This is a genomic window from Rhodococcus sp. MurmanLake-1 (genome assembly GCF_056945715.1).
Genome location: NZ_JBWZNF010000022.1, coordinates 1 through 49,490 on the forward strand (window position 1 = coordinate 1; position 49,490 = coordinate 49,490).

Genomic DNA, 49,490 nt, shown 5'->3' on the forward strand with positions numbered 1-49,490 from the left:
GGGGGAGTCATGACCGACCCGGCCGGTGGTAGTCAGTCGGTGCCGTGTGAGGGCACGGTCTGCACGAACCCCAACCACGGCGCCGGCTAAAACCAAGCCCGAATCACACTGGTAAACAATGCATTACCCTGTTCGAGAGGCGGACTTTTGCGGCGGCCGGTCAAATTTCGGTCGTGCAGGGAAACTCGACGGGCACCCTCTGGAGGCGGAATGATCATCCACTTCACCTCACGCGCTGGCTGCTCAATTGCGTGTTCCGGATGACCACAATCGCAAGGCTGCAACTTGCGCAGACAGCAAATAGTTGGGGCACAGGCATGTTCGCAAAGAGCTGGCATGGGATGCCAACCGGAGTTGTCGAAAGCATCGCTGTGATACATCGACCGCCGTCGATCTTCTCGCCCGCAGGAGTACCTGCGCCGACCGGCATCGGAGAATTGACCCCATGCTCGATTTCTCTTGCAGATATCGCTCTTGCTGCGACTCGATCTACCTTCAGGCCGTGATGATCATTCGCTAAGCGGCAGAATCAGTTTCTCCGTAGTGCACGCACCGCCTGAAGCGATGACGGGCGTGCAAGGTAGACGAGGCGGGCGACCCGTAGGCAGCCCCCGCGAAACAGCATCGAGCGGTAGCCGAACTTTGGCGCCAAGGACATTGGACGACACCGTCGCCGGGTCGTCAACGAATTGACAGCGACAACGTGTCCGGTCAGGTACTGGACGTATCGGCGGGCAACGTAACTGCCCCACTGGCAACAGCAACTAACTCTCCGTCTCCGAACGACTGACGAGGACTGGTTCGCCCATCAGATTGCGTCTCCAGACGACGACGCGAGCGTGCTGATCCCTGATCGAAGGAAGGCTCAAATGGTATGAACCAAGGAGGCGAGTCCAAAACGGTGGACGGCGTGGAGTTCCAGTTCTGCGGCAAAAGAGTGGGCCCGAGCTTCGAGAATAGGGACGCGAAGCAGGGGTGGAGCTGACTATGCTCGATCCGCACCGCCTGCGCCAGTTCGTCGCTGTTGCGAAACATCTCAATATCACACATGCGGCCGCTGAGCTCGAGCTGACTCAGCAGGCAGTCAGTAGCACGATCAAAACAATCGAACGCGATCTAGGAGTGGCGTTGCTCAAACGAATCGGCCGTCGAATCGAATTGACTGACGCTGGCCGTACGCTCCGTGATGGAGCCCAACTCCTACTGGATGAGAGCAGCGCGCTCGTCAGAGCTGTGCGCGATGTGGAACCTGATCGCGACGAGCAACTGCTCATCGCACACACTTCGACGGTGTCGGTGGATGAGGTGATCGAACTCGTCGAACCCGTGTGCCGAGAGATTCCGCTGGCCTCAGTTACAGTTCGTCAGCTGCTAGCCCACGAGCTGATTCTAGCGCTCCGCGAAGGTCAGACCGACATTGCGCTGCGAAGAGGTGTCGCAGTCCCGGAAGGCTTCACAGGATCGATCATCGGGTATAGCCCTCTTCGGGTTGCGGTTTCCACTCAACACCCACTTGCAGTCGAGCGCACAATCGAACTAGAGGATCTAGCCGGCAGCGCCCTAATCCTCGCGAACCCGCCTGGAGCCTCTTTCTACTCGGACTTTCTGATTACAGCTTGTCGCCGAGAGGGTTTCGAACCTTCCGTCCTCGTCAGTCGTGTCCAAGGAATGCCCACGACTACGGCAGTGGTCGGCACTACAGGTTTCGCTTTCGTCACCGCGGAGCCCGGTCTCTATCACCACGATGAAGCCACCGTGTTGGAAGTTGCGGGTGCACCTCGTGTGCCATTGCAAGCAATATGGATGCAGCACAGAAGATCTCGGTTACGGCAGATCCTCCTGGTCAACGCGACCAGAGAGAGGTAATTCAGTGAGAGGTACACCCGGTCGCCAGGAACGACCGCTGCGTCTGTGTGAGAGATGAGAATGACGAGTTCCATGCTGACGCATGGCGTTTCTGGGCGATCTAAATCCCATCCATCGTGAACGAAGATTGGAAGCACTGGAGGATCACATGTCGGCACCCGAAACGACGGTAGAGGACGCGGTCACGGATTCTCGGACCCGCATCAGGCGAGAGTTACCCGCCGGCGCAAGTCGAGGTCGGGCCGACGCCCCTTCGTCGCAGTCTGTCGTCGTTATCGTGGGGTCGACAGACCGGGGGAGTTGCAACGGGGCTCCGTTGTGAGCGAACCTGCAATGGAGACGTTCGCGAATCGGCTCAACAAACTTTTCGAGCAAGCTGAAGTAAAGGTGACCAATCTCGAGGTCGCCCGAGGGATGCTGGAAAGTGGATGTTCGGTGTCGACGCCCTACCTATCCCAACTTCGAACCGGTGTACGCGAAAATCCGTCCCTCCTGGTAGTGAACGCGTTGGCCAACTTTTTCAGAGTTTCGCCGGACTACTTCTACGACGCGAACATCGACGAAGATCGTCCCTCGTCGAAACAAATCGACGTCGCGGATGCTGTCGTCCTCGAGAAGCTGTTAGATCGTCGCCTCCACCGTCTACTTTCAATGACATTGGGCCTGGCACCCAGTTCCGTAGAGCTGTTGGTCGACATGTCCAGTCGACTTCGTCTCGCAGATCGTCGCTAGTTGCCGGCGTGTAGTGGGGCCCGTTGTGGGCTTTCCCCTTGACTGTCGGGCGCAGATTTGTTGCTCACAGGATCACGAGAAGTCGTCGCATCAGAGTAGATACCCAATTCTTCGGTGGAAGGCCGGACAAGAGCATCTGTTGAGATGATGGTGCGACCGCACCGACGACGGCCGTGACACCCACCCTCCGAATCGTGAGTCTTTCCATCACCTACGGAACGAGGGATCAGCGGGCCGTTGAAGTTGTGAACACGTCGTTGAGGGTGACCATCGCAAGATTGCGTTCCCGAATTATGTCGACGAGTTGGCCGTACACATGTGTCACCGGAGGGTGATTGGCATGTCCGATAATGATCGATTGAGCGGTGAAGTACTTGTGGGCACACTCGAGTAGATACTGCTCGGTGATCAGCCCTGAATCGGATAACGATCCGTACCAAAGTGTCGGGACGGTGTAGCCGTGATCGGCAGCGACCATGTCAACGGATGCATTGTGGTACCCGAATGGGGGACGGTAGAACGGGGTGCCGTCTACACCGAAGGTGTTGCTCAAGAAGGTTTTTGTTCGATCGAACTGGGAAGCGACCGCCGACGGCGACAGTGCAGTGAGATCTGGATGGTCCCAGGTGTGGTTGGCCAGTTGAATCTGACCACTCTCGACCAGCGGGCGTAGCGCAGCCTTGTGGACGGTCCACCCGTCGTACACTCCGGTGACGAAAAAGGTGAACCGAGCGCCGGTGTCCTTGGCAAACTGTATGTAGGCGCCGACGACATCGGCGTTGGCGCCGTCATCTACGGTCAGTGCGATGTTGTTGCCCTGTCCTGGAATTGCTGTGAGAGCGCCTGACGGCACAGGAACACGCGAGGCCGACGGGGGTGGCCCCACCAAGGCGGGCGACGCGTCAGCGGGTGCCACCGGCGGGGAAGTGGGTGTGGCCGATTCGTCGAGTGCGACCGCACCCCCGCCATACGCTCTCGAGCATCCGGCCAGGGTCACAGATGTGCCTGCGGCGAGTATCGCCAAGAAACTTCGTCTGTCCACACTGTGGAACTTTAGCTGACAACGACCGAAGCAATCCCACTCCACACGTCGTCCGACGAGGATGAAGGTGCGAAGCGGATACGTGCATTTGGGGCTGGATTTCAGTCGCTCGTTTCAGGCCAACGAGTGACATCCGAGAGCATCCTTGGGCGGGCGTCTCTGGCCGCCGCATAACACTGAGATTGCTCGCAATTGTGCAGGCTGAACGTATTTGGCGGCCCCGACGGCCACACAAGAAAGGGGACCGACGGGGCCAGTTGGATGCCCTCGCTGTCTGAAGGCACCTCTACCGCGACGGTACTCCGATCTCTCTATCTTGGTCATGGGGTGGAGGGCAGTTCGACTGCGTTGGGATGCAAGGATCCGGTTCGAGCGGGGCGCATGAAAAGTATTGGCCAAGAATGTAATTCGTGATCGAAGTCAGTTGACGTTCAAAATGGGATGAATCCGCACACGAAGGCTGACAAAGGAACGGTGTGGTTTGACAAAATATAGTTGTTGTCACGTTTCGGCGCGTTGATTCTGCTCAGTGGAGCTATTTCGATGGAACGCCACGAATGCGCGTGTTTCTCGCGAATGGTCGTAGGTGGCGTGCAAGACAGCAGGTGTGTGAAGCACACACTTCAGCCAAATGGGACGCTGCCATGCCGAAACGGTGCTCGGGGAGTCCCGCGGTAAGGGCGATTTTCCGCAAATGCGAAGGTCTGTTGACCTGATCGCTAAAGGCATCGGCGATCTCCGCGACGTGGCCGTTCACGACTGGGCGATGCGCGCGACACGATGCTGCCTGTTGGTGCAATGCCCGGATCATGGAGCACGTCGCGCGGCCACAAGGCAAAGGCGCACAAGGGACATCGATCAGAACACCGCCGCAGCATTGTTTGCGCGCGCTCCGGCCTTCCCCGCCATGAGTTCGTTGGTCCCGTCCTCGCTCCGTGCAGCAAGCATCTTCAGGGCAGCATGTGTGCGGGTGCCTTTAACGCCAGTCAAGACGATCAGCTCCTGATCGGGATCGGATACGCATCCAAGGGTCTCCCATTCCAACGTCAACTCCCCAGCGACCGGATGATTTAAGACCTTGATTCCGCAGGTCTGGCGAACAACGTCATGCGATGCCCACCATCGGCGAAAATCTGGGTCGTGAACCGATAGCTCACCGACAATTTCGGCAAGTCGCGGATCATTCGGGTTCTTTCCCGCATCCATGCGGAGGAAAGACACGCATAGACGAGCGGTGGCTTTCCAGTCTGCAAACAAACCGCGAACCTCTGGATCGAGAAACGCCAAGCGAACGTAATTTCGTTGCGAACGCGGAATGGTGGAGAAGTCTGCGAACACCGCGGAGGCTTGCGAATTCCATGCCAGTACATCCAGATAGCGACCCAGAAGTAGCACTGGACTCTCGGTGAACTCGTCAATCAGACGCTGCATCGACGGTCGAACACGCTGAATATCTTGCCGTTTGGAGCGCGTCGCTGGGCGACCCGCGAGCCCGTGCATGTACGCGTGTTGATCCTCATCCAGCCGAAGGGCTTGAGATAACGCGGCGAGTACGTTCCCCGATGCAGGGAGCCTCCCCTGTTCCAACCGAGCGTAGTAGTCGGTGCTGATCGCCGCGAGCTTTGCAACTTCCTCCCGTCTCAGTCCAGGGACCCGCCGTACGCTGTCCGTCACGGGCATTCCGACCATAGCCGGGTTGAGTTCAGCGCGCCGGGCCCGCAGGAAGTTCCCCAGTTCGTTGCTTGCATCCATGGTCGCAAGTATTACAGAGCGGCCCCCCAGCTACCTGGGATAAATTCTTCCCTGGGAATAAACCTTCCTCTTGTGGGAACCGCGGCCAGGGATAAACCTAGGCAAAGGTTCGGCACGGACACGTTGAACCTTGGAAACGAAAAACGTGGGAAGGGACCGCCGTATGTCTGACGACGATGTTGCGCACGCCGGGACAGGCGAACGAATTGATCCCTGACTTGGCCCAAGTTCCCCTCTAGGTCGAACCAGACTGCTGGAGTGCGTCATCAGACGCTTCGCCGCGCCAACCTTCACGCAGACACCGCAGCCATGAACACCTACTTCGTTGTTGAGTGTTCGACCCTTCTGGAACTCGGCCGACGGCGAACAGCAGACACTCAGGGGAGTTCGCTGATATCAAAGTGGTGATCACCTACGTAGTCCCTCCGCGCGCCGTTCCGTCGAGTGCAGGTAGCGAAGTCCGAATGTAAAACGCTGCGTGACTTCGTGATGCAACAAATCCGCCGGCAGATTGGCATACATGACGATTGAACCCATGCTGGGCTGAAGTCCACAGCTCACCTGGACGGCATACGGGTCCTCAGGGTGATTCGAGACCTATTTCCACATCTCCTCCGAGAACGCGAAATGTGCTGTGCCGTAAAATTATCCGTCGAGAGGCTATGTCCGTGAGGGTGGATCGACAGCAGAGAACTCTCGCATCATCAGGGCGATGCATTCGGGATATGAAATTCACGGCAAGCGGACGCGGCACCAGGACCACGAGGCAACCGGACAGAACAGTCATACCCAGACTCGAAAGTATCGCGCTCTCGCAGCTTGAAACGCGTGCAGACTTGCATCGCCACTGCGGATGGAACACGTAGGAAGCACAACTATGGATGAGATACGCACTAAACAAGCACGCACAGTTGACTTCGAAGCATATTCCAATAGTGTTGGGAATCTAGATGTTTCCGTCATCGATAGGCGGCCAGTGTGGGCGCGACGATATTTCGGCGTCGCTCTGTGTCGTGTGAAGTGTCGGAGGATGGCGTGAACGAGTACGTTCTCGACCCTCACCGGCTGGCACAGTTCGTCGCTGTCGCGGAGCACTTGAACATCACACGTGCAGCTGCCGATCTTCATCTGACCCAGCAGGCGGTCAGCAGCACTATCAAAGTGCTCGAGCGCGAACTGAAGGTCACCCTCCTCAAACGTACCGGCCGCGGTATTGCGCTCACCCCGGCCGGGGCCAGACTGCTTGCCGGAGCGAGGCCACTCGTTGATGCGAGCAAGTCGCTCGTGCGGGCCACCCGCGCCGCAGCCCGCGACACCGATGAAGAGCTGGCGATCGGGTACACGTCTGCGATTACGCCAGACGAAATCTTCGACATGATTTCTCGTCTGCGGAAGCACTATCCGAACGCCGCTATCACCACACGTCAGTACTTGGGTGACGAAATCATCGAGGCCCTTCGTTCGGGCACCGTCGGCATCGGCCTCCAGCGCGACACCACCCACACTGACGATGTCGATACCGCCATGATGTCCTTCACACCGCTGCGGATCGCCGTCTCGTCTTCTCACCGACTGGCACATCGACCTAGCATCGCCCTTAGTGAGTTGGCCGCCGAAACCCTGATGCTCGGTGAATCCTCCGGAAGCTCGACCTATTCCGAGTTTCTACTCTCGATCTGTCGCGGCGCAGGATTCGAGCCCACCACAACGATCAGCAACTTCCGCGGTGTCGAGCATTCAGCAATCGTGATCGGAACCGACTGCTATACCTTTGTCACAGCCGGATCCGGGACCTATCACAGGGGCGCGACGACTGTCATCCCTCTAGCTGGCACGCACCTGGCGGCGATACAGGCAGTGTGGCTGCGCCACACCACATCCCGTATCCGTGACACCCTCGTCACGGATAACCAGGCGATCACCGCGTTCACCGAGCGCCACATCGATGTCCGTGGCCGCGAACAATCGTCGCTGCACGAACCTTCCTCTCCTGCCCACGTTATGCCAGGCGGCCGCTGCGAAATAGACTCTCGATCAGAAGTTGGCCGCAGCGAGGAATCGCACGACGCTGATGTGAGCGTCTACTGCGCATAAAGCGGGTACCAGCATGCCGAACAGGACGCTCCACCAGGCCATTCGTATGTCTGCACCGACGTCCCGGCGCAATGGCCAAAGTCCTGCGGTGTGCAACTCAACTACGAGCGGAGCCGGTCAATAACCTGGCCGGCGCTGCCGCAGTGTCGATGTGAGGTGACCAGGATCCGCAGGGTGGTCGGTTTCGAGTCCCCGGACAATGCGGCGCAAGTGCGGGAAAGTCATTTGCCGAGACTGCTGAGGGGCTTCCTCTGACGACGAGTGATCGGGTGGCTTAGTGCATCGTCGGACATGGTCGGACGATCGTAAATGGTCCGCATGGGCCGTGGGCCAATCAATGTTGATCACTATGTCGCGGACACCGGCGATAACCCTGGTACCGCTACCGAGGCACCACGATTCCCGGACCTTGGGCGCCTGCCTGAGAGAGCCAAACGGCAGTGACAACGGAGAGCCCGGTGCTCGGTAATAGGCACGCCGGGTTCGGAGAGCGGCCCGGAGAAGCGGCAACATCGGTGCCGAGCGTCAGGCCAACTCAACCTGTTCCGAACCCGACTGCCAGGAACGCCCCGAGACGCAAGATCGGCACCGACATCTCGACTCAGACGTACAAGTGGGTTCGACGGAAACTTCGGCCGCCTGTAGGCGAAATCGCTCTCGATAAGCGAACCCCCCACCTCAGCAAGCCAGCAATTTGTCGGCCAGAGCGTTTACATATCGTCTGAGATTTGGAGCGCGGCGAGCATTTCTGCTTGATGTCGTCGCCCGGCTGTCTCGTAGCCGATAACGGTGACGAACGGTGCCAGCATCACCAACATGAGACAAATGGCGAATGGCATACCCAGCGCGGCGAGCGTGACTGCCAGAACGAGGATCGCCGCGGTAGCTGCGATCAGCGACAGGTGGAATTTGTCGGCGGAGGACATCAGCAGAGTGTGAAGCAGATAGAAAACCGCCAAGAAGAGCGCGACCGGTGCCGCCAATGAGAGCACCACTGCAGTTTCGCTCAGCGAACTGTGATGCTCGAGGTACAGACCCGCAACATGCAATCCCGCGCCGGCGCCTGCCGTGCCGATGAACAGGAGAATGTGCCCATATCCGAATAGATAGCCGCGCTCCCTGCGATGCTCGAGCATGTCACCGAAGGGGGTGGTGAAGTACACCCACCACAGGCCGAAGGTGAGGCCCACTCCCGCGACGACGACGGCAACCGTATTCAGAGTCCAGGACATACCATCTGCCCCACCGAGCAGACCCGACGACGATGCCACAGTCCCGACGACTCCTTCGCCCAATGTAATGATCGCGAACAAGGCGTACCTTTCGGCCAAATGATGCGGATGCCACGGTGTCCGGCCCGCGGAACCCTGGGCCAAGACAGGAACGAGAAGTTCAAGGGCGCCGATCGCAACAAATGCGGGGACGACAACCGTATTCGGCAAACCACTGAAGGCGACTATCACCCAAGCGATTTGAGCCAACACCGTCCATCGAATGGTCGCCCACGCGGTAGCGCTGTATTCAGGTGAAGAGCGAGCGGCGCGCCACCATTGGAGCACCATCGCCAATCGCATCACCACATAGCCGATGACCATGAGCCGCATCTCGAGGTGTCCACCCTCTTCGACGGAGTGGAACATCGGCGGGAGCCCCAGTGCGAACACCACTACGCCGACCATCTGGATCATGGTCAGGGTGCGGTAGAGCCAGTCGTCGGTATCGAAGGCGGAGCCGAACCAACTGAAACTGAGCCAAGCCAGACAGATTGCGAACATCGCCAGGACGAATGCGAAGGTTGCCGACGCCACGTGCCCCTCGGCGAGCATCTCGGCGAATTGTGATGCGGCAGTACCTACAGCCACCACGAAGGTCAAGTCGAAGAGCAGCTCCAACGGGGACGCAGCACGCCCTCGTTCATTCGGATCGCGCCCCGTCATCGGGAGAAGTTGAGAACGCGGGCCCCGTTCCTGCTGATTGCCGTAGTCACTAGCGTTCATTGCCATCCATTCCTTCATCCGATGCCGTTGTTGGGCGACTGCCGATGCGTAGGCATCGGTATTGATGTCGATTGTTGAGCGAGCCTCCTGTTGACCTCACCCGCATCCAGTTTGCTGGGACCATCTCGTTTCGGTACGGAAATGTATCCCAACGCCCCCGGTAGCCCTTGCCTCGCGCATATGGCGTGTGAGCTGGTAGACAAGGTTTTGCAACTGAGGGTTGACATCCACGGCCTCATTGTCAATCTTCTACTTGCTCGCTTCAATGAAGACTGCCGTGACGAACTTACATTGGAAAACGGGCTTTCCACCTAGTCACGATCCCTTGGCTCACAGTGATTTCGGTGGGCCTGATCGAGCGTAAGTGCTGACTGCTTGTTGGGCTGAGGAATTCCGGACGGAGGCGAGAGGTAGTGTACCGCAGCCCTATCGCCTACTACGGAGCGAAGGATGTGTCGTCGATTGGCAATACGATGGCCTGTCCACGATGGCAGAATCTAAGTTTCTCGTCGACGGATAAAACCCTCTCTCGTCGAGGAGGAACGCGCGAAAAAACAAAAAGCATTTGTAAAACTACTCATAAGATTTGTGACTGGTATGGGCGCGAACCGCCTTTAGGGAGGCACCAGTCGTTGCTGCTGCGGCCGTACGTTTGGATGCAGTAAGTGTGTAATATTTCGATGTTGCCCCGGCTGCCTCCGATAGACCTACCTGCGTCAACGGGTGCGAGAGTGGCCGCTGCTAGAGAGTGTTCGGCCTGTCGGGTCGGCGCGCAATCGTAACGACTGGCGACAGCCAGACCCGTATCGCCCCAACAGGTTCCAGTAATATTTCTTTGCAGCCCTGATAGTTCAAACCAAGGGGCGTACACCAAGGGATGGGCGATTGCTAGTCCTGTTCGTGCCGGATAGCACGAGCGCAGATGGTGAATGAGCCAATTTTTAAGCTACTGTAATGAGGCCTACTGCCCTGAGCTTACTGCGCTAAATAGTCTGGATTCCTGAGCGTCTAGCTAAATTGTGATAAAAGATCATATGCCCGCCAGCTAGCGACTGTGCGGCAGCGTACGAATGCCTATGGCCTGCAGTTGAACCGTGTGCAACCTGCACCACGTCCCTTAACCGAGAGTGATGAAAATGAGTAACCCCAACCTCGCCCCCGCAAAAACCAACACGTTGGCCATCGTCAGTCTTGTGGCCTCAATCCTGTCGTTCGTCACCTTCGTGTTCATCCTCTCGATCGGTGGGATCGTGGCCGGCAAAAAGGCTCAGCGCCAGATCGCAGCGTCAGGGGAAGGTGGAGCGGGGATCGCGAAGGCTGGCGTGATCATCGGTTGGGTCTCGCTCGTTTGGGGCATACTTGGTGTCATTGGCCTAGCCGTGTTCTGGGGCAACTGAGCAGTCAAATATGGCCTGCAGCAACATGAATGCATGAGAGGCAGGTCGGAAGCGGACTCGGAGTGACCATTTTTGAGGATTCCAATGCCCGCGACCTGGTTACTGCGATGTCACTGTCGATGCACACCGCCAGGGTTGCTCAAGACGCTTGGTTTGGTCTGCGGCACCCCAAGCCTCCACCAGTCGAAATAGAGCGTCAATAGATTCTCGATGTTGGGCGAAGTGCCCACCGACCTCATCGGCTTCGCGATCCGGCACTTCAGATGATGTTCGTGCCGGGAGGAGGTCGTCAGTCTGTCGGCACGGCAACAAGATCCGTATCGAGAACATCGACGGAGAACCTATCTTCATCAGTGATGGGATCTGAGCATGGATTTCACCGCCTCGCCGATCGACCTCGTGCCGGTTCACCTGATCGTGTCATCTATCTAGGTCCAGTCAGTTTCTGATGTACTGTCGCGCTGCGGCCGGAAGGGACTGGCGACTTCGCTCAAGCAGCCGGGGGTCGAGGCCACGGAGTTCGCTTGACGGGATTGTTGAACGGTGCAACTCGCGCCACGGAGGACCCTCTTTGATCTGGGCTTGAGTTTCCTACGTGCTCGCGGTACACGGCGGCGAGGACGGGTTGCAGGGCGAGGCGCGCTGGGTGGTGCGCCGTTTCGGCGTCGGATCCGTCGAAACGGACGCACACATCAGCCATCAAAAATCAGCAGTGAGCAACGCTCTCACTCGGGCACTGTCACGTTAATCGAAAAGTATAGCGGCACATCTAGTTCGGGACAGTCTGCTACGAGATACCGCCAGGCCGTTCACTTTCAGGCGGCGGCAGTCGCGGTGACTTCCTGCCAGACCGCGAAGCGGCCGGCCATCTCGGTATGCCATTCGAGCGACGAGAGCCGGTGTCGGCCTGGCCGGAAATGCGGTGAGATGCCACTGAACGCGGACAGGAATCGTTGCGCGTGCCCGGGCGATGTGAACCGTTTCATTGCCCGTTCTCGCTGTCGGGTCGGTTGGTGCGAGTTCTCTACCCGGTTGTTCAAGTACTTCGATCGGCGATGCTCGACCGAGGCCAGCATCTCGCGGTGCGCGACGCTGTAGCTAGTCAGCTTGTCTGTAACGATCACTCGCGGCACATACTCCAATCCTTTGAGCAGTCGGCGGAAGAACTTCTTGGCCGCCAAAGCGTTTCGGCGCGGCTGAACCAGCACATCGAGCACGTTGCCGTGCTGATCGACCGCCCGCCACAGGTAATGCTGGACGCCGTTGATACGGATGAACACCTCGTCGAAGTGCCACCTGTCACCGGGCCGGGCCCGTCGGCGGCGCAGCTCGTTTGCGTATGCCTGCCCGAACTTGGCACACCACCGGCGGATCGTCTCGTAACTGACCACGACACCGCGTTCGAGCATGAGTTCCTCGACTTCACGGAAGCTGAGCGGGAACCGGAAGTACAACCACACGCAGTGGTTGATGATATCGACCGGGTAGCGGTGGCCTTTGTACGACAACATTGGAGTGATCACGCATCATTCTCCCAGTTCGCCGCGTTCAACAACGTGACAGTGCCGTGGGATGAGTTCGATGTCAACGGGTTCCGCGAACTACTGCAAGAGCAGCTTGTCGACCTTCGAGGCTTCCTTCAACGAGCTCCTCGACAGACTCAACCAGCGGTAGTCCGAATCCGATCACGGCTCGTCCAGCGCGTCGTCGCCTCCTCGAGTGGTCCCCTCTGCCCGATTCGAGAGGAGCGACGCGGTGGCCAGATCGATGAGCGTGTCGGGGGCAAGGAGGGCGAGTCCGTCCTGCCCGTATTCGCTGCGGGTGGTGTCGTCGCTGCGTCGGTGCAGGATGGTCAGCAGGGTATCGCGTTGTGGGGGAGACACTCTGACGGTGAGTGTGCCGTCGGCGGCTTCGGTGAGCGCTGTGAGGACTGCAGTGATGATCTGTTCGCGGACGGGGTCTGCGGTCTGGTCCATGCCGTGGTCGTCGAGCAGGATGACGTCGACTCCCCGTGCACGTGCTGCCCTGGCTGCGGCGGCGATGGCGGCGGTGTCGAGAATGGGGGCTCGGAGGGTGTCGCGTAGGTGCGCTTCGAGGAGGGTGCACGCCAGTTGTTGCTCGTCGGTGATGTCCTCGTCTGTGGCGAGGTGTTGGAGGAGGGGGCGGGCCAAGTTGTCGAGTCGTCGCAGTTGTTGGTCGCGTTCGTCGAGGATTGCGGTGTCGGCGGCTTCGGCGGCGACGCGGATGATGGTTTGTTCGCGCAGTGCGAAGATGTCGCGGGCGGCGGGACGGATGGTCCAGGCGAAGAACGTCGCCATCAACAGTGGGGCGAGGTTGATGGCGGAGATTCCGATGCCGTAGCCGGCGCTTTGTCCGGTTCGTTGCGCCCACCAGGCGCAACTCGCCAAGGTGGCGGTCATCCCGAGCCATGCCCACCAAGTCCGTCCGCGGACACACATATAGGTGTAGATCGCGGTCGCGGCGGAGAGAGGCCAGAGTTGTAATAGACCGTCGATCGGGATCGGTACGACCGCGAACACCAGATTGAGGCTGATCGGTCCCGCCAGCATCAGCGCAAGAGTTGTCCGATACGGCAGAGGATCACCGGCGGTCCGGATGAGGGTGACCGCGGCGGCACTGACCACAATCCAAGCTGATGTTTCGGCCCACAACGACTTTGCTGTGGGGGCTGTGGTGAGCGCGAGGAGAAGGAACGTCGCGATGAACGCGCCGACGACTACAGTGGCCGCGGTGGTGCGCAGCCCGAGGAGTTCGCGGACATCGCGGGTGTCGGAGGTGTGATGGTTCGCGCTCGATGCGGTGCGGTCGTCGGTCATGGCGCCGTCCATTCGATGTGCACGGTGGTGCCGCGTCCGGGCCGCGAGTCCACCCGCGCTGATCCACCGGCGATGGGTCGCATTCGTCCGAGGATGCTGACGGCGATGCCCAGGCGGTGTGGGGGGATCGAGGCGTGGTCGAATCCGACGCCGTCGTCGGCGATGGTGATGGCGATGCTGTCGGCCTGTAAGGCGGCGGTGACTGTTCGGGTGGCCCGTGGTCCGGCGTGGAGGTGACTGTTGCGCAGTGCTTCGGAGAGCGCACCGCTCATGGACCGGACGATGCTCACGGGAATCCGCAAGGTTTCTGCAGTCTCGGTGCCGGTTACGACGAACGAGGCGTTGGGGTCGATATCGACTGTAGCGGTGCGTAGTTGGGCGAGGGTCTCGTCGAGGCCGATGGACTGATCGGGATCGCTGACGGTGTGCAGTTCGTCGAGTTCACGCAAGGTCGTTGAGGCGAGGGCACGGACATTGTGTCGGTGCACAGGCCGGGAGGCGGTCAGGAGGGTGGCGATCACTCCGTCGTGGATGAGGGCGTCGAAGCGTTCACGTTCGACGGCGCGGGCCCGTTGGGCGGCGGCACTTGCGGCCGCGGCGTGCGTGGCGTTGGTGGTGGCGTCGAGTAGCCGACCGGTGCGTAGTGCCATCGCGGCTCCGCCGACGAACAGTGTGCAGAACATGATCGCGAAGGTGATGTCCGGGATCAGCATCGGCGCGGATGCGTTTACTCTGGCGACGAGGTTGATCATTTGCACTGTGGTACAGCCGATCACGAGATGGATAAAGGCAACGCTCGTCGGCCAGGCGATGACGCCGGCGAGGCTGGCCAGGCCGGGGAAGGCTGCCAGCCACACGCCGTCATCGCCCGGCAGTTGGGCCCCGGTCCATGCCAGGGGCCAGGTGAACGCGGCCGCGAGGAAGACCAGTGCGGCCACGGCGGCCGCCGAGCGCATCGCTGCGGTGCTGCGGCGGAAGGAGAGCAGGCCGGGCAGCATGCCGGATCCGAATACGGTCAGCACAGCGAGAGGTGTCCACCATCGATGCATGTGCGGCGTCGTCGTAATAATCGAGGGGTACAGCAGTGCGAGGTAGGCGAGGTAGCCGACGCTGGTGAAGCGGGCGAACATGCGTAGGATGCGATCGGTGTTCTCCTGGCCGACCCCCGTCGCGGGGGACAGCACGGCCGGGCTGGTCATCGCAGTCCGCGTTCGGGGACCGGAAGCCACCCGTCTTCGACGGCGCGTTTGTAGAGGTCGGTTTTGGTGTTCGCGGGGCGTCCGGCGTCGGCGTATTTGGCGCGGATACGGCCGAGGTAGTCGTTGACGGTGTGGGTGGTCAATCCGGTCAGGCGAGCCACGCGGTCGGCCTTTTCCCCGGAGGCGTAGAGGGCGAGCACATCACGCTGGCGCGGGCTGAGATCGACCTCGGCTAAATGGGGGTCACCATCGACGGCAGCGGCCCACTCCGTGGTCACGACAGGTTCGCCCGCGGCCGCGGCGATGATCGCTGCCACGACGACATCGGCGGTCTCGGATTTGCGCACCACACCGAGAACCCCCGCCTTGGCCGCCAAACGCACGAGGTACGGGTTCTCGGCGCCGGTGAAGATCAGGGTTTCCAAGCCTGCGGCGCGGAGCTCGTCGACGTTGGTTTTCGGGGACGATCCGTCTGCAAGGCGTAGGTCGAGGATCGCCAGATCCAACGCGGCCTCCTGGGCGAGTAGTGCGGAGACGGTGGGTGCTGAGGCGCACACGGACAGGGACGGGCACGGGGCGAGCATCGCCTCGAGGCCCATGACGACCGCCTCATGGTCCTCGACGACACCGATGCGGTGAACCGTGTCGGTGGGGGAGTAGGAGGGGGTATCGGTCACGTGGTGAACTCCGCTGCGCGTGTGAACAGGATCGACAGAACATAGCAGGGAGTTCGGAACGGGAAGTCGGTTTGCGGGTGTTCTCAGGCGCAGTGCACAGCGCGGGACCATTCGCTGATATGTCAGGCATCTGGTCCACCACGATCGCGGATGGGCAGGTCGAGACGGGAATGGATTCAGGCACGACAGTGGGTGCCGGTGATGATGTCTCCTTCTCCTCGGTCACATCCCGATGATCGCGCCGGCGACGGGCGTGTCGGCGAGGTAGGCGTTCGGTGCGAGCGATCGAACGGCGTCGGCGATGTCGCCGCGGAGGCGCTCGATCGTTTCGCCGGCGACCAGGACGCCGTTCTGCGAGTGCGCGGAGACGAAGTCGAGGCGCCCACTTGCACTTGAGGCATTGTCTTGAAGGGAGATGACTGCAGTGAACAAGTCGGGCGCTGCGACCGAGCCGAACCGCACACTGATCCGCCGGTCGGTGTTCTCGATCAGGTACAGGCCGAAGTGTTGGGCCGAGGGCCCAGGACCAGGCTGCAGTGTGTGAAGGAGATGCTCCCGGATCAGGGGGCTGCGGACGGGCGCCGAGAACAGCAATGCATGATCGAGCGCGAATCGGCCGTACCCCGAGACAGCCTCGGCGGCAGGGCTTTCGGATCCACCGGTATGCCGGTCGGCGAATGCGCGCAGGCTGTCCCAGGTGGTGTTCTTCTTGCGCATCCGATCCGAGACAAACCACACCGTGAGGCCGAGGGCGGTCAGCAAGAGCATCCACGCGATGTCGTCGTTGTAGAAACCGGTGATGCCTTTGACGCCGACAATCAGAATCGGAACAGCTCCGATGGCCCGGACGACGAGATACGGTCTGATGTCGGTGGCGTTCATGCGATGGTCCTCATCCCGTTGTGGACAGTACAGCGATGCCGAAAACCTGGGGCGGCTCGGCGTTCGCAAGTCATCGTTCGACCGTAGAACGGGTAGAAGTCGGCCGCGAGACAGCAGAATTGGGGGCACAGCACGTGCATGCGTCTCTGACCGGCATTGTCACCGAATGTAAACGACCGTAAGGTTCTCGCACCTGCCTCCGACGGTGACAGGCCGAGCGCATGTTGGCACGGCGGCCGTGCAATCGTGACACGTGCTCGGCGCGCTTTCAAAGAATGAGGATTGAGGGCGCAGTAGTCGGTCAGGGAACGATCCACAGTCCGGCGCCGGGGAGAACGGTGATCGGGCTTCCGGCGCCGCTGGTGGTGACGGTGGCAACCAGGACACCGGAACCGGTGATCGCTGTTCCCCCGGTAGCGGGTAACCCGAACCACAAGTTCGAGGTGCCGGTTACACCGGTAGTCAAGTTGCGCCAGTGGACCATGCACGCACAGATGCCTTCGGTACCACGGAATTCGGTGATTCCGGGGCGTTCGGTGTCGGTGGTGGCCGTGACATGTTGGCCGACTAGAGGTCCGCCGAGCCCGGTAGGGCCGGTGGCGAGGCCGGCGACCGGGATGGGTAGCACAGTGTCGACGGGTGCCGCCGAAGCGCGGGACATGCTTGTGACGACCGCAGTTACAAGGATCGCCAGAACGACGATCTCTACTCTTCGGCAGAGAGCGACTCGTCGGGTCGACCGTGCGCGTGAGAGAGGAACGTCGCGTGACGCCGACGACGGCAGAGGGGAAATTCCTACCCGGCGATGATATTTCATGCGGTCCTCCCGAGAGATGAGACGGTGGGTGCACGTGCACGCCGAGTGGTTTCGTCAGTCCCAGCGCACGCACTGTTCGGACTGGCCTCGAGTGCACATCGCGCAAACACAAGTTCGTCACAGTGTGTACCAGTAATTTCCCCGTTTAAGGCCCCGACAACCACGACACGAAGACGCCCGCCATCGAGCAGTCGAGCGCGCGACTCGGCGCGCGTCGAGACTTTCATCCGACATAGGACGAACCCAGTTGCTCCCATGCACGAGATCGGGCAACAGATGCCTCGTCGCTCGGCCGCTGACCCTTCGCGGCGCCAGCGATGAGTGTGTGGTCGACGGATGCTGACAGCGACTACGGCGCATACACATTCGGTGATACGAGCGGGGGACAGCTTCCAGGGACGCCCCTTCGGGAGGCGTCCGCATCGTCGTGTACGCCGGAAGATATCGCACGGGGGCGTGTATGGGGAGACCACAGAATTGGGGGCATGCGCGAGGGGTGGGCTGTCGACTGAGATACATCTGATTAGGTGACACTAACGAGGTACGAAAACACTCCGGAACCGGCACACCGCTACGCCCGACCGTACCGAAACATTCGACAAGTCCGCTCTGCGGCGAAACAGCGCATATGACTTGACCCCGCACCTCACTGCGCAGGTGCATCGACGGCAGTGAAGGGACGACGAGAACACATGACGACGCGACTGCACCAGCGGCCCGCTCCCGGGCGCACCAGATTCGGGCCCGGGCGGCGAAGAAATACTGTGATTGCTGTGCTGAGCTTGTTGGTGGCGATGGCCACGATCTCGGTACCGGCAGCGCAGGCACAAGAATTACGGCAGTCGAGTGTGTTGTTCGTGGTCGACACCTCGGGCTCGATGTCGGGATCCCCACTGACGCAAGCGAAAGAGGCGCTGCGCGCCGGGATCGACGCGCTCGCTCCCGGCCAGGCGGCCGGGCTGCGTAGTTTCAGCGGCAGCTGCGGCGACGGTGGCCGGTTGTTGGTTCCTGTCGCCACCGACAACAAAGACCAACTCAATGCCGCGACAACGCAACTCTCCGCCGACGGCGGTACCCCCACACCGGACGCCCTGCGGGCAGCAGCGCGTGACCTGCCGGCCAGCGGGGACCGCACCATCGTGTTGATCAGCGACGGACAGAGCAGTTGCGGAAACCCCTGTGCCGTTGCCCAAGAGATCAAGAACGATCTCGGTGTCGACTTCCGCGTCCATGCCGTCGGGTTCAACGCCCCGACCAATGCCGAGAGCGAGCTGAGCTGCATCGCCAATGCCACCGGCGGGCAGTACTTCACCGCCACCAATACCGACGAGCTCGCCGCAGCCATCTCCGCGGCAGTGGAAACGACCAACCCCGCCGAATGCGATGACGTGTACTTCGTCGGCGTCCGCGGCTCCGGCGAAGACCAGGACAAGACGCTCGAACAGTACGAGTCCTCCACTTTCGATCCTGTCTACACCAAAGATTCCGGCCCCAACGCCCGCACCACGGGGATGGGGGAACCGGTGAAAGCCGTCTTCAACGAACTGCACCATCAGGGCGAATCCGGCACCCCAGATATCGCATCGATGCAGGCCCGGGCGATCCGCTATCCCGCGATCCCGGTCAATCTCCTCGACCTCTCCTACATCGACCGGTACCAACGATCCGTCGCGGTCGGTGCCGACAACCTCGCCAAGGAACTGCGGCTGATCGCCTCGCACTGCCATCAGGCGTCCGTGGTGCTCGCCGGCTATTCCCAGGGCGCCGACGTGATCAACAAGACGATGGGCAACGCCCACCGCAGCGGCGAGACGTCGCTGTTCACGCAGGTGAAGAAGATCGTCGTCATCGGCGATCCCTCTCATCAACCCAACCGCGCCGAAAACGTCGGGGGATGGAACAAGCTGGGCTCGACGAACGGCTCCGGTGCCTCGGTCTCGGCGTCGATCGCTGACCCGGATGCACTGAAATTCAAGGATGCTCACGCCGGACTTGTGTCCTCGATCTGCATGATCGGTGATCTGGTGTGTGATACCAGTTCTTTGGCCGTTCACGAAGCGATTGCGTCGAAATTCGGATCGCAGACCATGACCCACACCCTGTACTCGGCATTGTCGATGCAATGCCCGGCAGTGAGCAACGCCTGGCAGTACGGCACCGACTGCAGTGGTCAAATACTGTTCAACTCTTTGGGGCACACCGCGGTGGCACGTTCACACGGCGGGCTCAGTGCCGATCAGGTTGTCGTGCAGTCCGGTACACACCTGTGGGCCGGGTTCGTCGCCATTCGCGGCGCTGTGGGACAGGTGACGAAGGTGGGCAAGTTCGTCGGAACGCTGTTCTCCGATCCGGTCGAGGTCGGCACGTTCGAGGTCAACGACGACGGCGTGGCGATCCTCGACTTCGTCGTTCCGAATGTTCCTGCCGGTGAGCATCATCTGGAACTGCGCGGCGACGACGGCAGCGTGTACCGACTACCGATCCTCGTCACTGATACGCCGGCTACCGATGGACCCTTAGGGTATGTCGTCGACGGCTCGACGGTGCACGTTCCCAGCGGCTCCGGGACGGGAAGCGTCGGCAGCTCTGGCAGTATCTTCGGGAGCTGACGAACAACCTTCGTGTCAGCGATCGTTGTCCCGGTGCTGCAAAAGGTACCGGGACAACAGTCGTCTCCGTCTGACGCATCCCACCCCCGGAATCGCGCTGGCGGGTCACTCAGACGCGAGAGCGATCCATGGCAGCGCCCACCGCCCGGCGAAGCGGGAGGTGCATGTGGGACAGGTCCGGGAGGCGGGCGTCCCGCCTCCCGTCGAGTGACCAGCCGGTCGACGGGCGCCCACAGGAAACATAACTGCGAAACCCGCTACTGCACAAAGGTTCCCCGATTTCTGAGGTGTGTCAGGCGCGCCGACGGTGCCAGAGATGCCCGTGGAGTGATGCGATCGGTGCGCGGCGGTCATCTGTTCTTACCTCGTATGGGAACCCCTGCCGAGCGACATGTCGCCCGCGTTTAGCGGGCGTGAAGGCCTGGCTTCGATCGACAGGCTGGTATGTCCCGGTTCCGATCGGCAATGGTCCTCTCCGCGTTACTGCACTCGATGTAGCCGCCCATTTTCCGCAGGCGATGAGCGTGTTCGCGGTCTGGGCTCCCGATGCGCAGTGGGCAGGAGGAACAACGGGGCGGGCCTGGTGGTGTTCACCGCGGTGGGAGGCGTCGGTGTCGGGGCGGTAGGCGGCGCACTTGCACAGAGTGCGCGATGGTGCTCGTGCAGGATGTGACGCTCTCGTGGTGGGATCCAGGGTCCTTCGTAGACGAGGAGGTCGCATTCTCGGCATTGGGTTCGGAAGTAGCTTTCGCTCATCGATCGGGTTCCTTTCGTTATTTCTCGGCGACGAGTCTGTGCCGGCGCGTCGGGCCGCCGACGTTCACGATTGCGGTGGGAAACCGTAGCGTTGCCGCATCTGGGTGAGCGCCGCGATGTCTTCATCGTTGACCTGCTTCGCGGTCGCCCAGGCGAGGCTGTTCGCGTAGTCGCGTCGACGCTGGTGATGTTCCTCGGGCGTGAGGGCTGTAGCGGCAGTGTGAGGGTCCGTGCAGTTCGATTCGGTGTTCTCGAATTGCGCGAGGTACACGGCGAGGATGGCGGCGTCACGGCGAAATCTACTCACCACTGCTGCCTCACCTCGGCCTGGCAGCAGTCGTACCGTCTCCACGACGTACCGGAGCAAGTTTGATTTCAGGCATGGGACGTGAGACTCCATTCGGTCCCGACCTGATGAAGACAGTGCAATCTTTGATCAAACGGACTTTAGCATCGCATCACCGGGGATCAGTTATCCACAGGCTATTGGTTGGGCGGTGGCAGTGCTCCAGAACGCTGGGTCGAGATTTTCAGGCGAGCGTGGTTGGGCAGATACGAGCATCGCGCGTGGACAACCATGCAGTTACCGGTGTGGAGTTCGAACAGACGGACTTTCACCGCACACCCGTATCGTTCGCCCCCATTTTTGGGGTCTCGGCAAGCTCTGACGTGCGTATTACGGTCGAGCAGTCAAGTGGACGACCCATCAGACGACCCCGCCAGAGTGGCTTCGGCAGCCCCCACTGACGCCGGTTCGGCCGTCACCGATCTGCAGAGAAAAGGGACAAACTATGCATCTTCGAAGGTTCATGACAACAACTGCAGCGATCGCCGCGACGACAGTTGCCGGAGCTGCAGTCGCGTCGGCCGACGTGGTCATCCCCCAGACCCCGACCGTCCAGACAAGCATCGCCGGTGACACGTTCAGCGCTACTGTCACCAACACCAACACGATCAATTCGCACTGCGGCCTGACTGTGCTGACCGCCGACCTTGCACCAACAACTGTTTTCCCCGCCGGTTTCGATATCGGCACCTCGAACTGGGACACCCACCCTGATCCCGTGTTGCCCGGTGACACCAAGACGTACACCGTCGATGACCTTGCCGCGGGCACGTATGTCTTCTACGCCGGATGCACGACGACGGAGAACGAAAACTCCGAATGGGTGAACTCGATGGTGCAGGCGGACACGTTCACCATTACCGCGACAACGGGGGGAGAGGGAGGACCGGGCGGTTCCCTCGGAAATCTCTTCGGGTCGTCCTGACCCCAACTTGCCGTGTGAAACGGAACTGCGGCGTGCGGAAACGGACAGCGATTGTCGGCGGGCAGTGTGTGTTCGGAAGGTCGTAGCCTGTTTCTAGTCGTAGGGTTGATGGCGTCGCCGTGTTCTCGACCCAACCCCGAGAGGATGGCGCCGGGGCTTGTCGGTCTCACGCATGAGCGTCGACGGCCCTGTTCGGTGTGCTGGCTTCTGTCATGGTTCTCAGCGCGCGGGGGCTCCACCGGCGAAGTTTCACTCCTTTTCCGGTGGAGCCCCTTTTCGTTCGGATCGTGTCTCGGACGACGATTCCTGCACCTGGGAGAGGCTGGAGTCGGGGCGATCGCGGCGGGTCGGCTTCGGCGAACGCAGAACCTGGCTAGCGCGTGAATAGACGCGCTATCTCATTCTATGAGATTGGAATTGTGGCCTGAAAACTGAAACACGTTACCGAGCAACGGTTTCCAGTTGTCTGCGAATTGCAGTCACGCGATAGTTAAACATTCACAAACCGGACAGTCTGTGCTAGTTTTTTGCTGATCTTTGCATTCCTTATCGAGAGGTTCAACTCGTATGTCCACCACTGCTCGCCGCGCCGGAATCGTCGCCGCACTCGTCAGCTCCGCAGCCCTGATCGCCCCCGCTTTCGCCGGCGCCCTGCCCACGGGTTCGCTCGGCTCGGATGAGACGGAGCCTGGCTTCACGTGCGATGCGACCTCCACCGAAACCACCGCCAACGGTTGGGGTATCCCGTTCGACGACGAGAAGGATCAGACCGCTTCGTACTCGGCCGAGAACGTTCTCGACGAGGACGGCTCCCTCGAGCTCGCGGTCGAGGGCGTCGAAGACCGCTCCGTGTCGTATCACTCGGCGGGCGGTGTGAAGCTCTCCGACATCCTCGACACCGACATCAGTTTCGCCGAGCGCGCGGAGACGGCGAAGGCCTCGTTCCAGCTGCGGCTGAGCGGAACCACCGGCGGCAAGTTCACCGAGTCCACCGGTTTCACCACCCTCGTGTGGGTTCCGGGCGTCACCGCACCGGACACCACCGACGGCGCCGTGCACGCCGACCTGCAGGACGGGCAGTGGTGGAGCACCCAGAACATCGACGGCGCAAAGGACTTCGCCCGCGTGAGCCTCGACGCCATCGCCGAAGCGCAGCCGAATGCTGTCGTCGATCACTACGGCGTGAGTATCGGTCGAGGCTCGGCCGCAACCTCCACCCTCGTCGACGCGGTGACGTTCAACGGTTGCACCACCAACTTCGCCAAGAAGGACGCCGAGACCGGTACCGGCTCGCTCGGCAACCTGGGCAACATCTTCGGCAGCTAGACGCGACAGACCAGGGGCGGCATTCCCACAGGCACGGCGGCGGTATGAACTGGTGCCGGCGTGTCAGGCTTGCCACCGAGAATCCCCATGTCAAGGAGAGGTGGAGTCAGGTAGTACCTGGCTCCACCCTTCTCGCTTCGCTGATAGTAACCATCTTCAATCAACAATGTACTGAGGAGTTTTCATGGGATCGTTCGATACCGCATCGCTGAGCACCGAATCGCTTGAGGATCTCAATCTCGGGAAGGTCAGTGAACTGCTCAAGCTCGGCATCACCGCAGTCTCTTTCATCACCGCCCTGAATTCGCTCAGCTGAGCGCTGCCTCGGGTTGAGGTGGAGGAGGATGTAGCCGGGGTTCGGGAACTTACCGCCGCCAGAGTCGGCTGATGTGGCGGTGAGGGTGGACTCGGGCCACTGCAGAATGCGGTGGACTTGACCAGTGGTCGTGGTGAGCGTTGTTGGGGCCCCTTCGGCGTGCTGGCTTCCGTCTCGGTTCTTGCGCGCCGGACCCGTCTGTAGGGTCACCTCCTTGTCGGCGGGTTCTCTTTGCGGGTTGGATGTGCACCGCGCCCGTTGTTTCATCTTGGTGACGCGTGGCCGGCATCACGACGAACTCGTCCTCCGCCCGGCGCTGCCAGTCGCGAGCACAGCCTGTGCCGCGTGTGATCGCGGCAATCTGTCCGCCAGTTGCTTCCATACCGGCTAGGGGCCACCGGTCCTCACATGTCGTCGCCTTCATGAAATTCGTGTGGTCTCGGTGAGGCAAATGGGGGGGTGATTGCAGGGGTGATTTCAGGGATGAGAGGCGGGTGAGCCTTCGCATCGCTCCAGATGCCCGATACACATAGCAGGTCGGGTTCCTGTGGTTATGTGTGCCGACGTTTTGTGCCGTGCACCGATGAAAATGAAAGAGTTCTTGTTCGTGGTTTCAGCCGATGTTCGTGCGTACGCATCCGAGATCCTCGCATCTGCCGAGTTGATCCCATTGCGGCACAAGCTCGTGGCGATGCTCGAGAAAGCAGCTCGGCTCACTACCGTTCATTCGTTCCCTGGGTCGAGTACCGCTTCGGTGCTGCGAACGTGGGCGTCGTCGGGGTCTTCGCGGGCCGCTCTGGTTGTACCGGTGCGCCGTCCCGTTGGCGAAGCTGTCGACGAGATTCACGACCTCATCGCCGGTACGGAGTCGACTGGGGGACGGATTGTTCTGACCTTCTTTCACCCGGACCCAGTCGCTGATCCCGGTGTACACGCTTACCTCCTCGAACTGCTCGAGCAATACGGCCATGTCGATCTGATCGTTTCCACAACCCACCGTCGGTTGGAATGTACTGCCCAGGAAGGTGGACTCACGGTCCAGACCATCAGCGCTGACGACCTCGTCTTCACCGAGGACGACGTCCACGCGCTCGCGTCCAGCGTCAACCTCCCCGTATCGGTCGCCGAGGTGGTTCGTCACTGCACGGCCGGAATCCCGACCGTAGTGATGGATACGATCAACGAGCTGGCACTCCGCCCCGTTGCCGCGTCAGGGTCGCCCGAGCAGTGGCGTGCCGCCGCGGAGCGATGTGTCGACCGCTACCTGGCGGCCCTCACGCTCAGCGGGCGTAGCAGCCGTCTCGGGATTATTCTCGAGGCGTTGTCCATTGCGCATCTGATCGATTCCGATGTCGCGGCAGTGCTCACCGACAACGCAGCGACCACCGAAGACCTCCTGGCGCTCGAAAAGTTGGGAATTCTTCTCGCAGTGCAATCTTCGGACGGCACGTCCGGGACGTGGACGATGACGGCACCTCTGCGAACATTGTTGAGCCTTCGCCCCCGTGTGCAAGGCGCCGCACGTGGTGAGCGCATGATCGCGCTGGCGCACCATCATCGCCGAGCGCAGACACCGCATCTCGCACTTCGGTACGCGGCTGAGGCACACGAGTGGCCATTGGTCGTGGATGTCGTCGAAGAGTCGTGGGTGTCCATGCTCGCCCAACACATGGCGTTACTGCGCGATATCCTTGTGCGCATTCCGCCCGAGTACACACAGAACAAGGTTGCCGTTCAAGCTGGACTGAATCTGTTCACACGCAACGGATCACGATCGACCAGCATGACCGATGGACTCCCCCGCACTGTCGAAACTTTGCGGCAGTTGGCCGCAACCGACGAGGGAATCGACCGACTACGTATAGGTTCCGTTCAATCGATCATGCATCGTGTCTCGGGCGATTTCCCCGCTGCAGCCGAGTTGGCCGTACACCTTTCGCAACTGAGCGGGTACATCCTCGAAATCAACCCCGAGCGGATCACCGACGAACTTCCGGTCCTACGGCTGCAATGGGGCATCACGCACCAACTCGCCGGTGATCTGACCACGTCCTCGATCGAACTCAACATGGCCTATCGCGGTCGCGAAGCGGCCGACACCGGATTCGTGGCAGCCAACGCAGCCGGCAGTTCGGCAATGAACTGGGCGATGGTCGGCGAACCGACCCGCGCACAATTGTGGCTGGATTACCAGGGCAAGCATCCGATCCCGGCGGGCTGGCTGGAGCGGATGGTTCAAGTCAGCGGCCTCGTCGCTCGTACCCTCCTCGCCCTGGACCGTCTGGAGGTCGAAACCGCTGGCGACGCACTAGCGGCACTCGGCGAACCCTCGCATCGAGAAGAGCTGTGGGCGTACATCGTCTATGCGCGCTGCCTGCATGCACTGGCGACCGGTACCGCCTTCTCCGCGCTGGTCTTTCTGCGCCGCCAACGCGCCGCGCACGCGCACCGCGTGCGAGCTGGATCTGCTGCGATGCCCCTCCTGGCTGCGATGGAAATCGATCTCATGCTCGCCTGCGGTGAAGGCAACAATGCTTCTTCCTTCGCGCAGACCCTGACCGCGCCCGAATCCCATCCCTGGACCTTGATTTCCGTTGCACGACTGCACTATCTGACCGGCGACTACAACGCAGCCTTGACCCTGTGTCGAGAACTCGATGCCGACCAGCAAGCCCGATATCCAGGGCTGCACACCGAAGCTCTCCTGCTCGAAGCCAGCATCCACCTTCGTATGGGGCACCCCGTGCGCGCCGGGAACTGCTGGAGATGGGCCGTCACCGTCGCCGAACAAACCGGTGCCCTGCGTCCGTTCACCACGATCGCCGACGCGGACATCGACGAACTGCAGAAAATCGAACATTCGGAGCTGGTGTCCAATGTCCGCACCGACATTCGTCCGGTCTTCCCTCCCGCCGTGCCGCTCGTCGTGGTCACCGAACGTGAGCACGCCGTACTGGCCCTGCTCGCAACAGGAATGGGGACAGCCGAGATAGCAAAGGAACTTTTCGTGTCCATCAATACCGTCAAAACTCAATTGCGCAGCCTGTACCAAAAAATCGGGGCCCACAACCGCCATGATGTCGTCATCGTGGCCAAGCACCTGTCCATCATCTGATGAGCTCGCGCCCCTCCTTGCCGCGGCCTCCTCGCTTCAGGTTGGTGATGCTGGTACTTCTGACGTTCACTCTCGCTTGCTCCGCCTGCACATCGCCGCGCCCCAACACCGACGACCGTGCAAGTCTTGACGCAGCAGCCAGGACAGTGGTCCACAGCAGGGGAACCACCACCGTGGCACACGTGCCGGAACGTATCGTCGCGCTGTCCTCATCCTGGGCTGACACCGTCATCGCCTTCGGGCGCACCCCCGTCGGTGTCGGATCCATTGCCGGTATCAGCTCCACCGGCGGGCACTTTCCCTGGCAAGGTGACTACGCGTCGACTTCGATCACGCTCACTCTGCTCGGCGCGCCCGCGTACGAACAAATCGCGGCCCTGGCACCGGACTTGATTCTGGCGGACTACTCCGCCCGCGACGCCGCCGTGTACGACGCTCTCAGTGCTATGGCACCGACCATCGCCCCACTCGCCTCCACTGGATACGTCGACCCCTGGCGCGCACAAGTCAGCGTCCTCGGACAGATCTTCAACGAAACAGACCGCGCCGAGCGGCTGATCGCCGACACTGACAACGCGATCGCCGATGTCGCCCGACGGCATCCCAACCTCGCCGGGCGGACCTTCCTCATCGCCACAGCCCGCCCCGGCACCCTCGCCTTGATCGCTTCCGACACCGACCCGGCAGCCGCGTTGTTCGTCGAACTCGGAATGCACATGGATTCGGAGATCGTCGCCCAATCCCACGGGGTAACACGGACCAACATCGCCGTCGAGAACGCACTGCCGATGATGGGTGCAGACCTCCTTCTGATTCAAGGCCAAGCAGCGTTGTTGGAGGAGTCGATACCGGTATGGGGCAACCTGCCCGCGGTGCTATCGGGCGCTGTCGCGCACATCGACGGTCCCCTGTCCGCGGCGCTCAGCGACCCCAGCGTCCTCGCCATCGCCTACCTCCTACGCACCCTCGAGCCACAACTTCGGCAAGTCGGATCGGCATCATGAGCCTGGCCCTGCCCTTGCCGCTCCGTGTCAGTGAACATGTGCGGGGTCTATCTCGCTAACCGTGTTCGACGGTTTCCGTCAGTAAGTTTCCGATCCCGGGCCAACGATCGGTGAACGTGATCGCACACGCGTTCAGCGCAGGTCCTTGCTTGTCGGGCCAAGTGAACGGGCCACCACCACAGCCTTCGGTATCCGCCCTGGTGTTCTTCTGTCGACACTCGTATCTTCTTCCGCTCCTGGTCTTTTCTCACCTTGCATGGTCGATGATGTTGTATCGGATACGGCGGTAGCGGCGCCACAATGTTCCAGTCAGTCGAAGGCGTAGGCGTAGGTGAGCGGGCATCCGGGCGATCGTTATCGTTTGTTCGTGGGTGTGCCCGGCCGAGCAGGGGAGAGGGCCGTCGTGAGTGCCGAGTTGTGTCGGGAGCGGTTTCTACGGGAGTTGGGTCAGCTTCGCGAGCGGTTTCCCGATGACCAGGTGGTGATCGGTTCGTACGAGAATGTCGTCGCCGGTGACGACGAAGTGGTGTTCGGGTTGTTGATCGGGTTGGTGGGCCCGGCTGCTCCTGCGTGCGCAGATGTGTTGTGGGAGTGTGTGAGTGGGTTTCTTCGGGACCTGCGGCGGGTAGAGTTGTTCAGTGAGCCGATACAGTGGAGAAGTCCTGTGCGGGGGCGTTATTCGCGGTACACGCCGCCGTTGAATCGTCCGATTGTCCGGCTGTAATCGAGTGTTGGCAGGTGTATGCGGGATGCCAACCAGGAACGATGGGTTCTTGGATGCCTCGGATCAGTGTGGGCGATTCGCCGACTGCTGGTGACGGCAGCCGGCGAATCGTGCGTACCCCTTGCTCGCGTGCATGGGATTCGCACAGGCCGTTTCCGGTTGGTGCATGCCGGGGACGGCCTGATCGGCGACTCGTTGCCTGTGCAGCGCTCCGCCGTACGGCTGGTTACCCGCCGGGAAGGCGTGAAACCGGCGCTGCGCAGTGCCGGGTGGTGAGTGCTGCGCCGCAGGGTCGCTGTGGGAATTGTGTTGCTGATGGCTGCCCAACGCCACGCACGGTTTGAGGGAATGGCGGTTGGGGAAGGAATCGGAGATGAATACAGCGGAGCAGACGTATCGTCCGGGACAGAAAGCGCCGGTCAGCGGCTTCTACGAATGCGATTGCAGTGACGCGCACCGGGTCAGTACCGATGTCGCCGGTCATGTGTTGCCGCCGCTACCGCAAGGATGTTCGGGTGGGACGTGGCATTTGAAAGAAGCTCGGCCCCAGTAGAGTTGATGTGGACAAACGAGAGGGGCGGTGCCCAACTCGGGAAGGTGCTCCTTAATGTCGACTGATCTGTCCCCACGTGAGTCTCAGCCGTCGGAGCCGTTCGAGGTGACGAAGCAGCTGGTGAGTGAGCTTGTCCGCGAGACGGGGGTCGACGGTGTCGGGGTTGCGGTTTTTGCGACCGACTCGACGCGCGATCTCGTGTACGCGAGCGACGGTGTCGCGGAGGAGCTCGACGAAACGCAGTTCACCCTCGGGGAAGGCCCCTGCCTGGATGCTTTCCGTTTCGGCAGTCCGGAGCTGCATGCCGACATGGCTGATGGTGAGGCCATGCGCGGTGGCCACTGTTCACGGCCCAGGTGTTGGGGTTGGGTGCGGCGAGCGTCTACGCGTACCCGCTCGGGGGCGGGGGCGCACCGTTCGGGGTGCTCGAGTTGTACGGAAGCTCGCCGATAGCCCTTGCGCCGAGTGGGGACGTGAAGTGCCGCTCGTACGCGCACACCATCGCTCATGCGGTGGTGGCGGAACTCGCTCCGGCGTACGCGTTGACGTCGGGGAGTGATGTCGGGGTGTTTCGGCGCGGGAACGTGAACATCGCGTGCGGGATACTTGCTGCGTACCACAGTATTTCGGTGGACGAGGCGATGGTGCGTCTGCGTGCGCGGGCGTTTTCGCGGCAACACCGCATCACTTCGGTCGCCCAGGAGGTCATCGCCGGGGATCGTTTCGACACCGACGAGTGACAGCGGTGGACGTCGCGTCATCCTCTTCTGGGGTTGGTAATGTCAGGGTATCGGTGAAACCAGCGCCGCCACCCTTTTTGAGTGCGCGCAGGATGGTGCCTGCGAGATAGAACCATCATGACTCGCGACGAACTCTGCAATGCGCTCGATGCGCCGCCGCCACGTGCGGACGTCATCACCGCGCAGCAGTACAACTGCGACGAAATCGCGGTCGCGGTGGAGCGTTTCGGTGCGCTCCTGCGAACCCGCATGCCGCTACCTTCTCTGCTGCAATCGGTCGCTGCGCAGGTGGTGGCGACGATTCCCACGGCGGACATGGCCGGCGTCACGATCCTCTCAGCCCGCGACAAAGCTCCGGAGACGGTCGCGTGCACGGATGAGCGTGCCCTCGATGTCGATGTCGATCAGTACCGCGCGAATGAAGGGCCGTGTCTGGAAGCGGCACGCACCCGGCAGGTGGTGCGGGTACGCATCGACGACGCCGCACTACGGTGGCCTGAGTTCGCGAAGAACGTCGCCGAAATCGGGGTGGCAAGCAAGTTACCTGTCGGCGCCGCTCACCACCGACGACGACCACGTAGGGGCGTTGAATCTGTACAGCTTCGACGATCACGGGTTCAGCGAGATCGACGAGGTGCTCGTGCAGGTGTTCGTCGCCGCCGTCGAGGGCGCGGTATGGAACGCACGCCGGGCGGAGCAGTGGCGTGCCGAGGTCGAGGGCTTGCAGGAGGCGATGAAGACACGCGCGGCGATCGAGCAGGCCAAAGGAATGCTGATGGTGTTGCACGGGATCAGTGCGGAACGTGCGTTCGAGGTGCTGGTCGAGCAGTCCCAGACCCGTAATATTCGGGTCGCGGCAATTGCGGCCGAGGTCGTGGAAACGCTGACGAAGCAGTAGCCGGCCACATGTTGCCACTCTTGTCTCAAGAATGCTCGGGTTGGACGAGGCTCGTGACAGATGGCCGCCCCAATGGTTTCGACAGGCACGCCCACCGGCCCGACGCGGGCAGCGCCTAGGCCGCCGGCGAAGTACCTTTCGATGTCCGCTGCAGCGATTCTGAGGGACGACTGCGAAGTTTGGTGATCACCGAAGCGCTCCCTCTTGAGTGGCCGCCCTTGTGGGAATGCCCACATTGCCTGCGTGCGCTAGAATTATGTACATGACGACTCTTCCGGTGGCCGACGCCCGAGCACAACTCTCTCGTCTCGTCGACGAGGCCGAGCGCACACACGAACGGTTCGAGATCACCCGCAACGGGCATCGTGCCGCGGTGCTGCTCGGCGCCGACGACTATGACGCTTTGCGTGAGACGATCGCCGTGCTGGCTGATGAATCGCTACTGGCCGGGCATTTGGCGGGAGTGGCTGAGGCGCAAGCCGGAGACACCCTCGACGCCACAGACTTGGCCGCGTTCCTGGGCAAGAGCGAGGAGTGAGCGGCCTGGGCGATCCCTATGTCCTGGCAGTGGCGCGCTCAGCGGCTCGATCGCTCAAAGCGGGCCTGCCCGAGAAGGTTGCGGTAGCCGTCTACGAATTCATCACCGGCCCGTTGCTCGAGAACCCTCATAGGGTCGGTAAGCGGCTCGATCCGCCGCTGGCCCCGGCGTATTCGGCACGGCGCGGCGCGTATCGGGTGCTGTACCTGATCGATGATGACGCCCGCCGCGTCACGGTCACTGCGATCGCGCACCGCTCCGATGCTTACCGCACTTGAAAGCGCCTCGACCTGCATAATCGACATGTCCCATGCGGCAATGAAACATTCCGCGGGTGAGAAGCCGGCGTCGCTGATCCAGTCGACATCAATGGCGTCCGGGTGGGGCCATCACGACGGTTCCCACAGCTTGAAAGGCATGCGTACAGGCTCGGTTGGCACGGGAGTCAGTCCGTCGCCTGGCCACCAAGGTTGCTCAGCCTCGAACCGTTCGACGTGGCGCATGAGCTTTTCTAGGACTTGTGCGCGGTCGGCAGGCCCGACGACGTGCGGGCCGTCGCGGGTGACGACGGTTCGCGTGTTCGGTGCTCCGCCTGCGAGGAGTATCGCGTCGAGTTCGGGCAGGCCGAGGGGGAGGGCGTCGCATCCTCGGTGTCGAGCGAGTGTTGCGACGTCTTCGGCGACTTTCTCCCAGTTCCCGACCCAGGGCCATGGATTCCCGCCGTCAAGTTCGAACGTCAATGTTGATATCGGCACTAGTCGCGGGCCAGGGCGACTCTGAACTTCGTTGATGCACCGGAAGATTCGCCCGCCGTCGGGCTGGGTAATCGCTGGATGCAGCAACGTGTCCGATCGGACGATGGTCCCGTTGATCAGGACGGGGTGCTCCTCCGACGTGTATGGCTCATGGAGAGCGAGAAAGTAGATCACGCAGCCAGTATCCACGACGGTCGCCCCGCCAGGCTCGCGCGCGCTGGAATCACCCTCTGAGGTTCCCTATCCTTCGTGCTGCCGATCTTCGCCTCTCCGAGCCCGCGTCGACCGATTCCCGACGAACCCTGACGGGGCGATGGACTGGCGTGGCGCGCTCGTGCAGCTGTTTTGAATGTTGTTGTTTACCAACTAGTGTCGGTATCGGTTTGGTCTGGAATAGGTTTGGCGGGTTACACGTGGCGGCGTTTGTGTGGTATCGAATTATGTTGGGGGAGTGTTGTTTACCGGTGAGCGAAGACATGGATCCCGAGACCGCCGAACTACTTCAACGGGCGATCGACGATGCACACCAGAAGATATCGAGCGGACCGTGTCAAAGCTCCGAAAGTTTCAGGCGAAGAAACGGCTCCCCTTCCCCTCAGCTGGTCCGCAGAAATTCATCGACAAGAGGATCGACTGCCTGATCAACGAAATCCGCACGAACAAGCCATAATTCAGAGTCGGAGGCCAAGACGATCAGGGCCCGAACTGGATCACCTCTCTAGCGGCAATGAAGGGTCGAGGGCGGTTCCGTGCCCGTGCCGGGATTCGCTCGCCCGGGCGATACGGGAACCCAACTCGGGCACCGAAGGGCGCCACCACTGGCATCGCCATTTCCGCATGAAGCCCTGGTCAGAACCGACAATCTGTTGCATGACCGGCGAACGCTGACGGGATAGGCGACCGGGCTGAGGATTCCAACAAGTTCCCGAGAGTCACTCACAGACGCGACTTCGAGAAAGGTGTTGCCACACCAGGATCCGGTCGATCGGCGGGCGTGGGCGGCAGTGTCCATCATGGCGGTGGACTTGCACCCCTGCGAGGAAAATCAACTTCGTGCTGCGGGCTCTCCGCGTCCGAGCCCTAACCGCTGACGATGTCCGTCACGTATCGGCTTTCACCCTCACCGATGCGGACCGTCACCGGTGAGGTGCCCGGCGGTGATCGAGGACTATGGCCACTAGTCCACCCACGATCAGCCCGACACCGACCGCGAGGTGGATCCAGGTGTCGGGGTGCCCGGCGGCCGAGTGTTAGATGACCCGGGAAGGTCGATGAGCTGCTCTGCGGCCCACAACATCAGGTAGGCGGCTCCGCCGACGACGAGAAAGAGCCGTGCCAACCGTGCTGTGCGGCCGAGATCAGTCCTCCGATGCAGAATAGTAGGTGCTCGACGTTACGCAGGATAGACACTTCCAGCAGCCCGAACAATTTGGTCCCGGTGCGTCACACACGGACAATGCTGCTTCCGCGCATCTTCGATGATGGTATCCAATCGCTGATTATCCGCCGGGCGAATTGGTCGTAGGGCACGGGTGTGTGGAGGTCACGGTCAGCGGTGTGTGATCGGTGGCGGTCGAAGACTTTTCGGGGGGGATTCGGTTTGGCTACGGTGTCGGCTCCGGCGCTGGCGCCGTTGACTGACCTCGACGCGATGCACGGCTTCTACGAGACTGTCGTGGTTTCGCCGGGTGTGGGCGATTCGCCGGCTGCTGGTGACGGCAGCCGGCGAATCGGGCGTATCCCGGTGGCTCGCGTTGTGTGGGATGCGCGCGGGCCGTTGCCGGTTGGTGCTTGCCGGGGAGGGCCCTGTTCGGCGACTCGTTGCCTGTGCAGCGTTCCGCCGTCAGGGCGGATTACCCGGTACAGCGTGTGGTGAAACCGGTGCAGCGTCAGGGCTGATAGGCCTGTCGAGAAGCAACTTCTTTCCGATCTCCGCGTCCTTGCGCCGCTCGCATCAAGGTCCTCCCACAAACCTCCCGGAGAGTTCGTCGCCAACGCGTAGCGGCCGTACTCGAGGTCCACGCGAAAGGTGTAGCGCCCCTCCACGTTCACCACAGCAGCGGGCCGCTGCGACACCGCAACCAATGCGGCCCGTCCGTCGTACATGTCGGAGAACTTCTTCGTCAAAGGCATTGCCGTCCCTACCCATTCGAGGTCACCATGCAGCAAACACGACGCGGAAGACAATCCCGTGCCGCAGCCATGACGAAGAACCGAGCCCCATCCTGACCGCACGATGTGCCCACCACCGGGAACCGTCCCACTCGGCGATCAACCAGGACCGCGCCGAATACCGGGACAGTCGCCGAACTCAAAAATCCTCGTGATGGGTACGCGTCGTACAAACCGGCGACGAGGGCACGGACACATTATTGAGTCAGGGCAGAAGCCGTGACTCGTCGACACTGTCGATGCTGCGGTCGACCGGCTCGAATCCGGCGGGCATGTAATTCTTGCCGATGCGGATTTCGGCGCCCTCCATCCCACTGGCGAGCGATCACCGGATTCGGGAAATGCGCTCGGAGGCGGAATCCTCGGCGGGAATATGAGCTAGTTGCGCGATCCGTTCAGCCAGGATCGCGTTCCGGGTTTCCAGCACGAGGATGACACCCACCCCTGTGAGATTGATTCCGTCGGCGATCAACGCGCCGAGTCGCCGCAGCGTGGCTGGTTCTGCTTCGTTGGAGCGGCGGGTTCCCCGCCCGCACGAGCTCTGGGGTGAGCAGTCCGTGGCGCTCATAGAGTGTCAATGTTTGCGGGCCGACCCCGGACAGTTCCGACATCACGGAATTCCCGTAAACCCCGCAGTCAATAATGCTGACGCCGACGACGACCACGGTGCCGTGGTGCCGGAGGACGCGGGGCCCTGCTAAAGGGCAGACGGTGCAGATGGCGTCGCGGGTGTGGGGGACGTGGGAGCGGTCGTCGGTTTGTGGGAGAGGATCAGTTCGTGGTGAGGGCAACGGCGCCGGGTGTGTATCCGTGCATGCGAGTGACGGCGTCGGACCATTGCCGGTGGTCGCCGTCGCGGGGGTAGCGGAACGCTTCGACGTGTGGGGTGCACCGGTCTCGGAGACCGGTTTTAGTGTGCCGTCGGTCTTTTTGTTGTTGCGGTTGTTTCTGTTGCGGGCTGCGGGCATCGCGCGACCCCTTCGTGTCGGCGTTGGGATCGCTCCGCGAGCTGAACCTCGGCCGACCCGAGGGTGGGGCTTCAGGTGGGGGTGATGTCGTTGTCGGCGGCGAAGACGAGGCGGCCGTCGTCGAGGGCGATGGCCCATCGGCGTGTTGGTGCCCAGGTGCGGCCGAGTTCGCCGGGCATGAGGAGGGAGTCGGCGTAGTCGTCGACGACGGTCCCGGTCTCGAGCGGCTGTTCAGCATGATCGTGGGCCGCGGGCGGGGTGACGGTGACGCGGGTACCGACGGTGATCGGGGCGGGTTTTCTCTCGGGGCCGGGCATGGTTCCGATTGTGGCAGGACACACCCGACAGGGCATCCCGGCCGAAGGGCGCGCAGTTGTCGGGGCGCCGGAGGGTGTACGTGGTGGCCGCCGGCTCGGCTGAACCGGCGGACGGGGGAGTGGTCTGGGTGGCTCATCGGGTGGGCGTGTGAGTGCTGCGCCGATGAGCCGTGTGCCCGTACCTGGCAAGGAGTGAGCACCCGAACAGCTTAACCGGCCGATCGGCCCTGTTGCGCGGGGCTGCCGAGGGGTGGGGTGAGAAGTGTTGTGCAGCCTGCGAAGTGAACGCATCGACGTCGACGGTGGACCGAGTGGATTGAACTGCGTGTCAGTTCGCAGGCTGCTTTTTCGACTGTACTCGTGTTGTGGTCTCGGTTCGGGCGAGCCGCGAGCCTGGGATCGCCCCAGGTAGTGCGAGTCCAGTTTCTCCTTACCGCATTGATTCTCGTCCCAGACGTTTCTGGAGAAAGTGATCTGGGTAACAAGCCGGGGGTCGATGAGGAGACAGTGATGGATGTAATTGTGTGGGCCGAATCCGAGGAACGTGAGCGGTGGTGGCGACAGGTCATGGGCGTCGCGCCTGCAGGCGAGCGTGGCGTGGGTATTGAGGCCGGAGAGCTGACCACAAGTGGGTTTTCGGCGGCGCCGCGGATGCGAGGATCGGCAGTTCGATCGATTCAGGATGTGTCCGCGGCCTGAGCACAGCCGCTTAGTGCGTATGCCCGGCGCAGATCAGAGGATTGTGTCTTGCGCTGTGTGAGAGGGTAATTCGATGCTGAGGGGGGTGGCGTAGCGATGGTGAACGTGGTTCTGTTGCTGGTGATGTTGGGTGTGGGTCTGATGGTGGTGATGTGTGTGGACTTCCAGTGGCTCCGATCGCCCTCGCGTGGCGAACGTCGGCGGCACGCTCGGCATGAACGCGTGGGACTCGGGAAGCCGTAGGCCTCGTCGGCCGGTCCTGGGTTCAGCAGTCAGCGCAGCATGGCGGGGTTGGTTCAGGGGGGCGAACGGCGGTGCGAGGTGATCGACGGTGGTGGCACCGAATCGCCTCGTTCGAGGTCCGTGGTGCTCGGGTCGCGGTGTCTGGTGATCTTTGTGTGATCGGCCCAGGGGAAATGTCTTTCACCGCGTCTGTCCCCGAGGGTCGGGGCGGCGGGAGTGTTTCAGATGCCGGCGTCTGTGGATGGGGTCGGGGATTGTGGAGGGAGGACGCAGAATTCGTTTCCTTCGGGGTCAGACATGACGATCCACGGATCCTTGGCCGCCCAGTCCGCTACGCGCGCTCCGGCTGCGCACAGTCGCATTACTTCGGCGTGTTGATCGCTGTGTTGGGGTCTGATGTCGAGATGCAGCCGATTTTTGCTTGCTTTGTGGTTTGTGACCGGTTGAAGCAGGAGAACAAGTTCGGTGCTCTCGGGCAGTCCTGACCCGAGTTCGACATATCGTTTGCCGTGGGAGTCGGTCCACGTGCTGGTGATGCTCACGCCGAGTGCTGTCGACCAGAACGTGCTCATCAGATCGGTGTCGAGGCAATCGATGGCGATGGCGGCGAGGCGACTGGTCACGGGGTCCACCTTTCTCCGGGGGAACGGTTGTCGGCGATGGTACGGGGCGCGGAAGCCGGGAAGTCTGTCGTGTCCGTTGTCGCACGGGTGAGGCGTGATTGGCGGGGGTGGGCGTGTACCGGCCGGTGGCGAGGGGCGCAGACCAGCTGGCATCACGAGAAGCGGTGGAAGTGGCGACGTTCGGTGGGCTTGCGGGGAGCGCGAAGCGCCTCCTGCGAAATCCCAGAGCGATGCGGTGGGGTGCGTTGTCAGTGTTTCGAATGGTTCGCCGCCGGGCCGGAGTCGTGGGGTCGTCCTCATGATGCCTACTCAGAGGCGGTATCGGGTGGCAGGAAGATTCGGCGTGCCGGTACCGGGGTCCCAGTGGCTTGGCGGCTCGGCGCCTGAGGTCGGGACGCGCCATTGTCATTGTTCGCGGGGTTCGCGGCGCGGGGCAGGGGGCGGGATGTCAGGGGGCCAGGGTGTTCGTGATGTGGGTGAGGGCGGTCTCTGCGTTGTCGAAGCTGGGGACGTGGGTGTCCATGTTCAGCAGTGTCAGGAATCGGTGGAGTGAGTACTCGGCCGCGAGTGCCCAGCGAATCTCGCGTTGCGCGGTGGTGCGTGCGAGTGCCTCGATGAGGGTGAGGCCTCCGACCGAGACGAAGGGGACGGCGGTCAGGTCGAGGAGGAACGGGCGTCGGGCGGTGACGATGTCGTCGAGGTGGGCGCCGAAGGCTTCGCATGTGGTGGCGTCGATTGTTCCCGCTACGTAGTAGCGGGAGATGGTGTCGCTGGCGGTGGACTCGGTGAACGTGAGTGCGGCTGCGGCGGTGCGCGTCTGTGTGTTGTCGGTGGTTCGAGCGGAGGGCGGGGTCTGTGATGACGCGGCCGTGGACAGGGCGCCGCGCCCGAGTCGGCTCAGCTCTGCGGACGGTGCTGTTCGGCGGGGTGCGTTTGTGAGTTCGGCGGGACCCTGTGGTGTCGTCGTCATGGAACGCCAATTACGGGGGTGCCCCCAGCGGTGTCGAGGGCCAACAGCTGCCGTTCGGTGCAGGCCCCGCCGAGTATCGCGCCCCGGGGAGCGGGCCGTGCCATGTTGCCGGTGGCCGCAGCCGACAGAGGCGCGATGCCGGCGTTTGTCACCTCGGTACCCGAGGCTCGGGGGTCTGGCCCGGCGGCCGCTCCGGGGCGGGTGTCGGTTGGCGATCGTCGGCGAACATGGTCGCGATGCGGGCCTTGATCTCCGCGGTACTCATGTGTGATCCCGGGGCCGTTCCGGTCGTAGAAGTGTTCATGTGACCCTTCCTGTGGGCGGGCGGTGCCGGCGTAGCTGTGGTGTGGCACGGTCGAGCCTGAAGTTTCTGTCTGTGCCGCATCGTCACAGCAATGATGGTGTGCGTCAGAATATTTCGGCCGTGTGAATAGTTCTACCTCACCGTGCGGGGATGTAGCCACTGGTCGCATGTCCATAAAGGACAGCGCAGGGCATGCAGCCGTTTTCAGACGTGGGGACTTCGTGGACGCGCAGCGAGCGAGTCTGCATGGCAGTTACTTTCGAGCTGACTGGCCCGGAGCGGGCGATGCTGCAGGTGAAGTTCCTCCGGGCGTCGTAGAGGAAGGTCCGTGGTGTGCTGTCCGCGCTTCGTTGTTCGACTCGGTTACCGACAAGTGTGTCCACACCATCTGTCGCAGGCGCGCCATGTGACCGGCGGGAGTGTGAAGGTGTGTCGCCGACGCTGCGATGTTACACACCTGCAGTGATACAATTTGGTATAACTGCAGGCGAAGGGAGAGATCGATGAATATCGATTACGGCATCGAACGTGACTTGCGCGCTATCCCGGCGGAGAAGGAACTGCTGCAACTGAAACTGTTGCGTGCGGTGGGCAGGGCGACGGACGAAGGTGTCCCGCAGCGCACGATTGCGGTGATGCTCGGTGTCGCTCAGCCCGAGGTGTCGCGGATCGTGAAGAAGTTGCGGCTCAATCCCGCAGCTCGGGACCGTAGCCCTCGGGAGGTGATGCTCGAGCATGCCGGCGGGCGGATCAGCCGTGAGAAGATGATCAGTGAACTCGCCGGTTGGGAGTACACGTTCGGTCAGGTCGCCGCCGATGACCCGGTGGGCCAGTCGTATCAGCGGGGTTCGTGGGATCAGATCGAGCGTGCGGGCGATCTTCTCACCGACGAGGATCGCCGTGTGTTGTTCGAGGTCACAGCGGACCGGCGTGCGCAGGCGAATGCACTCTGACCGTGTAGAAGCTGTCGCAGCTGAAACTCGAAACATTCTGCAGACCAGGCCAATTGCTGGACAAAGACGGGTTACGTGCATCGGGGGCGGGCCCGAGACGGACTCTCGCGCAGCACCCCCCCGAAATGAGGGTCATCGAACGATATCTCGCCGAGCACACCGACGTCGCGATCGGACGGCAATTCTTGGCGCTCGCGACCGCGGGGCCACCCGCTGCGGGAAAAGCTCGAGTATCGAACGCCGGGAGTTGGCCGGGCAGGGGTGGCGCGTCATCGATGCGGACCGAGTCAAGGACCACCTGTTGCACGATGCCCTCGAACAGGGTTTCGACGACCTTCTCGGTATCGAACTGGCAGATGGACACCGGGTGATGGCGCGCGAACTGGCGACATTGGTGCACACGGAGTCCACGGTCATCGTCGATGCCGTCACCGAGCGTTGCCTCGCGGCCGGGGAAAACATCGTGCTGGAAGGAACATTCAGCTGGCCGGGACTGGGCCGCAGATTGCTCTGTGATCTCGCGGAGGCGGACTATCAGAAGCTGACGATTCTCTTTTGTCGAAGCGCCGATCGAGATCATGAAGGCCCGTGCCCTGAGCCGGTGGTGGCGGGGCCGGGAGACTGCTCTGCGCGGTGGTGACGATCCCGGTGGCAGGTTCACGCCGGCGTTCGTGATCGACGCGCTCTACACCGAGAGCAGTGTGGCGACGATCTGTGCCTGCAATGCTCGCGCGGCGTTCGACGATCCGCTCGCCGCCGAGATCCCCACGGTGGAGTTGTTGGTCGAGAACGTGGGTGGTGTCGACCAGACGTGGGTGAAGGAGAACGGACGGGTGGTCTACCGCACTCCCTTCGTGGACCAGCGGTAGTCGGCGCACAGCGAGATGACGCTTGTGCGCCGGCCTCCGGTGGCGTGCTCTCACGCTTCTTCGTCGTCGGTGTGTTCGTCGCGTCCGAGTTCGGATGGCTTGGGGGCGGCGGGGACCCATTCGCGTACGGGTTGGATGACGTCGGTGTAGAAGGTTTCCGCGGAGTGGGTGATGCTGTTGATGAAACTGGCTGCGGTGCCGGCGCGTTTGCCTCCGAGGGTGAAGGTGCGCATCAGGGTGAAGGAGTGGAGTTGTCCGTTTTGGTTGTCGGTGAGGATGCGTGGTGTCGCGCGGACCGCGGTGTGTGGTTCGCAGGTGGACGATGAAGGTGCGGTGAAGGTGGCTTCGATCAACAGGTCGGTGGGCGCGTTTTTGAGTTGACGCAGCATCCATGTGACACGTTTGCCGGCGGTGCCTTCGTCGGGGGCGGTGACTTGGGTGCTGCAGGTGATTTTGTTGGTGCGCATGTCGGCGATGATTTTGAGGTGTCCTGCGGCGTCCGGGATTCGGAGCAGCGCGGTGAATGTTCCGTCGTTCGCCAGTTCTTCGACGGTGAGTTCGGTGCGATAGCTAGCGTCGTTGACGGCGCGGCGCGGGAGCACGTGTTTGACGCTGACTCCCAATTCGGCGGTGAACCGGAGGGAGAGGTTGCGGGCGAGTGCGATCCAGGAGTGCGCGATGGAGGCGGCTTTCGGGTCGCCGGAGCGCAGTGTTCCGGCGCTGATCGCGTCGCGGATCGATACCCAGTGCCGTCCCATGTCGACGAATTCCGATGCTCCTGATTTGGGGTGTTCGATGTAGCGGAGGAATTCGTGGAGGATCCAGGCTTGGAGGGGGTTGTCGATGCCGCCGTGCGAGAGTGTCATGCGTGCTTCGTGAATGACTTCCGCCCAGGACAGGTGGCGGAGTGAGACTTTGGTGAGTTTACGTTTGTCGACCTCGACGGGTAGCTCGCCGGCGCCGGCGGGGAGGTCGTTGGACACACTGATCACCACGTCGTATTTGTTCTTCTTCGCGATGTCGAGATAGTTTTCGAGTTGTTCGCGGGAGTGTCGGCCTGCTCCGGTTTTCACTTCGACAAGCCCGGTCCACAGCCGGGTGCCGCGGGACACTTTCCACACCGCGTCGGGGATTACCCGCGATTCGCCTTTGGTGTAGGGGACTTCGAGGTATCCCTCGAACGATCCGGCGGGGGCGCCGGCTCGGGAGGCGATGGCCCGCGCGAACAGCGGAACGGCTTGCATGGTGGAGGTCAGTGCGGAGGTGGTGCGGCGTTCTTGTTCTTCGCCGGATCCGACTCCGATGACGGAGAACAAGCGTGCGGGTTGCCAGGTGTCGGCTTCTGCGAGTGTGAATTCGGGCAGGGGTGCTTTCTTCGGTGCAGGTTTGGCGGTACTTACCCCGCGCGGACGCGCCGGCTTCGACACGGGCGCCGCTGGTGCGGCCGACGTCGCCGAAGCAGCGGGTGGGGTGTGTTCGTGGGCTGCAGGCTCGTCGACGATGGTTGCCTCGACGACGACGGGCGGAACTGCGGGGATGTGCGGCGCTGTGGGGTCGACTATTTCTGTTGGCGCAGTGGTGGTTTTGTCGGCATCTGCATCTGCATCTGCATCGGTATTGGAGTGGTTGTCGGTGTGGTGGGGTGGGGTGTCGTCGCCGACGTCGACACCGAAGTCTTCTGCCAACCCGGCCAGTCCGGATGCCCAGCCTTGACCGATCGCCCGTAGTTTCCAGAGCCCGTTGCGGCGGTAGAGCTCACCGAAGACGAACGCCGTTTCTGTGCTCGCATCGGCGGTGACGTATTCGGCGATGGGGGAGCCGGATCCGTCGAGCACGTGGAGTGAGAGCTTGCCGCGGTCCCCGAATGATCCGGTGTCGACACTTCCGGCCAAAACGATCGCGTCGACCTCGGTGGGGACTGCCGAAAGGTGCACGAGGAGACGTTCGTGTGGTCCGGATTCGGTGTCGCGCCGTCCGAGGTAGCGAACGGAACCATCGGTGGATTCCTGCTGGTTGTAGAACACGAAATCTTCGTCGGAGCCGACTTTCTTGTCGGCGCCGAGAAGCAGCGCTGCGGCATCGATTCCGGATATCGAGTCTTCCCACATGATCAGAACCTCGACCTGTTCGATGTCGTCGGGAAGGCTGATGTTCTGGCCCTTGATCAGGTACTGCTCGTGCATGAAGCCCCTTCGGTAGTACACGGTGATGACGACGATGACGCAGTCCGGAAACTGCTGAAGATTTTCTGCTTCGTTGGCAGAAAGTATTCGAGAGGTTCGCTGACATCAAAAATGTGAACCTGGTATTGAAGGCTGTGTAGCCAGTTCGTGAGGTTAGTCGAGAAGATCCAGCGCGGTAGTGCCTTCTGAACAAGCAAGGTTTTCGATGCTCTCTACCAGGTCCAATTGCCAGGGCTGGGCGGTATCGGTGACCAAGTCGCTCCATGAACGGGCGAAAGGGATCTGGGAGGCTCGGTAGGCGTCGTTGGCGACGGTTCCGGCGAGTGCGCCTGCGCGTAGGAGCGCGGGAATGTTCGCGTGCCGGATGTGCGAGGGATGCACGGCGCGGACATAGTTTCCCGAGACACAGTGCGCGGTGATGTGGGCTGCGACCTTTCCCAGCGAAATAGCTGATACGAGGCTGTGCGCCGCCAGGAGCAATTCGTTTCGTCGGCGCGTGTGTGGAAGTTCCAACCGGGCGGTGCCGGTCTGCTGGTAGAGGTCGAGGTGTACGTAGGTGCGTATCAAGATTTCTGTGATCAGGACGGTCATTGCGGGTAACGCGATACCGTTTCGTACGTTCCATCCGTTGCCTGCACTGAGACCGTTGTAGGCGTGGAGTGCGAAATCGCGCAGTGCTTTACTGTCGCTCTCGTAGAGGAAGGACATACCGGGAATCGGAAGACTCATCGGGGTGATCACGTCCGCGAGGAGATGCTGAGCTAATCGCAGAGCCGCCTCGGACGCGGAATCGACGTCCTGGAACTTGTCTCCGACGACGACCTGGGTGGCGACGCCGGTATGCCATGCGGTGCCGCTGAATTCACCTGCCATGATCTGTTTGATCGCCTCGATCGGCCGCGCGAGATCATGGCCGGCGCTTTTGACGCGATGTGCGCGTCCCCCGAAACCGGGCCCCATGTAATCGATCGGGAGTCGTTTGCCGGCTTTCTCCCACCCACTGACGATGCCGGAGGACTTGAGGAGTGTGAGTCGATCTCGGATGGAGCTGTCGATCGAGGCGTCGAACCAGGTGCACATCATCCCGATGACACCGACGGCCCCGACAGCGACGAGGTCGGAGGTGGACCAGGTGAGACGATGCTTCTGCTGCCACAACTCGAATGCCTGACGTTGCTCCTCGGTCAGTGCCGCGTCGAGATCGACGTCGGTCCAATCGCGTCGTCCGCGAAGGTCGTCGTTGAATGTCGTGAGTTCGTCATAGGTTTGATATCGGGGACCATGTTCGAGCGATACCGCCGGTTCCTGATCGTCGAGAGTTGCCCGGATGAGGTTTTCGATGTCGTCGAGTCGACGTGACTGGGTGTCGAGGTTGCGTTCGATATCGCTGCTCACGCGTCGACCTTTTCGGGTAGGCGGTCGCGGACCAGTTCGAGGGTGGTCTGCGCCCGTTTGGTCTCGATCAGTTCGGCTTCGAGGTCCCTCACCCGAGCTCGCAGTTCGGTGTTTTCGGCGGAGGTGGCTGCTTTTTCCTGCTTGAGAGTGTTGATCGTCTCGACCAGCAGCCCGATGCGGTCGGTCACGTCGTTGAGTCGCTCTTGCAGGCTTTCGACGACGCGCCGCATCTTCTCGTCCCGGTCCGGAGCATCGGCGAGGACCATGTGAGCGACGAGGTCGAGTTTGACGGCCTCACTCGCGATCGCTTGCGAACCCAACGGGCTGTAGCGCACGCCGGCGGCAGCGACACCGGCGCCGGCGAGCCCACCGACTCCGGTCAGCAGAAGTGTCCCGCCTGCTACGCCGAAGCCGCCGGCCGCGAGGGATCCTCCGCCGAGCATCGCCATACCTGCCGAGACCGCGGCAGCGCCGGTCAGGCCCATCGTGCCGCCGATGCTGCACCGATCGGTGCAGCCGCCCACCCGGCCGTGAGAGCGCCGGCACCGACTCCGATGACGGAGACTGCGGCGACCCTGCCCCATTTGATCGACTTGCGCCGCAACGCTTTCATCAACCCTTCGAACTCTGTGGTCATCGCGTCGAGATCAGTCTTGTGTAGAGCGGTGAGATCGTCGGCAGCAGTGCGGAGTTCGGTCTTACGTACTCCGGAGCACCATGTCGTTCCGTCTGACCACGGGCTGAACGTGATCAGCTCGGCGAGGATGACGACAGAGGTGGACCGGCGGCCTACCTTGCCCGCGAGGGTGGATCCCTGTTTGGTCAGAGCGTTGAGCTGGTCGAGGAAAGGACTGTGTTCGATGGCGGCCAGTTCTTGCGCGAGGGACTCCGTTGTTGCATCTGAGGTGAGAATTTCCTGGATCGAGGTGGCGACGAAACTGTGCAATCGATCCCGTTTCTTGGTGCGGGCGTCGCCTTCTTTACGTTCGTGTTCCCAGTCCAGGCGGAGCATTCGCGCTTGCAGAGTGCGTAGCGTGAACATCTCCTCAGAGGTCAAACGAAGTTCTCGGGCGAGCTGGTCTGCGGAGTCATCGGTCACGGGTTTTCCTCTGCAAGAGTGGAAGTGGGATGCACGAGCGCCGGAACAGTCGATATCCAAACCGGGCAATTGGTGTTCGATTCGAGTTCGGCCGGTCTTGACTCAAAAGCGAATTGAGGGATCGTAATCCTAACTCCGACATAAGCCTTCCGGCGCTTGAGCGCTGAAAGTCTTTGGGACACTTGGTCTGTGGAGACGCTACAGGCCGGTTTGATCGACGCCGTACTGCGCTTGGGCGCTGGTGTACCCCTCGAATATCAGCTGGTCGATCAATCCTTGACGGGAGAATGCGGTGTAGTCGAGGTAGTCCTGCGCGGCCTTCGCTGCTTGCATATTCCAATCGGGCGCAACGTAATCGACTGCGAACGTGGCGTCATCGGTCGAGTAGTTCTCGAACTCGAGTTGTTCGATCAGTCCTTGGCGTGAAAAGGCGGTGTAGGCCAGATAGTCTTTCGCTGCGCGCACCGCGTTCTGTTGCCCAGCTGTGATTCGAGGCTCCGTCTTTGCCGGCGTGGTGGCCTTCGGAAGTGGGGCTGGAGGGGTTGACACCACGACGGGTTTCGTTGTCGGGGTGACGGGTTGGGCCCCAGGATAGAGATTGAACTCCTCGGTGGCACGCTGGATTGTAGGCGTCTGGTCGGCGCAGAGGATCGGAATCATTTCTTTGATGCGGCTGATCCGATGCGCGGTGGCGGAGTCGAGATTCTGGGGCCGAGTGATTGCCTCCGCGAGGATACGCACCGGGTCCTCGCTGGTGCGCAGCGTTTCACAGAATTTCGTGTCTTCATCAAAGGCGCCGGCAGGATTCTGGATTTTCCCTGCTGCCATGCGTGCGTCGTACTGCCCGCGAAGTGTCTGCGGTGCTGTCGTTGCTCGTGTCGTCGTTTGACCGGTAGCCGGTGTCCAGTCAACGTCCCGGGTTTCGATGCCATTGTCACCGAGGTAGGCCAGGCAGGTGAAGTCCCGCTTGACCGTTGTCCCGTCCGATGCGAAGCCCTCGACTCCGGCTGTTATGCGGTATCCGTCGTCGAGTGCTTCGGCGCTGGGTGCAGTGATGGTGGACTTGGTGAATGTTGCCGCGTATTTGTCAGCTTGGTCTAGACATGCTGAGGTCGCTGCTTCTGCAGTGACCTGCGGCGATTCGGATTCGGTCGAGCATCCGCCGATGAGCAGGGCGACTGAGAGAGCCACTGTGGCGGCGAATGTCCGTTTCATATAGTAATTACTATCAGGTTGCTCAGAACATCCATACCGCGTGGTCCGGATTTTTCGCCGGGTCTGTCTGCGTGCAGAGCCACGGCACTAGCGGTGCGCGTGGATGTGAGGGACGGCCTTCCCGGCGTTATACGCCCCAGGGTCTCTGCTTCTGCTTCCGACGTTTCATCCTGGACTGCTGAGCGAAGGAGGCTCTCGGACAGCGGGCCACGTCGCCGAGTACACAAGAGCGGCAGTCTGACGTGATGTGTGGTGAGAGGTTAGGGCGCGGCTTCCGTCAACTGTTCCTCGTCGGCGAGCACCGCTTCGAGTCTCGTTTTTTGTTTGTTGGTGCGCAACGTCTCGCGGTCAGCAGAACTCGTTTGATGCCTTACGGCGAGTCACCGCTACGGCCGTGGTGCCCGAGGGTGATCTGCCGAATCCGTTGCTGGCAAACGGTGAGTTGCTTCGCATTCAATGAATCCCAAGCGAAGATCTCGTTCAGGCTACCGTTACATGCCAGTGTATTATCAAAAGTATTGCAGTCCAACTGCTTCCGGGTTCAACAAAGGTAGCGAGCGACACGGGCACTCACTCGGCAGCGAGGCATACCGCAACCGTATCTGTGACTACATCAAGGGGTGAAGCACAAGCCACCCCGAAGCGGACACACTGATGGCCACCGTCCAAACAGCATTTACTCGATTTCCTATGCTGGACAAGCTCGCAAAAATGGGCGTGACTGGGCCCCGACCGCGGGTTCACTGATTATGCGAGTTGCAATTCCTGATCGAACTCGGCCTCTAACCATTGCGCACGGAATGCTTCAGGTGTTCTGAATCCGAGCGATCCGTGTGGTCGATAACTGTTGTACTCGATTCTCCAATCGTCGGCAAGAACCTGAACCTCGGTCAGCGAATGGAACACCTCGCAATTGAGGAATTCGTCCCCGAAACGGCCGTTGAATGACTCGCAGATCCCGTTCTGCCACGGCGACCCCGGGTCGATGAACGAGGCATCCACTCCGGCGAACCGACACCAATCGCGCATCGCGTGCGCCGTCATTTCGGTACCGTTGTCCATCCGAATATGGGCGGGCCTTCGCCCAGTACGGGCAATAATCCGATCCAACTCCTGAGTCATCCGATCCGAGGTGCACGACCGAAATGCCTGTGTGGCAAGAGCCTCCCTCGTGAACTCGTCGACAATATTGAGAAACCGCACCTGCCGGCCGTCCACCGTGACATCAACCTGGAAATCCAGCGCCCACATATGGTCCGGATGCGCGGCTGCCACCCGCTGATTGCGGCCCTCGCCGATGCGGCGCTTCTTCCGCACCCGCAGCGGCCGCTTCAACCCTTCCTCACGCCACAATCGTTGCGTGCGTTTATGATTGGTGACCAAACCGTCGGCGTGGCAGAGGGCGTGCGCTTTGCGCCATCCCCAACGCGGATGCTGGCGAGAGATCTCTCGCAGCTTCTCCCGAAGACCTTCTCGGTCTCGTCGACGCTTCGCCGGCGGCGTTGGACCGACCGAGATTGACCCACCACAGTACATGCTCTGCGTTCGGATATCCCGAACCGTTCCCGCAGTACTTCCACGGCCCTGCGGCGGCGGGCCGGGCTTACCAGTTTCCCCGGTTCAACTCCTTGAGCATGTCAAGGTCCAAGCCTGATCGGCCACTATCTTCTTCAGTCGCGCATTCTCTTTTTCGAGTTCATTGAGGCGTTTGGCGTCGTCGGATTTCATGCCGCCGTACTGGCTCTGTCAGCGATGCCAGGTCGCTTCGGACACTTCGAGGTGTTTGCAGACGTCTTCGATCGTGAACTTCTCGCCGAGGAGCTTTTCGCCTTCTCGGAGTTTGCGGATGATCTGTTCGGGTGTGTGTCGACGGGCCATGTTGTGTTTCGTCCTCCTGCACCCATTTTGGTGCATCAGAACCCTCACAACCACTGGACCTGTTCACGGGGATCCAGTCAGGCGGCATGCAAATTCCGCATTGCGCGAGTCGGAGTTGTACGCGACCAACACATATCTGGTGGTAGGAGAAGCGCTCGATCTAGGACCCGAAACCGCCTAGCTCACGATCAGGGACAACTCCAACTGCTGTTTTCTATCGATGTGCCCTACCGTGAACTATAGTGAATTCGCTGATCGGCACAAGGTCGGAATGCTGGGCATGAGTTCTAGCTACGGTTGATGAATGAATTCTCCGGGCTGGACTGACGAACCGATCACAACCAACAGCGCCGATAAGTTGAGTCGCGAGGGCTATGCCAAGCGCGTGGCGCAACTTGTTGCAACGGCACACACTTGGAAATCGAGTACGGTGTTTGGGCTGACCGGTCCGTGGGGGAGTGGTAAGACATCACTCGTCAGTCTCATCCAAAACGCGCTAGACGACGACAATGACTTCGACTACTCCGTCGTTTGGTTCACGCCGTGGGCCACTCACGACGTAAGTGGGTTGCTCAGTGAGTTCTATTCGGCGCTGACGAGGGCGTTACCAAAGAAAAGACGCGACACCGCTCGCCGGGCATTTTCTACCTTATTGCGAATATCAGCCCCCGCGGCCGCTGTGATTCCCTTCGGGGGAGGTGTAGCGGCTGAAGCTGCCGAGTCTGCAGCTGATGCTCTAGTTGCCCAAAAACCTTGGGAGGAGGCGTTCCGCGAAGCTGCGAAACAGATCCGCGACAGCGGAAAGCAGGTGCTTGTGGTGGTTGATGACGTCGACCGTCTCCAGGGCAATGAGTTATTGACCGTCCTGAAGGTGGTGCGACTACTCGGCCGGTTCCCCGGAGTTCAGTATCTCCTAGCTTACGATCACAACTCGCTGATGCATACACTCACCAACGCGGGCGCAGCACAAGACCCCGCGGCGGCCCGTCGCTACATCGAGAAGATGATCCAGTACCCGATCGCAGTCCCAGCGCTTCTCGGCGCGCAGATCGACACTCTGCTGAATGAACAACTCGAGGCGGTTATCGAGCGCCGTCGCCCTGGACTTCAGACGTCTCTGGACAGCGTCCGCCAGTTGGCCCCCACGATGCGAGCCATGTTAACGACACCGCGCGCCATCAACCGCTACGGTGCGCAGTTGGACTACGAACTGAGCATGCACCTAGATGGCGAGACCCACATCGAGGACGTGATCATCCTCGCGCTGCTACGTACATCGCTCCCTGAGCTCCATAATCAGCTGCCCCACTTCCAGTACGAACTTGTGACGGGCAATACCCACGAGCGCACACACGCCAGTTCAACTAGCTCTCGCGATGAGAAATTCTCCACCGACCGTCTCCTCGACGGTCTTGACGTCGCGGATAAAAAGCATGCGCTGAAAATGCTTCACATGCTGTTCCCCAAGCTTCGCGATAGCCCGTCGATATCAAGGAGGCAAGGGGTTGCACAAGCAAACTACTTCGGCCGCTATTTCACGATGACCATCCTCGATGCCTACGATATCGCAGACGCTCGTATCGATCGAGCAGTACGCAGAGCTTGCATTGGTGACGGGAACGAGCTAATTGTATGAGGAACGGACGTTGGTGACGCGGTGCCGGCGGTAAGCGGCGGGCGGTCGTCCTCCGCGTGCTGAATGCGG

The 49,490-nt window shown here is 61.4% G+C and carries 42 protein-coding genes and 2 pseudogenes; 20 read left to right on the forward strand and 24 right to left on the reverse strand.

Annotation, left to right across the window (positions count from 1 at the left end):
- Positions 1-987: 987 nt before the first annotated feature.
- Positions 988-1,866, forward strand: a complete 879-nt coding sequence (locus AC2ETI_RS30955; protein ID WP_483634880.1) for a LysR family transcriptional regulator — start codon at positions 988-990, stop codon at positions 1,864-1,866.
- A gap of 318 nt (positions 1,867-2,184) precedes the next feature.
- Positions 2,185-2,598, forward strand: a complete 414-nt coding sequence (locus AC2ETI_RS30960; RefSeq protein ID WP_483634881.1) for a helix-turn-helix domain-containing protein — start codon at positions 2,185-2,187, stop codon at positions 2,596-2,598.
- Positions 2,599-2,824: 226 nt separating this feature from the next.
- Here AC2ETI_RS30960 and AC2ETI_RS30965 read toward each other — a convergent pair whose 3' ends face one another.
- Complete coding sequence (locus AC2ETI_RS30965; RefSeq protein ID WP_222671165.1) at positions 2,825-3,640, reverse strand: polysaccharide deacetylase family protein; 816 nt, start codon at positions 3,638-3,640, stop codon at positions 2,825-2,827.
- An 858-nt stretch (positions 3,641-4,498) separates the two neighbouring features.
- Positions 4,499-5,392: a helix-turn-helix domain-containing protein gene (locus AC2ETI_RS30970; protein WP_483634882.1), complete on the reverse strand. Its 894-nt coding sequence runs from the start codon at positions 5,390-5,392 to the stop codon at positions 4,499-4,501.
- A gap of 1,035 nt (positions 5,393-6,427) precedes the next feature.
- Between AC2ETI_RS30970 and AC2ETI_RS30975 the strand changes: the two genes are divergently transcribed.
- Positions 6,428-7,486 (forward strand): LysR family transcriptional regulator, encoded by a 1,059-nt coding sequence (locus tag AC2ETI_RS30975; protein ID WP_222671164.1) that lies wholly within the window; start codon positions 6,428-6,430, stop codon positions 7,484-7,486.
- Positions 7,487-8,196: 710 nt separating this feature from the next.
- Here the strand turns inward: AC2ETI_RS30975 and AC2ETI_RS30980 are convergent.
- Positions 8,197-9,483: a low temperature requirement protein A gene (locus AC2ETI_RS30980; RefSeq protein WP_261779123.1), complete on the reverse strand. Its 1,287-nt coding sequence runs from the start codon at positions 9,481-9,483 to the stop codon at positions 8,197-8,199.
- Positions 9,484-10,619: 1,136 nt separating this feature from the next.
- Here AC2ETI_RS30980 and AC2ETI_RS30985 point away from each other — a divergent pair.
- Positions 10,620-10,880: a DUF4190 domain-containing protein gene (locus tag AC2ETI_RS30985; protein ID WP_159419754.1), complete on the forward strand. Its 261-nt coding sequence runs from the start codon at positions 10,620-10,622 to the stop codon at positions 10,878-10,880.
- Between the two features lie 595 nt (positions 10,881-11,475).
- Positions 11,476-11,628 carry a hypothetical protein gene (locus tag AC2ETI_RS30990; RefSeq protein WP_472796479.1) on the forward strand — a complete coding sequence of 51 codons (153 nt, stop codon included), beginning with the start codon at positions 11,476-11,478 and terminating at the stop codon, positions 11,626-11,628.
- Positions 11,629-11,695: 67 nt separating this feature from the next.
- Here the strand turns inward: AC2ETI_RS30990 and AC2ETI_RS30995 are convergent, their stop codons facing one another.
- The 6 genes from AC2ETI_RS30995 to AC2ETI_RS31020 form a co-directional block, all read right to left on the reverse strand.
- Entirely contained in the window at positions 11,696-12,391 is a 696-nt protein-coding gene (locus AC2ETI_RS30995; RefSeq protein WP_054781879.1) for an IS6 family transposase, read from the reverse strand.
- A 174-nt stretch (positions 12,392-12,565) separates the two neighbouring features.
- Positions 12,566-13,717: a hypothetical protein gene (locus AC2ETI_RS31000; RefSeq protein WP_483634883.1), complete on the reverse strand. Its 1,152-nt coding sequence runs from the start codon at positions 13,715-13,717 to the stop codon at positions 12,566-12,568.
- The gene (locus tag AC2ETI_RS31005) at positions 13,714-14,916 is read right to left on the reverse strand and encodes a sensor histidine kinase (protein WP_483634884.1); all 1,203 of its coding nucleotides are present in this window, start codon (positions 14,914-14,916) and stop codon (positions 13,714-13,716) included. The genes AC2ETI_RS31000 and AC2ETI_RS31005 overlap by 4 nt, the downstream gene beginning before the upstream one ends.
- The gene (locus AC2ETI_RS31010; RefSeq protein ID WP_483634912.1) at positions 14,913-15,515 is read right to left on the reverse strand and encodes a helix-turn-helix transcriptional regulator; all 603 of its coding nucleotides are present in this window, start codon (positions 15,513-15,515) and stop codon (positions 14,913-14,915) included. The genes AC2ETI_RS31005 and AC2ETI_RS31010 overlap by 4 nt, the downstream gene beginning before the upstream one ends.
- A 300-nt stretch (positions 15,516-15,815) precedes the next feature.
- A complete protein-coding gene (locus tag AC2ETI_RS31015) occupies positions 15,816-16,475 on the reverse strand; it encodes a hypothetical protein (protein WP_483634885.1) in 660 nt (219 codons plus the stop codon).
- Positions 16,476-16,776: 301 nt separating this feature from the next.
- Entirely contained in the window at positions 16,777-17,136 is a 360-nt protein-coding gene (locus AC2ETI_RS31020; protein ID WP_483634886.1) for a hypothetical protein, read from the reverse strand.
- Between the two features lie 929 nt (positions 17,137-18,065).
- Here AC2ETI_RS31020 and AC2ETI_RS31025 point away from each other — a divergent pair.
- The gene (locus tag AC2ETI_RS31025) at positions 18,066-19,901 is read left to right on the forward strand and encodes a cutinase family protein (protein WP_162267918.1); all 1,836 of its coding nucleotides are present in this window, start codon (positions 18,066-18,068) and stop codon (positions 19,899-19,901) included.
- 820 nt (positions 19,902-20,721) lie between these two features.
- Here AC2ETI_RS31025 and AC2ETI_RS31030 read toward each other — a convergent pair.
- Entirely contained in the window at positions 20,722-20,964 is a 243-nt protein-coding gene (locus tag AC2ETI_RS31030) for a hypothetical protein (RefSeq protein WP_483634887.1), read from the reverse strand.
- A gap of 502 nt (positions 20,965-21,466) precedes the next feature.
- On the opposite strand from AC2ETI_RS31030, the gene AC2ETI_RS31035 reads away from it, so the two are divergent.
- The 5 genes from AC2ETI_RS31035 (at position 21,467) to AC2ETI_RS31055 (ending at position 27,689) form a co-directional block, all read left to right on the forward strand.
- Positions 21,467-21,928: a hypothetical protein gene (locus tag AC2ETI_RS31035; protein ID WP_483634888.1), complete on the forward strand. Its 462-nt coding sequence runs from the start codon at positions 21,467-21,469 to the stop codon at positions 21,926-21,928.
- A 567-nt stretch (positions 21,929-22,495) separates the two neighbouring features.
- Entirely contained in the window at positions 22,496-23,254 is a 759-nt protein-coding gene (locus AC2ETI_RS31040; protein ID WP_483634889.1) for a hypothetical protein, read from the forward strand.
- Between the two features lie 184 nt (positions 23,255-23,438).
- Positions 23,439-23,570: a hypothetical protein gene (locus AC2ETI_RS31045; RefSeq protein WP_256066028.1), complete on the forward strand. Its 132-nt coding sequence runs from the start codon at positions 23,439-23,441 to the stop codon at positions 23,568-23,570.
- A gap of 607 nt (positions 23,571-24,177) precedes the next feature.
- Positions 24,178-26,685 carry a response regulator transcription factor gene (locus AC2ETI_RS31050; protein ID WP_483634890.1) on the forward strand — a complete coding sequence of 836 codons (2,508 nt, stop codon included), beginning with the start codon at positions 24,178-24,180 and terminating at the stop codon, positions 26,683-26,685.
- Between the two features lie 182 nt (positions 26,686-26,867).
- A complete protein-coding gene (locus tag AC2ETI_RS31055; RefSeq protein WP_483634891.1) occupies positions 26,868-27,689 on the forward strand; it encodes an ABC transporter substrate-binding protein in 822 nt (273 codons plus the stop codon).
- A 1,328-nt stretch (positions 27,690-29,017) separates the two neighbouring features.
- Here AC2ETI_RS31055 and AC2ETI_RS31060 read toward each other — a convergent pair.
- Complete coding sequence (locus AC2ETI_RS31060; RefSeq protein ID WP_483634892.1) at positions 29,018-29,308, reverse strand: hypothetical protein; 291 nt, start codon at positions 29,306-29,308, stop codon at positions 29,018-29,020.
- Between the two features lie 23 nt (positions 29,309-29,331).
- Between AC2ETI_RS31060 and AC2ETI_RS31065 the strand changes: the two genes are divergently transcribed.
- The 4 genes from AC2ETI_RS31065 (at position 29,332) to AC2ETI_RS31080 (ending at position 31,420) form a co-directional block, all read left to right on the forward strand.
- Entirely contained in the window at positions 29,332-29,706 is a 375-nt protein-coding gene (locus AC2ETI_RS31065; RefSeq protein WP_483634893.1) for an ANTAR domain-containing protein, read from the forward strand.
- Positions 29,707-30,082: 376 nt separating this feature from the next.
- Positions 30,083-30,604, forward strand: coding sequence for an ANTAR domain-containing protein (locus AC2ETI_RS31070; RefSeq protein WP_483634894.1), 522 nt, complete (start codon positions 30,083-30,085; stop codon positions 30,602-30,604).
- 256 nt (positions 30,605-30,860) lie between these two features.
- Positions 30,861-31,142, forward strand: a complete 282-nt coding sequence (locus tag AC2ETI_RS31075; protein WP_047269851.1) for a type II toxin-antitoxin system Phd/YefM family antitoxin — start codon at positions 30,861-30,863, stop codon at positions 31,140-31,142.
- The gene (locus AC2ETI_RS31080) at positions 31,139-31,420 is read left to right on the forward strand and encodes a type II toxin-antitoxin system RelE family toxin (protein WP_483634895.1); all 282 of its coding nucleotides are present in this window, start codon (positions 31,139-31,141) and stop codon (positions 31,418-31,420) included. Before AC2ETI_RS31075 ends, AC2ETI_RS31080 begins: the two co-directional genes overlap by 4 nt.
- Before the next feature lie 111 nt (positions 31,421-31,531).
- Here AC2ETI_RS31080 and AC2ETI_RS31085 read toward each other — a convergent pair whose 3' ends face one another.
- From AC2ETI_RS31085 to AC2ETI_RS31100, 4 genes and pseudogenes are all read right to left on the reverse strand, one after another.
- Positions 31,532-32,071 carry a hypothetical protein gene (locus AC2ETI_RS31085; RefSeq protein WP_483634896.1) on the reverse strand — a complete coding sequence of 180 codons (540 nt, stop codon included), beginning with the start codon at positions 32,069-32,071 and terminating at the stop codon, positions 31,532-31,534.
- A 1,488-nt stretch (positions 32,072-33,559) separates the two neighbouring features.
- Complete coding sequence (locus AC2ETI_RS31090; protein WP_483634897.1) at positions 33,560-34,030, reverse strand: hypothetical protein; 471 nt, start codon at positions 34,028-34,030, stop codon at positions 33,560-33,562.
- A gap of 364 nt (positions 34,031-34,394) precedes the next feature.
- A pseudogene (locus tag AC2ETI_RS31095) lies at positions 34,395-34,680 on the reverse strand (MerR family transcriptional regulator).
- A gap of 428 nt (positions 34,681-35,108) precedes the next feature.
- Positions 35,109-35,354, reverse strand: coding sequence for a hypothetical protein (locus tag AC2ETI_RS31100; RefSeq protein WP_483634898.1), 246 nt, complete (start codon positions 35,352-35,354; stop codon positions 35,109-35,111).
- A gap of 510 nt (positions 35,355-35,864) precedes the next feature.
- Between AC2ETI_RS31100 and AC2ETI_RS31105 the strand changes: the two genes are divergently transcribed.
- Positions 35,865-36,053, forward strand: a complete 189-nt coding sequence (locus AC2ETI_RS31105) for a hypothetical protein (protein WP_483634899.1) — start codon at positions 35,865-35,867, stop codon at positions 36,051-36,053.
- Between the two features lie 464 nt (positions 36,054-36,517).
- Here AC2ETI_RS31105 and AC2ETI_RS31110 read toward each other — a convergent pair whose 3' ends face one another.
- The 3 genes from AC2ETI_RS31110 to AC2ETI_RS31120 form a co-directional block, all read right to left on the reverse strand.
- A complete protein-coding gene (locus AC2ETI_RS31110) occupies positions 36,518-36,919 on the reverse strand; it encodes a VOC family protein (protein ID WP_483634900.1) in 402 nt (133 codons plus the stop codon).
- Between the two features lie 448 nt (positions 36,920-37,367).
- A complete protein-coding gene (locus AC2ETI_RS31115; RefSeq protein ID WP_483634901.1) occupies positions 37,368-37,889 on the reverse strand; it encodes an STAS domain-containing protein in 522 nt (173 codons plus the stop codon).
- A 148-nt stretch (positions 37,890-38,037) separates the two neighbouring features.
- Complete coding sequence (locus AC2ETI_RS31120; RefSeq protein ID WP_483634902.1) at positions 38,038-38,193, reverse strand: AMP-binding protein; 156 nt, start codon at positions 38,191-38,193, stop codon at positions 38,038-38,040.
- Between the two features lie 503 nt (positions 38,194-38,696).
- On the opposite strand from AC2ETI_RS31120, the gene AC2ETI_RS31125 reads away from it, so the two are divergent.
- The 3 genes from AC2ETI_RS31125 (at position 38,697) to AC2ETI_RS31135 (ending at position 40,015) form a co-directional block, all read left to right on the forward strand.
- Positions 38,697-39,146, forward strand: a complete 450-nt coding sequence (locus tag AC2ETI_RS31125) for a hypothetical protein (RefSeq protein ID WP_483634903.1) — start codon at positions 38,697-38,699, stop codon at positions 39,144-39,146.
- A 301-nt stretch (positions 39,147-39,447) separates the two neighbouring features.
- A complete protein-coding gene (locus AC2ETI_RS31130) occupies positions 39,448-39,786 on the forward strand; it encodes a hypothetical protein (protein WP_483634904.1) in 339 nt (112 codons plus the stop codon).
- Positions 39,787-39,817: 31 nt separating this feature from the next.
- Complete coding sequence (locus AC2ETI_RS31135) at positions 39,818-40,015, forward strand: hypothetical protein (protein WP_483634905.1); 198 nt, start codon at positions 39,818-39,820, stop codon at positions 40,013-40,015.
- 50 nt (positions 40,016-40,065) lie between these two features.
- On the opposite strand, the gene AC2ETI_RS31140 is transcribed toward AC2ETI_RS31135, so the two are convergent.
- The 6 genes and pseudogenes from AC2ETI_RS31140 to AC2ETI_RS31165 form a co-directional block, all read right to left on the reverse strand.
- On the reverse strand, positions 40,066-42,198 hold the full coding sequence (locus AC2ETI_RS31140; protein WP_483634906.1) for a TerD family protein: 2,133 nt from the start codon (positions 42,196-42,198) through the stop codon (positions 40,066-40,068).
- 153 nt (positions 42,199-42,351) lie between these two features.
- A complete protein-coding gene (locus AC2ETI_RS31145) occupies positions 42,352-43,593 on the reverse strand; it encodes a hypothetical protein (RefSeq protein ID WP_483634907.1) in 1,242 nt (413 codons plus the stop codon).
- Positions 43,590-44,078 carry a hypothetical protein gene (locus AC2ETI_RS31150; RefSeq protein WP_483634908.1) on the reverse strand — a complete coding sequence of 163 codons (489 nt, stop codon included), beginning with the start codon at positions 44,076-44,078 and terminating at the stop codon, positions 43,590-43,592. The genes AC2ETI_RS31145 and AC2ETI_RS31150 overlap by 4 nt, the downstream gene beginning before the upstream one ends.
- Positions 44,069-44,692, reverse strand: coding sequence for a hypothetical protein (locus AC2ETI_RS31155; RefSeq protein WP_483634909.1), 624 nt, complete (start codon positions 44,690-44,692; stop codon positions 44,069-44,071). Before AC2ETI_RS31155 ends, AC2ETI_RS31150 begins: the two co-directional genes overlap by 10 nt.
- A gap of 198 nt (positions 44,693-44,890) precedes the next feature.
- A complete protein-coding gene (locus AC2ETI_RS31160; protein ID WP_483634910.1) occupies positions 44,891-45,907 on the reverse strand; it encodes an Ltp family lipoprotein in 1,017 nt (338 codons plus the stop codon).
- Positions 45,908-46,654: 747 nt separating this feature from the next.
- Positions 46,655-47,785 (reverse strand): annotated as a pseudogene (locus AC2ETI_RS31165) (IS3 family transposase).
- 304 nt (positions 47,786-48,089) lie between these two features.
- On the opposite strand from AC2ETI_RS31165, the gene AC2ETI_RS31170 reads away from it, so the two are divergent.
- Positions 48,090-49,421, forward strand: a complete 1,332-nt coding sequence (locus tag AC2ETI_RS31170; protein WP_483634911.1) for a P-loop NTPase fold protein — start codon at positions 48,090-48,092, stop codon at positions 49,419-49,421.
- Positions 49,422-49,490: the final 69 nt, after the last annotated feature.

Coding starts and splice junctions, on each gene's coding strand:
- AC2ETI_RS31160 (WP_483634910.1), bottom strand. CDS start 45,907: ATGAAACGGACATTCGCCGCCACAGTGGCTCTCTCAGTCGCCCTGCTC.
- AC2ETI_RS31075 (WP_047269851.1), top strand. CDS start 30,861: ATGTACATGACGACTCTTCCGGTGGCCGACGCCCGAGCACAACTCTCT.
- AC2ETI_RS31020 (WP_483634886.1), bottom strand. CDS start 17,136: ATGTCCCGCGCTTCGGCGGCACCCGTCGACACTGTGCTACCCATCCCG.
- AC2ETI_RS31105 (WP_483634899.1), top strand. CDS start 35,865: ATGGATGTAATTGTGTGGGCCGAATCCGAGGAACGTGAGCGGTGGTGG.
- AC2ETI_RS31015 (WP_483634885.1), bottom strand. CDS start 16,475: ATGAACGCCACCGACATCAGACCGTATCTCGTCGTCCGGGCCATCGGA.
- AC2ETI_RS31115 (WP_483634901.1), bottom strand. CDS start 37,889: ATGACGACGACACCACAGGGTCCCGCCGAACTCACAAACGCACCCCGC.
- AC2ETI_RS31040 (WP_483634889.1), top strand. CDS start 22,496: ATGTCCACCACTGCTCGCCGCGCCGGAATCGTCGCCGCACTCGTCAGC.
- AC2ETI_RS31000 (WP_483634883.1), bottom strand. CDS start 13,717: ATGACCGACGACCGCACCGCATCGAGCGCGAACCATCACACCTCCGAC.
- AC2ETI_RS31140 (WP_483634906.1), bottom strand. CDS start 42,198: ATGCACGAGCAGTACCTGATCAAGGGCCAGAACATCAGCCTTCCCGAC.
- AC2ETI_RS31045 (WP_256066028.1), top strand. CDS start 23,439: ATGGGATCGTTCGATACCGCATCGCTGAGCACCGAATCGCTTGAGGAT.
- AC2ETI_RS31035 (WP_483634888.1), top strand. CDS start 21,467: ATGACAACAACTGCAGCGATCGCCGCGACGACAGTTGCCGGAGCTGCA.
- AC2ETI_RS30995 (WP_054781879.1), bottom strand. CDS start 12,391: ATGTTGTCGTACAAAGGCCACCGCTACCCGGTCGATATCATCAACCAC.
- AC2ETI_RS31100 (WP_483634898.1), bottom strand. CDS start 35,354: ATGCCCGGCCCCGAGAGAAAACCCGCCCCGATCACCGTCGGTACCCGC.
- AC2ETI_RS30955 (WP_483634880.1), top strand. CDS start 988: ATGCTCGATCCGCACCGCCTGCGCCAGTTCGTCGCTGTTGCGAAACAT.
- AC2ETI_RS31005 (WP_483634884.1), bottom strand. CDS start 14,916: ATGACCAGCCCGGCCGTGCTGTCCCCCGCGACGGGGGTCGGCCAGGAG.
- AC2ETI_RS31010 (WP_483634912.1), bottom strand. CDS start 15,515: ATGGGCCTCGAGGCGATGCTCGCCCCGTGCCCGTCCCTGTCCGTGTGC.
- AC2ETI_RS31090 (WP_483634897.1), bottom strand. CDS start 34,030: ATGCCTTTGACGAAGAAGTTCTCCGACATGTACGACGGACGGGCCGCA.
- AC2ETI_RS30985 (WP_159419754.1), top strand. CDS start 10,620: ATGAGTAACCCCAACCTCGCCCCCGCAAAAACCAACACGTTGGCCATC.
- AC2ETI_RS31150 (WP_483634908.1), bottom strand. CDS start 44,078: ATGGGCCTGACCGGCGCTGCCGCGGTCTCGGCAGGTATGGCGATGCTC.
- AC2ETI_RS31125 (WP_483634903.1), top strand. CDS start 38,697: ATGAATATCGATTACGGCATCGAACGTGACTTGCGCGCTATCCCGGCG.
- AC2ETI_RS31120 (WP_483634902.1), bottom strand. CDS start 38,193: ATGAACACTTCTACGACCGGAACGGCCCCGGGATCACACATGAGTACC.
- AC2ETI_RS31170 (WP_483634911.1), top strand. CDS start 48,090: ATGAATTCTCCGGGCTGGACTGACGAACCGATCACAACCAACAGCGCC.
- AC2ETI_RS31070 (WP_483634894.1), top strand. CDS start 30,083: ATGAGCGTGCCCTCGATGTCGATGTCGATCAGTACCGCGCGAATGAAG.
- AC2ETI_RS30980 (WP_261779123.1), bottom strand. CDS start 9,483: ATGAACGCTAGTGACTACGGCAATCAGCAGGAACGGGGCCCGCGTTCT.
- AC2ETI_RS30970 (WP_483634882.1), bottom strand. CDS start 5,392: ATGGATGCAAGCAACGAACTGGGGAACTTCCTGCGGGCCCGGCGCGCT.